This is a genomic window from Nonomuraea sp. NPDC050680, assembly GCF_040654555.1.
Classification (GTDB): domain Bacteria; phylum Actinomycetota; class Actinomycetes; order Streptosporangiales; family Streptosporangiaceae; genus Nonomuraea.
Window position 1 is genome coordinate 701374 of the sequence record NZ_JBFAIF010000004.1, and the last position, 57671, is coordinate 759044.

General features: G+C 69.5%; 50 protein-coding genes (1 of these 50 running past the window's edge). 17 read left to right on the forward strand and 33 right to left on the reverse strand.

From position 1 onward, the window contains the following. Positions 1–720: M23 family metallopeptidase (locus tag AB0H88_RS18855; RefSeq protein WP_357645989.1), on the reverse strand; the 720-nt coding region annotated here is incomplete at its 3' end. 383 nt (positions 721–1103) lie between these two features. Here AB0H88_RS18855 and AB0H88_RS18860 point away from each other — a divergent pair. Next, entirely contained in the window at positions 1104–1298 is a 195-nt protein-coding gene (locus AB0H88_RS18860; RefSeq protein WP_357645991.1) for a hypothetical protein, read from the forward strand. A 98-nt stretch (positions 1299–1396) separates the two neighbouring features. Here the strand turns inward: AB0H88_RS18860 and AB0H88_RS18865 are convergent, their stop codons facing one another. From AB0H88_RS18865 to AB0H88_RS18875, 3 genes are read right to left on the reverse strand one after another with little or no spacing between them, the layout of a single operon-like run. Further along, positions 1397–2293 (reverse strand): carbohydrate ABC transporter permease, encoded by an 897-nt coding sequence (locus tag AB0H88_RS18865; protein WP_357645993.1) that lies wholly within the window; start codon positions 2291–2293, stop codon positions 1397–1399. After that, complete coding sequence (locus tag AB0H88_RS18870; protein WP_357645995.1) at positions 2290–3222, reverse strand: sugar ABC transporter permease; 933 nt, start codon at positions 3220–3222, stop codon at positions 2290–2292. The genes AB0H88_RS18865 and AB0H88_RS18870 overlap by 4 nt, the downstream gene beginning before the upstream one ends. Next, on the reverse strand, positions 3219–4577 hold the full coding sequence (locus tag AB0H88_RS18875) for a sugar ABC transporter substrate-binding protein (RefSeq protein ID WP_357645998.1): 1359 nt from the start codon (positions 4575–4577) through the stop codon (positions 3219–3221). Before AB0H88_RS18875 ends, AB0H88_RS18870 begins: the two co-directional genes overlap by 4 nt. A 173-nt stretch (positions 4578–4750) precedes the next feature. On the opposite strand from AB0H88_RS18875, the gene AB0H88_RS18880 reads away from it, so the two are divergent. From AB0H88_RS18880 to AB0H88_RS18895, 4 genes are all read left to right on the forward strand, one after another. After that, on the forward strand, positions 4751–5425 hold the full coding sequence (locus AB0H88_RS18880) for a GntR family transcriptional regulator (protein ID WP_357646000.1): 675 nt from the start codon (positions 4751–4753) through the stop codon (positions 5423–5425). Further along, positions 5412–6347, forward strand: a complete 936-nt coding sequence (locus tag AB0H88_RS18885; protein ID WP_357646002.1) for a dihydrodipicolinate synthase family protein — start codon at positions 5412–5414, stop codon at positions 6345–6347. Before AB0H88_RS18880 ends, AB0H88_RS18885 begins: the two co-directional genes overlap by 14 nt. Continuing rightward, positions 6344–7480: a mandelate racemase/muconate lactonizing enzyme family protein gene (locus AB0H88_RS18890; RefSeq protein ID WP_357646004.1), complete on the forward strand. Its 1137-nt coding sequence runs from the start codon at positions 6344–6346 to the stop codon at positions 7478–7480. The genes AB0H88_RS18885 and AB0H88_RS18890 overlap by 4 nt, the downstream gene beginning before the upstream one ends. A gap of 596 nt (positions 7481–8076) precedes the next feature. Beyond that, positions 8077–9660, forward strand: a complete 1584-nt coding sequence (locus AB0H88_RS18895) for a glycoside hydrolase family 44 protein (protein WP_357646007.1) — start codon at positions 8077–8079, stop codon at positions 9658–9660. Between the two features lie 156 nt (positions 9661–9816). On the opposite strand, the gene AB0H88_RS18900 is transcribed toward AB0H88_RS18895, so the two are convergent. The 8 genes from AB0H88_RS18900 to AB0H88_RS18935 all read right to left on the reverse strand — a co-directional run bounded on the left by AB0H88_RS18900 (position 9817) and on the right by AB0H88_RS18935 (position 20010). Further along, entirely contained in the window at positions 9817–11829 is a 2013-nt protein-coding gene (locus tag AB0H88_RS18900; protein WP_357646009.1) for a beta-galactosidase, read from the reverse strand. Next, positions 11826–12680, reverse strand: a complete 855-nt coding sequence (locus AB0H88_RS18905; protein ID WP_357646010.1) for a carbohydrate ABC transporter permease — start codon at positions 12678–12680, stop codon at positions 11826–11828. Before AB0H88_RS18905 ends, AB0H88_RS18900 begins: the two co-directional genes overlap by 4 nt. Continuing rightward, entirely contained in the window at positions 12677–13528 is an 852-nt protein-coding gene (locus AB0H88_RS18910) for a sugar ABC transporter permease (protein ID WP_357646012.1), read from the reverse strand. Before AB0H88_RS18910 ends, AB0H88_RS18905 begins: the two co-directional genes overlap by 4 nt. 169 nt (positions 13529–13697) lie before the next feature. Then, on the reverse strand, positions 13698–15050 hold the full coding sequence (locus AB0H88_RS18915; RefSeq protein ID WP_357646014.1) for a sugar ABC transporter substrate-binding protein: 1353 nt from the start codon (positions 15048–15050) through the stop codon (positions 13698–13700). A 73-nt stretch (positions 15051–15123) separates the two neighbouring features. Beyond that, entirely contained in the window at positions 15124–16284 is a 1161-nt protein-coding gene (locus tag AB0H88_RS18920) for an ROK family transcriptional regulator (protein WP_357646017.1), read from the reverse strand. A 60-nt stretch (positions 16285–16344) separates the two neighbouring features. After that, positions 16345–17763: an alpha-L-fucosidase gene (locus AB0H88_RS18925; RefSeq protein ID WP_357646020.1), complete on the reverse strand. Its 1419-nt coding sequence runs from the start codon at positions 17761–17763 to the stop codon at positions 16345–16347. Between the two features lie 400 nt (positions 17764–18163). Further along, a complete protein-coding gene (locus tag AB0H88_RS18930) occupies positions 18164–18838 on the reverse strand; it encodes a GntR family transcriptional regulator (protein ID WP_357646021.1) in 675 nt (224 codons plus the stop codon). Next, positions 18835–20010, reverse strand: a complete 1176-nt coding sequence (locus AB0H88_RS18935) for a CoA transferase (RefSeq protein ID WP_357646023.1) — start codon at positions 20008–20010, stop codon at positions 18835–18837. The genes AB0H88_RS18930 and AB0H88_RS18935 overlap by 4 nt, the downstream gene beginning before the upstream one ends. A 66-nt stretch (positions 20011–20076) precedes the next feature. Here AB0H88_RS18935 and AB0H88_RS18940 point away from each other — a divergent pair, with 66 nt between their 5' ends. Continuing rightward, the gene (locus AB0H88_RS18940; protein WP_357646025.1) at positions 20077–21237 is read left to right on the forward strand and encodes an acyl-CoA dehydrogenase family protein; all 1161 of its coding nucleotides are present in this window, start codon (positions 20077–20079) and stop codon (positions 21235–21237) included. Positions 21238–21284: 47 nt separating this feature from the next. Here the strand turns inward: AB0H88_RS18940 and AB0H88_RS18945 are convergent, their stop codons facing one another. From AB0H88_RS18945 to AB0H88_RS18995, 11 genes are all read right to left on the reverse strand, one after another. Next, a complete protein-coding gene (locus AB0H88_RS18945) occupies positions 21285–22130 on the reverse strand; it encodes a hypothetical protein (protein WP_357646028.1) in 846 nt (281 codons plus the stop codon). A gap of 154 nt (positions 22131–22284) precedes the next feature. Then, positions 22285–23706, reverse strand: a complete 1422-nt coding sequence (locus tag AB0H88_RS18950; protein WP_357646031.1) for an aldehyde dehydrogenase family protein — start codon at positions 23704–23706, stop codon at positions 22285–22287. A 117-nt stretch (positions 23707–23823) separates the two neighbouring features. Next, entirely contained in the window at positions 23824–24888 is a 1065-nt protein-coding gene (locus AB0H88_RS18955; RefSeq protein ID WP_357646034.1) for a C45 family peptidase, read from the reverse strand. Continuing rightward, positions 24885–25535 carry an FMN-binding negative transcriptional regulator gene (locus AB0H88_RS18960; RefSeq protein WP_357646036.1) on the reverse strand — a complete coding sequence of 217 codons (651 nt, stop codon included), beginning with the start codon at positions 25533–25535 and terminating at the stop codon, positions 24885–24887. The genes AB0H88_RS18955 and AB0H88_RS18960 overlap by 4 nt, the downstream gene beginning before the upstream one ends. Positions 25536–25540: 5 nt before the next feature. Further along, positions 25541–26509, reverse strand: coding sequence for a P1 family peptidase (locus AB0H88_RS18965; RefSeq protein WP_357646038.1), 969 nt, complete (start codon positions 26507–26509; stop codon positions 25541–25543). After that, the gene (locus AB0H88_RS18970; RefSeq protein ID WP_357646040.1) at positions 26506–27243 is read right to left on the reverse strand and encodes an ATP-binding cassette domain-containing protein; all 738 of its coding nucleotides are present in this window, start codon (positions 27241–27243) and stop codon (positions 26506–26508) included. Before AB0H88_RS18970 ends, AB0H88_RS18965 begins: the two co-directional genes overlap by 4 nt. Continuing rightward, on the reverse strand, positions 27240–28274 hold the full coding sequence (locus AB0H88_RS18975; protein ID WP_357646042.1) for an ABC transporter ATP-binding protein: 1035 nt from the start codon (positions 28272–28274) through the stop codon (positions 27240–27242). Before AB0H88_RS18975 ends, AB0H88_RS18970 begins: the two co-directional genes overlap by 4 nt. After that, complete coding sequence (locus AB0H88_RS18980; RefSeq protein ID WP_357646044.1) at positions 28271–29116, reverse strand: ABC transporter permease; 846 nt, start codon at positions 29114–29116, stop codon at positions 28271–28273. The genes AB0H88_RS18975 and AB0H88_RS18980 overlap by 4 nt, the downstream gene beginning before the upstream one ends. After that, positions 29113–30021: an ABC transporter permease gene (locus AB0H88_RS18985; protein ID WP_357646046.1), complete on the reverse strand. Its 909-nt coding sequence runs from the start codon at positions 30019–30021 to the stop codon at positions 29113–29115. The genes AB0H88_RS18980 and AB0H88_RS18985 overlap by 4 nt, the downstream gene beginning before the upstream one ends. Positions 30022–30023: 2 nt before the next feature. Then, complete coding sequence (locus AB0H88_RS18990) at positions 30024–31643, reverse strand: ABC transporter substrate-binding protein (RefSeq protein ID WP_357646048.1); 1620 nt, start codon at positions 31641–31643, stop codon at positions 30024–30026. Between the two features lie 6 nt (positions 31644–31649). Continuing rightward, positions 31650–33560 carry a primary-amine oxidase gene (locus AB0H88_RS18995; RefSeq protein WP_357646050.1) on the reverse strand — a complete coding sequence of 637 codons (1911 nt, stop codon included), beginning with the start codon at positions 33558–33560 and terminating at the stop codon, positions 31650–31652. 135 nt (positions 33561–33695) lie between these two features. On the opposite strand from AB0H88_RS18995, the gene AB0H88_RS19000 reads away from it, so the two are divergent. Further along, positions 33696–34745 (forward strand): LacI family DNA-binding transcriptional regulator, encoded by a 1050-nt coding sequence (locus AB0H88_RS19000; RefSeq protein ID WP_357646052.1) that lies wholly within the window; start codon positions 33696–33698, stop codon positions 34743–34745. On the opposite strand, the gene AB0H88_RS19005 is transcribed toward AB0H88_RS19000, so the two are convergent. From AB0H88_RS19005 to AB0H88_RS19015, 3 genes are all read right to left on the reverse strand, one after another. Further along, positions 34740–35423 carry a response regulator transcription factor gene (locus AB0H88_RS19005; protein WP_357646406.1) on the reverse strand — a complete coding sequence of 228 codons (684 nt, stop codon included), beginning with the start codon at positions 35421–35423 and terminating at the stop codon, positions 34740–34742. The genes AB0H88_RS19000 and AB0H88_RS19005 overlap by 6 nt on opposite strands. A gap of 47 nt (positions 35424–35470) precedes the next feature. Beyond that, positions 35471–36748: a histidine kinase gene (locus AB0H88_RS19010; protein ID WP_357646054.1), complete on the reverse strand. Its 1278-nt coding sequence runs from the start codon at positions 36746–36748 to the stop codon at positions 35471–35473. A 129-nt stretch (positions 36749–36877) separates the two neighbouring features. Then, positions 36878–39385, reverse strand: a complete 2508-nt coding sequence (locus AB0H88_RS19015; protein WP_357646056.1) for a glycoside hydrolase family 3 C-terminal domain-containing protein — start codon at positions 39383–39385, stop codon at positions 36878–36880. Positions 39386–39763: 378 nt separating this feature from the next. On the opposite strand from AB0H88_RS19015, the gene AB0H88_RS19020 reads away from it, so the two are divergent. Next, the gene (locus AB0H88_RS19020) at positions 39764–41242 is read left to right on the forward strand and encodes an MFS transporter (RefSeq protein WP_357646058.1); all 1479 of its coding nucleotides are present in this window, start codon (positions 39764–39766) and stop codon (positions 41240–41242) included. Beyond that, the gene (locus AB0H88_RS19025; protein WP_357646060.1) at positions 41239–41715 is read left to right on the forward strand and encodes a MarR family transcriptional regulator; all 477 of its coding nucleotides are present in this window, start codon (positions 41239–41241) and stop codon (positions 41713–41715) included. Before AB0H88_RS19020 ends, AB0H88_RS19025 begins: the two co-directional genes overlap by 4 nt. Before the next feature lie 66 nt (positions 41716–41781). On the opposite strand, the gene AB0H88_RS19030 is transcribed toward AB0H88_RS19025, so the two are convergent. From AB0H88_RS19030 to AB0H88_RS19045, 4 genes are all read right to left on the reverse strand, one after another. Continuing rightward, complete coding sequence (locus tag AB0H88_RS19030; RefSeq protein ID WP_357646062.1) at positions 41782–43332, reverse strand: M4 family metallopeptidase; 1551 nt, start codon at positions 43330–43332, stop codon at positions 41782–41784. Positions 43333–43468: 136 nt separating this feature from the next. Further along, the gene (locus AB0H88_RS19035) at positions 43469–43933 is read right to left on the reverse strand and encodes a hypothetical protein (protein ID WP_357646063.1); all 465 of its coding nucleotides are present in this window, start codon (positions 43931–43933) and stop codon (positions 43469–43471) included. 44 nt (positions 43934–43977) lie between these two features. Next, complete coding sequence (locus AB0H88_RS19040; protein ID WP_357646065.1) at positions 43978–45147, reverse strand: MFS transporter; 1170 nt, start codon at positions 45145–45147, stop codon at positions 43978–43980. Positions 45148–45380: 233 nt separating this feature from the next. Next, positions 45381–46364, reverse strand: coding sequence for a LacI family DNA-binding transcriptional regulator (locus AB0H88_RS19045; RefSeq protein ID WP_357646067.1), 984 nt, complete (start codon positions 46362–46364; stop codon positions 45381–45383). 169 nt (positions 46365–46533) lie between these two features. Here AB0H88_RS19045 and AB0H88_RS19050 point away from each other — a divergent pair, with 169 nt between their 5' ends. The 3 genes from AB0H88_RS19050 to AB0H88_RS19060 are packed head-to-tail and all read left to right on the forward strand — an operon-like array spanning position 46534 to position 48711. Further along, entirely contained in the window at positions 46534–47343 is an 810-nt protein-coding gene (locus tag AB0H88_RS19050; protein WP_357646069.1) for an NAD(P)H-binding protein, read from the forward strand. Beyond that, complete coding sequence (locus AB0H88_RS19055; protein WP_357646071.1) at positions 47340–47840, forward strand: TIGR03618 family F420-dependent PPOX class oxidoreductase; 501 nt, start codon at positions 47340–47342, stop codon at positions 47838–47840. Before AB0H88_RS19050 ends, AB0H88_RS19055 begins: the two co-directional genes overlap by 4 nt. 10 nt (positions 47841–47850) lie before the next feature. Further along, positions 47851–48711: a haloalkane dehalogenase gene (locus tag AB0H88_RS19060; RefSeq protein WP_357646072.1), complete on the forward strand. Its 861-nt coding sequence runs from the start codon at positions 47851–47853 to the stop codon at positions 48709–48711. Between the two features lie 139 nt (positions 48712–48850). Here AB0H88_RS19060 and AB0H88_RS19065 read toward each other — a convergent pair whose 3' ends face one another. Further along, complete coding sequence (locus AB0H88_RS19065; protein ID WP_357646074.1) at positions 48851–49942, reverse strand: winged helix DNA-binding domain-containing protein; 1092 nt, start codon at positions 49940–49942, stop codon at positions 48851–48853. A 141-nt stretch (positions 49943–50083) separates the two neighbouring features. Between AB0H88_RS19065 and AB0H88_RS19070 the strand changes: the two genes are divergently transcribed. From AB0H88_RS19070 to AB0H88_RS19080, 3 genes are all read left to right on the forward strand, one after another. Further along, entirely contained in the window at positions 50084–52426 is a 2343-nt protein-coding gene (locus AB0H88_RS19070; protein ID WP_357646076.1) for an excinuclease ABC subunit UvrA, read from the forward strand. A gap of 158 nt (positions 52427–52584) precedes the next feature. Next, positions 52585–53598, forward strand: a complete 1014-nt coding sequence (locus AB0H88_RS19075; RefSeq protein ID WP_357646078.1) for an ATP-binding cassette domain-containing protein — start codon at positions 52585–52587, stop codon at positions 53596–53598. Next, a complete protein-coding gene (locus tag AB0H88_RS19080) occupies positions 53595–54398 on the forward strand; it encodes an ABC transporter permease (RefSeq protein ID WP_357646080.1) in 804 nt (267 codons plus the stop codon). The genes AB0H88_RS19075 and AB0H88_RS19080 overlap by 4 nt, the downstream gene beginning before the upstream one ends. Positions 54399–54452: 54 nt before the next feature. On the opposite strand, the gene AB0H88_RS19085 is transcribed toward AB0H88_RS19080, so the two are convergent. Further along, a complete protein-coding gene (locus tag AB0H88_RS19085) occupies positions 54453–55427 on the reverse strand; it encodes a YafY family protein (protein WP_357646082.1) in 975 nt (324 codons plus the stop codon). An 81-nt stretch (positions 55428–55508) separates the two neighbouring features. Here AB0H88_RS19085 and AB0H88_RS19090 point away from each other — a divergent pair, with 81 nt between their 5' ends. Together AB0H88_RS19090 and AB0H88_RS19095 are read left to right on the forward strand one after the other, a co-directional pair. Continuing rightward, positions 55509–56333, forward strand: coding sequence for an NAD(P)H-binding protein (locus AB0H88_RS19090; protein ID WP_357646084.1), 825 nt, complete (start codon positions 55509–55511; stop codon positions 56331–56333). 550 nt (positions 56334–56883) lie between these two features. After that, complete coding sequence (locus AB0H88_RS19095; RefSeq protein ID WP_357646086.1) at positions 56884–57321, forward strand: nuclear transport factor 2 family protein; 438 nt, start codon at positions 56884–56886, stop codon at positions 57319–57321. A gap of 52 nt (positions 57322–57373) precedes the next feature. Here AB0H88_RS19095 and sigJ read toward each other — a convergent pair whose 3' ends face one another. Beyond that, positions 57374–57671: the 3' end of an RNA polymerase sigma factor SigJ gene (sigJ, locus tag AB0H88_RS19100; RefSeq protein WP_357646088.1), read on the reverse strand. The gene runs 626 nt beyond the window's last position; 298 of the gene's 924 nt are visible here — the last part of the coding sequence; the start codon falls outside the window, past its right edge — the gene reads right to left on this strand; its stop codon occupies positions 57374–57376.

A 57671-nucleotide genomic window follows, 5' to 3' on the forward strand; every position in this document is an offset into this window, starting at 1 on the left:
CGCCAGCGCCTTGGCCTTGAACCCCAGCGATACCGTCGACACCTCGGCACCCGCCGTCCGCTTCCCGGTCGCCGCATCGATCGCCGTGTACGTCAACTGGCCGCCGGACAGGACGCCGTACACCGAGGCCGTGCCCTTGGGGGACACCGTGCCGCAGTTGTGGCTTTCGACGTTGTTCCACTCCATGCCGTTGGCCTGGCCGTAGGTGACGCCGTTGAAGATCGGCTTGATCCGCTCGGAGTCGGCGGAGCCCCACGAGGCGTGGCCGTCGCCGTTGGAGTCGTAGGCGAGCTCGAAGTGCAGGTGGGGGTGGCCGTTGGACAATGCCCCGGTCTTGCCGACCTTGCCGATCACTGTTCCCCGCTCCACCTTGTCCCCGGCTGAGACGGCACGGGACTGCAGGTGGATGTAGGTGGTGAAGTAGCCGCCGCCGTGATCGATCTGCACGACGTTGCCGCCGTTGTCGTGCCAGAAGGACCTGTCCACGGTCCCGCCGGCGGCTGCGAGCAGAGTGGCGCCTTCGGTCCCCTGCTGGTCGGGCTCCTTCACCATGTCGAGAGCGGGCGCATGCCCCCAGCTGTTCAGCTGCCACTTCTGACCGCATAGGAAGGGAAGCTGGAAGTCTGGTCCGGCCAGCGCGGGGCTCGCCAGCCCGACGATCCCGAGTGCGGCGGCGAACAGCGTGGCGATGAATCCGCGTAATAAAGCGGATCGAGGCATGAGATTCCTCCAGGAGGATTCCGGCTGGATGGGAAATGAACAGAGAAGGCGATTTTCCGTAACGCTTATCAAGGCGTTGCATGCCTTCCCGCTAACTTCTCGTAGGCGGGATCGACCATAGGAGACGGCGGTATAACGCGGGTATGTTTATCGGGTCGTCGCGTTGATGGCGCTCAAAAAGGAGCAAACGCCCGCCTCGTCCACTCCGAGGCACGAACCGGGCGAGAACCAAGTCCTCCGCCGTCAGCTCGGCAGCCGGCCTCGGTGGGGTGGCGCCGACCGTCTCTGGCTTGCGGCGTTGTCGCGACTGATACACCGCCGACGGTGGAGGGAGGTGTTCCCGGTCACCCCGGCGACGATCCTGCGTTGGCATCAGCAATCTCGTGGTGCACGACGACGGCGAGGGGCTGGCGTCGCGGTTGCCGAAGCTCACCGACGCCGAGCGGGCCACCGTCGCCACCAAGTGGCCGGGCCTGCTCGCCGAGCTCCGCGAGGGCCCGCCGCCGGCCGCCACCGTCGGCTGGGACGCCTTCGCCTGGACCCCGACGACCAGGTCACCGGCCGGTCCGAGGCGCTGATGATGGTGGGCGCGGCGACCATTCCCGGCCCGGCCAGGATGGCCACCTGGCTGATGACCTGGGCGGATGCGGGATCCCCATCGAACCGCACACCAGCGTCAGCCCTTGACCGCGCCGGCGCTCAACCCCTGGACGAGAAAGCGCTGGACGTAGGCGAAGAGCACGACGACGGGCGCGACGGCGATCAGGCCCCCGGCGGCGAGAGCGCCGAAGTCGCTGCCGAACTCGCCCAGCAGGTAGCTCAGCCCGACGGGCACGGTGAACCGGTCCTGCGAGCTGATGAACATGATGGCGAACAGGAAGTTGTTCCACGCGCTGATGAACGCGAAAGACCCGACGGCGACGATCCCGGGCTTCAGCAGCGGCAGGACGACCGCACAGAACGCCCGGATCCGGCCGCACCCGTCCACCTGAGCCGCCTCCTCCAGGGATACCGGCACATTTCTGATGAAGCCCGCCATGAGGATGAGGGAGAGCGGCAGGTGGAAGACGGTGTCGGCGATGATCAGGCTCCAAAGGCTGTTCGTCAGATAGAGCCCGTTGAAGATCTGGAAGAGCGGGATGAGCATCATGGCGCCCGGGATGAACTGCGTGCACAGCATGATGACCAGGAAGACGTTCTTACCGGGGAAGGTGAGGCGGGCGAGCGCGTACCCGCCGAGCATGCCGATCACCGTCGACACGACGAGGCTGGCGACCGCGACGGCGATGCTGTTGCGGAAGTAGACGCCGAAGCCCGAGCCCTCCCAGACTCTGCTGAAGTTCTCCAGGGTGAGGGGCCACGGCACGAGGGCCGTGGAACCCGTCGGCCGGAAGGCGAACAGCACCATCCAGTACAGCGGGACGAGCGTGAAAAGCAGGAACAACGTCAGCGGCAGCCACAGCATCAGGCGGTCGACCACCGAGCGCCCTCGCTTGCGGGCCGCGCGCCGCCGGGTCGGTGGTGCAGCAGGCGCCGGGGCCTGCCCGACGTCGTCGTGGGTGGCGAGGCTCACTTGCCCTCCTTGGAATCGCCGGAGCTGATGCGCAGGTAGACCAGGGACGCGAAGGTCAGCAGCAGGAACGCCGTGACGGTGAGCGCGGAGCCGTAGCCGAAATCCTGGTCGTGGATGGCAGTCTGGGCCACGTAGAGCGGCAGCGTGGTCGTCGAACCCGCCGGGCCGCCGGCGGTCATCGTGTACAGCAGGTCGACGTTGTTGAACTCCCACACCGCCCGCAGCAGCGTGGCGATGACCACGGCCTTGCGGATGTGCGGCCAGGTCACCGCCGAGAACCGGCGCAGCGGCCCGGCGCCGTCGACGTTCGCGGCCTCGTACAGCTCCAGCGGCACCGACTGCAGGTCGGCGAGGATGAGGATGGCGAAGAACGGGATGCCCTTCCACAGCTCGGCGAGGATCAGGGCCCAGAAGGTCGTGCTGGGATCCGACAGCAGGGAGGTCCCGTACTCGCCGATGCCCATGGACGCCAGGTAGTGCCCGATCCCGGTGGTGGGGTTGTAGAGCAGGATCCAGATCGTCGTAGTGAGGATGCCCGACACCGCCCATGGGCTGAAGGCCAGGGCGCGGGCCAGCCCGCGGCCCACGAAGGTGCGGTTCAGCACCAGCGCCAGCGCCAGGCCGAACACGAACTGCAGCCCCACCTCCACGAACACCCACTGGGCGGTGAAGCGCAGGCTCCGCCAGAACAGCTCGTCGGCCAGCAGTGCCCGGTAGTTGTCCAGGCCGGCGAACCCGTCGTCGAGGGGCCGGGTGAGGTTGTGGTGGCGCAGGCTCTCCCAGAAGACGCTGAGCACGGGATAGAACAGGAAGACCAGCACCAGCACGACGGCCGGCGCGATCAGCAGGTACGCGTGCCCGGTCCGGGACTCGGCCGGGCGGCGCGCCGCGGGCGGGCGGCGCACCGGTTCGGCGGTCGTGGAGCTCATCCGTGCTCCTTGTCGTACTTGCGCTTGGCCGTGGTCAGGGCCGCGGCCCCGGCGGTGAGGAAGTCACGGGGCGTCAGGCTGCCCTGCAGCACCTTCTGCCACTCCGGAAGCAGGTCGGTGACGGTGATGGCGGTGAATTCCGGCAGGTAGTAGGGCTGTTCCAGAGTCACGACGCCGGGCTTCGCGGCGGCGTCCAGCGCGGCCTTCATGGCGGCGTTCTCGGTCACCCACTGCTCTTTCGCGACAGTCTTGTTGCCCGGAAGGTATCCGGACTTCTGGGCCCAGAAGCTGTTGCCCTCGGGCTCCATCGTGTAGGCGAGGAACTTCCAGGCCTCCTCCTGGTGCTCGCTCTTCTGGAACATCGCGAACCCGGTCGTCATCCAGCCGGTCAGCACCTGGCCGTCCGGCCCGGGGAAGGGCGCGACGGCGCCGACCTTCTCGGCTCCCAGAGCGGCGACGTGGTTGGGGTAGGAGCCGATGCTGTGGCTCAACATGGCCGCGCCGCCGTTGCCGAACTGGGCCACCATGGTCTTGAAGTCGGCGGTCAGATCGCTGCGCGCGGTCTGCTTGCCGAACAGGGCCACGTACTTCTCGCAGGCGGCGATGACCGCGGGGTCGTTCAGCGTGGAGGACCCGTCCTCGCGGAAGAACGTGCTCACGCCCGCGCGTGGATAGACCATCTGCACGAACTGGCCGAAGAAGCCGTTGCCGCCGCGCAGCGTGTAGCCGAAGCGGCCGGAGGAGGCGTCGGTGAGGCGGCTCGCGGCCGCGTCGAAGTCCGCCCAGGTGGCCGGCGGCTTCAGCCCGGCCTCCTGGAACCAGTCGGCGCGATAGTAGATCACGTCGGCGAGGCTGGTGGTGGGCGTCAGGTAGAGCTTGCCGTCGGGAGCGGCGGCCCGGGAGGACTTGAGCATCTGCTCGGAGATGTGCTGTTCGAGGCCGGCCTTCTTCAGGCGTTCGTCCAGGGGAGCGAGCGCGTTCTGGGCCACCAGGGCCGCGAGGTCGGACGCCTTCGGGGTGAGCAGGTCGGGTGTGGAACGCGTGGCGATCGCAGTGTTGATCTTCTGCATGTACTGGTCGGTGGGCAGGCCCAGATAGTTGATGCGGATGCCGGGGTTCTTGGCCTCGAACATCGAGATCAGCTTCTTGAGGTTGGCCGTGCGCTCCGGGCGGGTGTCGGTGTCCCACAGCTGCAGCGTGACGCCGCCGCCGCTGCCGCCGTCTGAGCCGCCGCAGGCGCTCACCGCGGACGCCAGACCCATGGCGACGCCGGCCTGTGCCGCCGTCCGGATGAAGCCGCGCCGGGACAAGGCGTGCGGGCCGAGGACCTCGGCCGGGTGGTGCTGACGGGTCATGGGACTTTCCTCTCGTTCACCAAGAACTGCGCTCCGCTGTGCGGTTGCCATACGGTACATGAGATATGAGATTTAGGGTATGGTCGGTTCTATATAAGGGGTCACGTGCCCTCCGATCCCCCGGCCAGACGGAGCGTCGGTTGCGGTGGTCGACGACAAGTGAAGGAGTGCGGGTGAGTGAGACAGTGTTGGGCGTGATCAAAGCGTCTTCCAGGACGGCCCTCGTCCTCGAAGCGCTGCGTCGCGGCATTCTGAGCGGCGAGCTGCCGGCTGGGCGGGCCCTCGTGGAGGTGGAGCTGGCCAGCCGTTTCGGCGTCTCCAAGACTCCGGTGCGCGAGGCGCTGAAGACGCTCAGTGGCGCCGGCCTGGTCACCATCGGCGAATACACCGGAGTGACGGTCCGCAAGGTCGACGAGCGCCTCACCCGCAGCGTGTTCGACGCCCGGTGCCTGATCGAGCCGGTCGCGGTGCGGCGAAGCGTCGAGGCGGGACTGCGCGACGGCGGCCGGCTCGCCCGCGAGGCCCTGCGCAAGGCGGACGAGGCCACGGACGAGGTCACCCGCAGCCTCGCCAATCGCGACTTCCACCGCGCCCTCTACGCCGACTACGACAACGAGGTGCTGGTCGGCGTGCTCGACCAACTGCGCGACCAGACGGCCCTCATCTCCGTCAACGTCTGGTCCCAGCGTCCCTCCTGGGAGGACGAGGCGCAGGAGCACCGGCAGATTCTCGAGGCGGCACTGAACGGGCAGGCCGACGAGGCTGCCCGGCTCGTGTTGCAGCACATCAGCGTGTTCCAGGAGCGGGCGCTCCAGCAGATCAAGGAGGCCGGCCATGAGATTCGGTGAACTTTCCCAGGCCTTGCGCGACGTCGTCGCCATCCCGGTCACGCCCTACGCCGGCGGCGTCCCCGACCTCGCGCTGTACCGTTCGCTGCTGCGCCGCCTGGTCGACGCGGGCGTCAACGTGCTCACCCCGAACGGCAACACCGGCGAGTTCTACGCTCTGAGCGCCGAGGAGCGGCTTCAGCTGATCACGGCCGCCGCGGAGGCCGTGCGGGGAGAGGCGCACCTCCTGGCCGGGATCGGCCTCGACGTCGCCACCGCCGTCGAGGAGGCCCGCCACGCGGCGGCGCACGGCATCCGGATGGTCATGGTGCATCAGCCGGTGCACCCGCACGTGTCGGCCCAGGGCTGGCTCGACTACCACAGGGAGATCGCCGAAGCGGTGCCGGACCTGGCCCTGGTCCTCTACCTGCGCAACGCCTGGGTCGACGGCCGGCTGCTGGCGCGGCTGGGCGACCTGTGCCCCAACGTGATCGCCCTGAAGTACGCCGTCGCGGACGTGAACCGTTTCGCGCAGCTACGCGCGGAGGCAGGCCCCGACCGGTTCGTCTGGATCGCCGGGCTGGCCGAACCGTACGCGCTGTCCTACGCCGTCCACGGGGCCGAGGGCTTCACCTCCGGGCTGGTGAACGTCAACCCCGCCTTCTCGCTCCGGCTCAGGGACGCCCTGCGCGAGGAGCGCTATCCGGCGGCGGAGCTGATGCTCCAGGACATCGCGCGGTTCGAGCACCTGCGCGCGGTCGACGGCGGAGCCAACAATGTCAGCGTCGTCAAGGAGGCGATGCACCAGCTCGGCCTGTGCGACCGCGCGGTCCGGGCGCCGAGCACCGTCCTCGGCGAACCCGAACGGCAGGAGGTCGCGCGGATCCTCACCGAGTGGGCGAAGGCCGACGACCTCGGGCCCCTGCCCGTGGCGGCCTCATGAGGATCAGCGGCCTGCGCTCGTTCGTGCAGCGCGTCGGCGAGCGTCCCCGGGTACTGGTGCGCGTCGACACCGACGAGGGCATCAGCGGGTGGGGCGAGGCCTACAACCACGGTCCCGACCTGGCGCTCGGCCCCCTGCTCGACTACCTCGGCGGGCAGATCAGGGGTACGGACCCGCGGCGCGTGGAATACGTGTCCCAGCTCCTCCTCCGCAGCGCCAGGTTCCCGCAGGGGGCGCTCGGACTGGCGGCGATCGCCGCCATCGACCACGCGCTTTGGGACATCACCGCCAAGGCGCTCGGCGTGCCCGTCTACCAGGTGCTCGGTGGCGCCGTACGGGATCGGGTGCGCGTCTACTGCGGGCTCTACTCCGCGCCCGACCCCGACGAGTGCCGCCGCCAGACCACCGAGCTGCATCAGCGCCACGGATTCACCGCCTTCAAGCTGAGCCCGTTCCGTACGGACCTGCACGCCAGACGCTGGGGCCTCGTCGTCGCCGAGACGGCGGAATGGGCTCAGGAGGTCAGGCGTAGCTGCCCGGAGGAGTTCGACTTCGCCTTCGACGCGCACGCCAAGATCTTCGAGCCCTACCAGGCGGTTCAGCTCGGCAACGCCCTGGCGCCGATGGACCCGCTCTTCCTGGAGGAGCCGCTCCGCCCGGAGCACTTCGCCTCCTGGGGCTACCTGCGCCAGCAGTTGGAGGTGCCCCTGGCCACCGGGGAGAGCCTGTACTCTCCCCACGAGTTCCTGAACCTGCTCACCCAGGGGGGCGCCGACCTCGTCCAGCCGGACATCTGCGTGGTGGGTGGCATGTCCCAGATGCGGCGCATCGCGACCCTCGCCGAGACCTTCAACACCATGGTGGCGCCCCACAACCCGATGGGGCCACTGGCCACCGCGCACAACGTGCACTTCGCCGCGGCCTGCAGCAACTTCTCGATCCTGGAGTACAAGCCGGAGACGACGAGGTGGTGCCCGGACCCGTACATGCCGGTCGACGGGCACCTGGAGCTGCGACCTGACCGGCCCGGCTGGGGGATCACCATCGACGAGGACGCCTTGGCGGAGGACGACTACGTGCACTGGGAACGCCGGGTTCCCGTCCGGCCGGACGGGTCCCTCGCGTTCTGCTGACACCGCAGCCGCCGCGCCGAACCCGCCGGTCAGCCGACCGTGCCGGGAGCCGACCGCTCCTCTATGGCGGTCACCGCGTGGGCGCGGTGGGCGGCCAGCACGAGCACGGCCACTCTCCCGTGCCGCCCGGCAGCAGCAGCGGCCGGGGGCTGTGGCTGGCCAGGTAGTGGTCCGGCCGCGCCTGACCATCGAGAGCGACACCAACGGCACCAGCGTCAAGGCCATGCGTCCCTACGAAGAGGTCGTCGGACGCAGGTCCTGAAGGGTGTCGGAACTCGGTCCTCAGGTGCTGGCCTGTTTGAAACTTACAGGCTGTCCCTTTGTCCTGCGGCAGGGTCGATGAGGCACTGGGCGGGGCCGGCATGGCAAGGTAACCGAGGCTTGACCAGGAAACACACGAACCGGACCGGCCCAAGATCTCCTGGGGCCGGTCATCCACCGGATCCCGCACGATCGTAGATCGCTTGACTCGTGTGAAGCATCCGGTCAATCTCCTCAATTGATGTCTGCGGACCGATTGACGGGAGACGGCGGAGATGGATGCTCGACGGCGGAGGTCGCGATCGGCCACGACCATGGGCGCCGCGGTGTCTCTCGTGGCGGCGTTGGCCGCCCAGGCCGCCCCGGCCGCGGCGGCGACCGGGCCCACGTTGTCCGTGAGCCTGTCCGTTGCCCGGCATCCGATCAGTCCGGACATCTATGGCCTGAACGGAGCCGACCCGGCGTTCGCCGCCGAGATCGGTATGCCGGTGGCGCGCTGGGGTGGCAACGCGAGCACACGTTACAACTTCAAGAACCATACCTATAACACGGGTAGCGACTGGTACTTCGAGAACATCGTGGCCGGCCCCGACAACACGGTCGAGTCGTTCGTCAAGACCAACCGGGACCGCGGCACCAAGCAGATCGTCACCGTTCCGATGAGCGGTTGGGTGGCGAAGGACTCGCCCGGCTCGCACCCGTTCGCGTGCGGGTTCCCGGCCGCCCGTTTCCCGGCTCAGGACGCGTTCGACCCGTGGGATGCCAACTGCGGCAACGGCCGGCTCAACGACACGAACCTCTCCGGGGCGGTGCCCACGGACACCTCGATCCCGGTGGATGCCTCGTTCGACGGCGAGATGGTCTCTCATCTGGTGAGCCGGTTCGGCACGGCGGCGCACGGCGGCGTGCCGATCTACGAACTCGACAATGAGCCGGTGCTGTGGAACGCAACGCACCGTGATGTGCACCCCGAGGCGGTGACCTACGACGAACTGGGCAGCAAGAGCACGGCGGCCGCTGCGGCCGTCAAGGCTGCCGACCCGAGCGCGGCGGTGCTCGGCCCGTCCGGCTGGGGCTACTGCGAATGGGTTGCATCCGGACTGGATGGATGTGCGCCGGGTGCCGACGCGGCTGCGCACGGTGGGCTCAACCTGTCGCAGTGGTACCTGAAGAACATGAAGGACTTCAGCGACGCTCACGGCGGAAGGCGTTTCCTCAACTACTTCGACCAGCACTACTACCCGCAGATCAGTGGCGGGAAGGACCCTGAGGCCAATGCGCTGCGGCTGCGGTCCACGCGTTCGCTGTGGGACCCGACGTACGTCGATGAGTCCTGGATCGGCCCCGGTGGCGTGAACGCGCCGCCGCTGCACTTCATCCGCACGATGAAGGCGTGGGTCGCGCAGTACTACCCCGGCACGAAGGTCGCCATCACCGAGTACAACTGGGGCGCGCTGGACGACATCAACGGCGCGCTGGCGCAGGCCGACGTCCTGGGCATCTTCGGGCGCGAGGGTCTCGACCTCGCCACCATCTGGGGCGAACCCCAACCGACGCAACCCGGCGCCTACTCGTTCCGGATGTATCGCAACTATGACGGTGTGGGGAGCCGGTTCGGCGACGTGAGCGTGTCGGCGGCCAGCAGCGACCAGGGGCAGTTGGCGGTGTTCGCCGCGCAGCGCTCGTCCGACCAGGCGCTGACCGTGATGGTCATCAACAAGACGGGCAGCGATCTGACGTCGCCGTTGTCGGTTGCCGGCTTCCGCGGCAACGGTAAAGCGCGGCGTTTCACCTACGGCCCCGCCGATCTCAACTCGATCGTGCGTGGTGACGATCTCGCGGTGCGCCGGGGCCAGGTCAATGCGACGTACCCGGCGAATTCGATCACTCTGCTGGTCCTGCCAGAACGTCTGCGCTGATGGCCGAGCGACCGAACGTCTTCATCCCGCCTAGCCGCCCTCTTCGACGAACTGGTCACGGGAGGAGGGTGGCCAGCGTGATCGGGGTGGTGCGGCGCGGGCGGCAGCGCACCACCCTCCGCCCAGCCTCAGATCTCAAGCGGTGCTCCGGCTCCTCTAGCTCACAGCACCAGATCTCACGACCCGTACCTCGCCGGCCGGTATGTGCAACTCTCCGCTGACGGGTTCGTCTGTGAGCATCTCCAGACCCTGCGCCGTGACGACCGCGTCGTTGCCGGCGTGGTTGATGAAGAAGGTGAAGCTCTCCTCGTCGTTGCGGCGCACGAGCACTTCGAGTCCGCTCGGCACGTTCGCCACGCCGGTGGGGCGCACGAACGAACGTGCCAGGGCGAGCAGCGCATCGCTGTCGAGCCCCGCCGAGACGTAGACCGCACGGCCCCCCGCCCCCAGTGACCGCGACGTGATCGCCGGGCGACCGCTGAGGTGACCCCCGGCATATCGGGCAATCACCTCGGCGTCGCGCACGCGGACGAGTTCGGTCCACTCTGCGCCGGACCACCCGTTGTCGAGGGTGAACGTCTCTCCCTCCTGCAGCGGCCGGAACTCCTCGCACCACGCGCCCAGCAGCTCACGGAACGCGCCGGGATACCCGCCGAGCCGCACCTGATCATGCTCGTCCACGATCCCGGAGAGGAAGCTCACCACGACCGTGCCGCCCGCCTCCGCGAAAGCGCTCACGCGCGCCGCCGTGTCATCGTCGGTCAAGAAGAGCGCCGGCACCACGAGTACCTCATACCCGGTGAAGTCGGACCAGGGCGGGAGTACCTCGATGCTCTCGTTGAGCCGCCAGAACGCTTGGTGCCAGTCCCGGACGATGCGACCGTAGGCGAGATGGTTGTTCGGCTTGACCCCCTTCGTCATCGCCCAGCCCGCCTCGTCGTCGAAGAGGATGCCGACACGGGCCTGGGGTGTGCGTGAGCCCATGACCGGGGCGAGGCGCTGGAGGTACCGGCCCAGCTTGCACACATCGCGATAGAGCTCGGTGTCCTCGCCGGCGTGCGGGAGCATCGCCGAGTGGAACTGCTCCGCGCCGGCCCGCGAGGCACGCCACTGGAAGAACAGGACGCCGTCGGAGCCGTGACCCACGTGGCTCAGGCTGTTGCGGATCAGTTCGCCTGGCGTCTTGGCACGGTTGCGCGGCTGCCAGTTCACGGCGCTGGTCGAGTGTTCCATGAGCATCCACGGACGGCGCTGCGTCGTCATCGCCCGCATACGATCCCCGGAGAAGGCGACGTCCTGCTCGGGGAGCGGGTCGGGTGAGCGCGTGTAGTGGTCGTTCGCGACGATGTCCATGTGCCGCGCCCACCGGGCGTAGTCCACGACGTCGGGCTCGGCGCCCACCATGAAGTTCGTCGTGACGGGGAGCTCGGGCGTGATGCTCTTGAGCACCTCACGCTCGGCGAGATAGTGCGCCAGGAGTTCGTCTGAGGAGAAGCGGTCGAAGTCGAGAACGAGGGACGGATTCTTCGCGTCATCGCCGCGCGGTGGAATGATGTGTGCGAAGTCGCGGTATGTGTGGCCCCAGAAGGCGGTTCCCCATGCCCGGTTCAGAGCGTCGAGAGTTCCGTACTTGTGCTGAAGCCATCCGCGAAACGCCGCCGCCGATGTGTCGCAGTAGCAGCGACCGTTGCCACCCCCCAGTTCATTGCTGACATGCCACATCACGACATGATCACGATGGCCGTAGCGGTCGGCGAGCGCACGGACGATGCGTAGCGCGTACGTGCGGAAGATCGAGCTGCTCGGGCACCAGCCGAGCCTGGCGCCGGGCCAGTGCGGTCGCATGTCGGGTCCGACGGGGTAGATCTCGGGATGTGCCGCCAGCAGCCAGCCCGGAGGTGCGGCCGTCGGCGTGGCGAGATCGATGGTGATGCCGTTGCCCGCCAGGAGGTCGACGATCTCGTCCATCCAGCCCCAGTCGAACTCGCCGTCCGCGACCTCGATGAGGCCCCAGGAGAAGATGCCGAGCGAGACGATGTTGACGCCGGCCCGCGTCATCAGGTGAACGTCTTCCTTCCATACGTCCTTGTCCCACTGCTCCGGGTTGTAGTCCGCTCCGTAGCTCAGCCCGCGGGTGGGCCAGGCCTTGTCGGCATGGGACCAGGTCATCCTTTGACTCCTCCGGTGATGAGGTCCAGGCGCCAGAACCGTTGCAGGAACAGCACCAGGGCGATGAGGGGAACGATCGCGAGCGCGGCGCCGATGATGGCGAGCGTGTAGAGGGCCGGCGAGCCGGAGCCGCGCTCAAGCAGGGAGTTCAATCCGACGGTGAGGGGAAAGGCACGAGTGTCGGAGAGCATGATGTAGGGCAGCAGGAAGTTGTTCCAGATACCCACGAACTGCAGCAGGAACACGGTCACCATTCCTGGCACCATGAGGGGGAGCACAACGGTGCGGAAGATCCGCCACTCGCCGGCGCCGTCGATCCGCGCGGCTTCGAGCATCTGCGCCGGAATGGCGCTCGCGGCGTACACCCGGCACAGATAGATGCCGAAAGGGCTGAGGATGCTCGGGAGTAGCACTGACCACTGCGTGCCGGCCAACTGCAGATCGGACAGCAGCAGATACTGCGGCACGGCAAGGGTGATGCCGGGGATGAGCAGCCCTGCGAGGATCGCGACGAAGAAGATCCGGCCGCCTCGGAACGCGAACTTCGCCATGGCGTAGCCGGCGGAGGCCGAAACGAGCGTTGACAGGACGCCGCCCACGCCCGCGTACAGGAGCGAGTTCAGCGCCCACAGTCCGTACGCGCCGCCGTCATAGGAGAAGAGGTCGCCGAGATTGTCGAGCAGCCCGGTCCCGGGGGCGAAGGTGAAGGAGTTGAACAGCTCACCTGGGGCCTTGCTGGCAGCGACGAACACCCAGGCCACGGGGAGCAGACAGTAGATCGCACCCGCCGCCATGACGAACGTGGGGACGATCTTGGTCCGTTCGCGTGAAGCCTTACTGACCGTGCTCATCGCATTCCCCGTCTCGTCGAGATGCGGACCAGGAGGAGGACTCCGATCGAGACGACAGCGGTACCAATGGCGAGGATGATCGACGCCGCCGCTGCGTGGTGGAGATTGTCGAGGACGAACGCGTCCTGGTAGATCGACATGAGGGGAGCCCACGTGTTGGAGATGGTGTTCGTCAGTGGCTTGAGCATCAACGGCTCGCCGTAGAGCTGGAGAGATCCCAGCAGTGCGAAGATCGCGGTGAGGATCAGCGCGGGCCCGACCAGCGGCACTTTGATGCGGAGGGCGATCTGGGTCTCATTGGCGCCATCCAGGCGGGCCGCTTCGATCAGTTCGTGGGGGATGCTGCGCAACGCCGTGTAGATGACGAGCATGTTGAACCCGAGCCCACCCCAGATGGAGATGTTGGCGAGCGAGCCATAGATCGCGCCCGGTTCGAGGAAGGGGATGTCCCCCCATCCGAGGGATCGGGTGACGTGCGAGAACGGGCTCGTTCCCGCCAGATACATGAACCCCCACATCAGCGCGGCCACGACGCCCGGAACGGCATAGGGGATGAAGATCGCCGTGCGCCCGAAACGCCGCAGCTTCACCCCCGGCGTGTCCAGCAACAGAGCGAACAGCAGCGCCAGCCCGAGAGTCAACGGCACGGCGATGACTCCGTAGACCGCCAGACGTCCGAGCCCAGCGATCAGCTGAGTGCCGTCGAGGACCGAGATGTAGTTGTCGAACCAGACGAACACCGTGGACCGGGTGCCGAGAGGGCCGGCGCCGGTCCGCCGCTGGGCGAAGAAACTGGAGCCGAGCGCGTACGACACGGGGATCACGGTGAAGATGGCGTACAACACCATCGCGGGTGCGCTGAACAGGTATGGTGCGACATTCCGGCGATGACGGCGGCGATGGCGCGTTGACGAAGAAGCGACCCCCGTTACTGACCGGGTGGCCTTGTCGGCAACGACTGGGCTGGTCATGCGACTACCTTCTCTGACGCTTTATGCATGGCTTCAGCTCGCACTTCTAGCCCTCGCTCGTCTCGAACCCCTGCTTCTTCAGGTCGTCCACGACGGCTTTCTGCGTGATGGTCAGGACGTCTTCCCATGACGTGCCGTTCTGGACGGCCGCGTTCATCGCATCCGTGAATGCGCTCGCAGCGACGTCCGTGTTCGGGCCCCACGTCACCGGGCGGGTGTTCTTGGCAATCTCAGCGACGACCTTGTAGTAGTCGGTCTGCTGCGGCATGAGCGCCGGGGGCTTTTGTGACGTGGCGGCCTTCTGTCCTGAAAGCGCCGCGGGATAGCCGTTCTGCACGTTGAGGATCATCTCCGCACCCTCCGCGCCGGCGTTGAGCCACTTCGCGAATTCCGCGGCCTCCCTGGGGTGCTTGGACTTGGCAGTGACGATGACCGAGGAACCACCCTGGAACGAGACGATCGGATCGTCCGCGTCCCACCGGGGCAAGGGCGCCAGAGCCCACTTGCCGGCGGTTTTCGGCGCGACACCGTAGATGACACCAGGGGCCCACACGGCGGACGGCCAGGACAACATCGTGCCGTTGTTCAGCTGCTGGTTGTAGGTCGGCGTCAGGAGCGGATCGGCCTTGATGAGCCCGTCTTCGTACATTCCCTGGAAGAACTTCATCATCTTGCGGGAGTTCTCGCCGGCGATATTGACGGTCCACTTGTTCCCGTCGATCGACCACCAGTCGTCACCCGCCTGCGCCGCCACGGCGGCGTACCAGCCCCACCCGTCAGTGCTCAGGGAAGCCATCGTGAGCTTCGGATTCCGGGCCTTGATCGTGGCGGCCGCCTTGCGATAGTCCTCCCACGTCAAAGGGTCATCGATGCCGTACTTGTCGAAGATGTCCTTGCGATAGAGCAGCGCCATGGGACCGACGTCCTGCGGCAGTGCGTAGGTGTGGCCGTCAAAGGTCGTCTGCGCCCACGAGCCGCTCGAGTACTGGTTCTGTACGTCGGAGACGTAGGCGGTGATGTCCAACGGCGCACCAGCGACGATCATGCGAGGCAGCGCCGTGTTCTCCACAAGCGCGAGATCGGGCGCGTTGTCCGCGCGGACCGCTGCCAGCAGCTTGGCGGACGACTGCTCGCCGCCACCGGCGTCGGTGTGGACCACCTCGATGTTCGGGTGCGTCCGGTTGAACTCCTTGACCTCCTCCGCGCTACCGGGCGCCCACGCCCAGTACCGCAGGGTGACCTTCCCAGTGCTGGAGGCCGGGGCGTCTCCATCCGAGCAGGCGGAAACAAGGAGGAGGGTGAGGGCTGTGGCGGCCACTGCAGCCAAGATCTTGAGGAACCTCTTGGTGCGCATGGGTCTCCCTTGACTCGAAGTGGGCTCGAATTGGGCTCGGCCCATCGCGGGGCTACGAGCATCGCCCCGCCCATCAGAGTTTGTCAAGGGAGGTGACAAACCCTGATGGCCTGCGCACTCAGGAAGGGGATTCTGCGAGTCGGCGATAGAGGGCCAGTCCGGCCGCCGCGCGCGCCCACTCGAGGAAATCGAACACCGTGACCTCAATGACGGGCGGCTCCGGCACGGTGTACACCGTGCGCATCCCTTCTTCGAAATCCTCGGCACGCGAGTCCAGGATCAACGGACTGTCGCCCGTCAAGATCACCTTGTCGGGGTCAAGCAGATTCAAGATGTGTCCGGTCGCCGCACCGATCCCGCGCGCGGCGCGCGCCAGCCGTTCGCGCGCCGGCCGCTCGCCCGCCGCGGCACGCTCGATCACGTCACCGAGTGTCCGCGCGCCGGCGACACCGTTGACGATCGAGGTCGTGGAACTCTCCGCCCAGAGGCAACCGCGATGACCGAGGAGGCACCACGCGCCGTCGGACGCGACCTGGACATGCGAGAACCTGCCCGCCCTGCGGTGCGCGCCGAGAATGATCTTGCGGTCGGCCACCAGTCCGAACCCGATCTCCCTGCCGAGCGAAATGAGCGCCATACTGTCTTGCCCCTCGGTCAGGCGCGGCCATTGCTCGAACGCGGTGAGTGCCACGACGTCGTCTTCGACCCACACCGGTATACCGAACTCCTCCTCCCACGCCGACCGCATCGCCTCGGGAGCCACGGTGTGCAAGCCGACACCTTCCGCGGCTCCATCGATCCGCTCCGTGGAGCCGCATACGGCCAGCGCGGCCACGCGCAACCCGCTCGCCTTCGCCTCGTCCAGCCAGTTGCGGCAGTGCGCGCCGATCACCGACGAGCCGAATTCGTCGACATGCCGCCGGCGCTCCCAGACCACCTTGTTGGCCAGGTCTATTCCCGCTACGACCAGTTCGCTCGCACGGACGTGTACGCCGAGGAAGTGGAAAAGGTCGGTCTTGGCGAGCAGCATGTCTGCGGGTCGCCCCGTACCGGCCCTTTGTTCCCTGCCACCTTCGATGATGAGACCCGCGGCCATGAGATCGCGTGCGATCGTCGTCATCCGGGTGCGGGACAGGCCGAGCTTTTTCGCCACCTCGCTTTTGGAGAGTCCACCATTCCACAGGATGCGGTTGTATGCCGCCTGCGTCGTCGGGTGCAGCTGAGGCCATCCGGAGTCGGCCTCTGAACGCGCGGCGGGGCCGTCAGGCGTACTTGTCATGCGTACATCCAACAAGTTCCTCGGCACCCGCGTTCCATGGCGCCGTCCCCACCGCGGGATTCACCTCCGGAACCGTGCACCGTCGGCATCGATCACCGCGACCGTACGGATGGCCGGAAGGCCGCGGGACGCTTCGACCCTGACCTTGACCTTCTCGACGACGCGCGAGGGAAAGCGCATAATGCGCTGGTAGCCGACAGAGTTCGCCTCGGCCAATATCTCTTCGCGCCCGTCGGTCACCCCGATCACCACGACGCGCTCGACGCGTTGCCCCTGCGTGATGTCCTCACGGACGACCACGGCGCCGACATCGCTGGAACTGGCGAGGGCGAGCGAGATGGTCGGCACGACATCGAACGCCTCCGGACGCCACACGTGCGGCGCTGCCGCGTCCCCGGCCAGACGCGCGAGTGCGGACCGGTCGGCCACCGGCTCGCCCGCGTGCGTGCGCAGCACCCCGGACGACAGCGTGATGTCCGCGTCCAGCACTCCGCTCCGGAACGCCCGGATGCGTTCGCCCAGCCCCATCAGGGCGGCGACGTCGGGAGCAGCCACGAGGCCACGGGGATCGGGCGGCACGTTGAGCAGCAGGCACGCGTTCCCACCGGTCGCGGCACACCACAGATCGAAGAGTTCGTCGGCGGAGCGAACGGAGCCGTCCTCGTGCTCGTGATAGAACCACCCGGGCCGGATGGATGTGTTCACCTCCGCGGGATACCACACGAGGTCGTCAAGTCGGCCGGCGAGGGCCGCGCGGCTGCCCAGATCCTCATCGTCGCTCCGGATGACCCGCGAGAATGCTCCGTCGTCGACGTGCTGTGAGCGATCGGCGATACGTTCGACGTCGCGCAGCGCCGCGGGCACGACACTCCATTCGTCCGGCCGGGTGCGCCCGGCCTCGTTGCCGCACCACCGGACGTCCGGCCCGCAGACCGAGATCACCGCATCGGGTTGCAGACGCCGTACGACCGCATAGTAGCGGTCCCAGTCGTACTGCTGGTGGGCGCCGCCGGGCCCCTCGCCGTTGGCGCCGTCGAACCACACCGAGAACACGTCGCCGTAATGGGACAGCAACTCCTCCAGCTGACCTACGAAGAAGTCGTCGTACGGCTTTCCCGAGCCGTACGTTCCCTCGGTGCGGTCCCAGGGTGACAGGTAGACACCGAACTTGAGGCCGTGTCGCCGCGCCGCATCGGCCACGAGTCGCACAAGGTCGCCCTTCCCCTCTTGCCACCCGGAGGCCGCGACGGAGTGTGCAGTCACCTGCGAGGGCCACAGGCAGAAGCCGTCATGGTGCTTGGCGGTGAGGATGACGCCGGTCATCTCCGCCGCGGCGATCGTCGACATCCATTGGTCGACGTCCAGGCCGGACGGGTTGAACAGGGCCGGATCCTCGCCGCCCGACCCCCACTCGCGCCCGGTCATCGTGTTCATGCCGAAGTGGATGAAGGCGTAGAACTCCATCGACTGCCAGGCCACCTGTCGCATGCTGGGCCGAACCCCAGTCAGCGCCCCGGTCTCGTCAGCGGCCCCGGGGACACACAAAGGGGGCTCGATGTCATGGGTCATTCGGGTCTTCCTCTTCAGGGCCGGATTCTGTTTGTAACCCTAGTTGACAAACTCTTACCCTATCCCCCGCCGGAGGCTCGGTCCACATGACCACGATGCGCACCGCATCACCCCCGGGCGCAGCAAGGCTCGGCCCCGCGGCATGTGCAGGGCGCGCGGCTTGATCGACAGTTGACGCGACGGCAGGAGAACCCTGAACCGGGTGCCCGTCAGGTCTTCCGACTAGCTGTTCCCATGGTCTTCTTGCGGGTCTGCCTTGGCGAACGGGCTTAAAAGTCCGCCCCGCCGAACCGGCCGCGCCGAGAGACGGTCAGCCGACCGTTCCGGGAGCCAACTGAGTTTCTATGGCGGTCACCGCGTGGGCGCGGTGTGCGGCCAGCACGGCCACCACGGCCTCCGCGTCGCGGCGGCGCAGGAGGTCGAGGGTGGCGCGGTGCTCCTCGATGACCCGCTGCCTGTTGGGCTCCTCGCCGTAGTACAGCGACCGGTAGGCGTCGGTGGAGTCCCACAGCGTCCTGATCAGCCGGACCAGACGCGGTAGCTCCGACCATTCGAAGATCGTCATGTGGAAGCGGCGGTTGGCCTCGGCCATCTCCAGCACCTCACCCGCCGCCGCGGCCCGCTCGACCTCGGCCTGCGCGCGTTCGGCTGCCGCCAGCCCGGCGTCGGTGAGGCGTTCGACCGCGCGGCGGACCGCCTCGGCCTCCAGCAGTTCGCGGATCAGGCAGACCTCGCGCAGGTCGTCGAGCGAGAGCCGCTGCACGCAGTAGCCGCGGTGCGCCTTGTACGTGACCAGCCCCTCGCCCTCCAGGGTCTTGAGCGCCTCGCGCAGCGGGACCCGGCTGACGTCGAACTCCTCGGCCAGCGCCTCCTGCCTGATCGGGTCGCCTGGACGCAGGCGGCCGGTGGTGATCGCCCGCCTGAGCTCCTCCAGGACGAACTGCTGGGCCGTGGGCGGCCTGCGGTGCCCTTCTACCGAGGTCATTGCCCCAATATCTCACGGACCCAGTCCGCGTCCTGCCCGAGCGAGGGCGGCGGGAGGCGGTACTCCGGCGGCGTCGCGCCCAGGCCGATGGGGTTGGCCACCTGATCGCCGGCCAGCGGATCCAGGCCGAGTTCGGCGGCGAAGGCGAACGCCGCGTCCAGGGTGTTGATCGGCCCGCACGGCACCCCGGCCGGGGTGAGCGCGGCGAACCACTCGTCGGCCGTACGCGTCCCGAGGGTCCGGTCGAGCTCGGCCACGAGCACCTCCCGGCCGGCGACCCGGCCGGTGTTGGCGGCGAACCGGGGGTCGTCAGCGAGGTCGGCCCGGCCCAGCACCTGGCACAAGGCGCGGAACTGCCGGTCGTTCCCCGCCGCGATGACGATCGGCCGGTCGGCGGCCTGGAACACCTCGTACGGCACGATGCTGGGATGCCGGTTCCCCATGGCCTTGGGCACCACCCCGGCGGCGGCGTACCCGGAGGCGTGGTTGGTCAGTGCCGACAGCAGCGACGACAGGAGCGACACCGAAACCCGCTGCCCCTGTCCGGTGGCGTCGCGGTGGCGCAGCGCGGCCAGCACGCCGAGTCCCGCGTGCAAGCCGGTGATCACGTCGACCAGGGCCACGCCCGCCTTCGTGCCGGGGCCGTCCGGCTCGCCCGTCACGCTCATCAGCCCGCCGACGGCCTGCGCGATCAGGTCGTAGCCGGGCAGTTCCGCGCCCTTGCCCGCGCCGAACCCGGTGATCGAGCAGTAGACCAGCCCGGGGTTGGCGGCGCTCAAGACGGAGTAGCCGAGGCCCAGCCGGTCCATGGTGCCCGGCTTGAAGTTCTCGACGAGTACGTCGGCGCGGGCGGCCAGCGCGCGGGCCACCTCCAGGTCGGCCGGGTCGCGCAGGTCGAGGGCGATCGAGCGCTTGTTCCGGTTGACGGCCAGGAAGTAGGTGGCCACTCCCCCGGCGTGCGGCGGCCCCCACGAGCGGGTGTCGTCGCCGGCGCCGGGGCGTTCCACCTTGACGACGTCGGCGCCGAGGTCGGCCAGCAGCATGGTCGCGTACGGCCCGGCCAGCACCCGGCTGAAGTCGGCGACCAGCAGCCCGGACAGCGCGCCACCGCCTTCCTGGCTGTCGGTTCGCTCGTTCATGCCGGGGCGCTCAGGTGGATGCGTCATGTCCATGGTCAACGCACCTTAACTATGCCATATTGGATTATCAATATTGGATCCAAAATACAGGAGTTCGGAATGCACCCTTCCGCCCTCTTCGCCATCGACGGTCTGCTCACCGACGAGGAGCGCGACATCCGCCAGGCCGTCCGGCAGGTGTGCGACCAGGAGATCCGGCCGCACGTCGCGGACTGGTTCGAGGCGGGCACGCTGCCCGCCCGCGAGCTGGCCCGCTCGCTCGGCTCCGTCGGCGTCCTCGGCATGCACCTGGACGGGTACGGCTGCGCGGGCCTTGGCGCCGTCGCCTACGGCCTGGCCTGCCTGGAGCTGGAGGCGGCCGACTCCGGCCTGCGCAGCCTGGTCTCGGTGCAGGGCTCCCTGGCCATGTACGCGATCTGGAAGTACGGCAGCCAGGAGCAGAAGCAGGAGTGGCTGCCCGCGATGGCCGCCGGTGAGCGCATCGGCTGCTTCGGCCTCACCGAGCCCGACTTCGGCTCCGACCCGGGGGGCATGCGGACGACGGCCAAGCGGGCCGGCTCCGACTGGGTGCTGAACGGCACCAAGATGTGGATCACCAACGGCTCGGTGTCCGACGTGGCCGTGGTCTGGGCGCGGGCCGAGGAGGGCATCCGCGGCTTCCTGGTGCCGGCGGGCACGCCGGGCTTCGCCGTACACGATCTCAAGCGGAAGGTCTCCCTGCGCGCGAGCGTGACGAGCGAGCTGGTGCTGGATGGCGTGCGGCTTCCGGAAGAGGCGATGCTGCCCGGCGCCCGCGGCCTGTCCGGGCCCCTCGGCTGCCTGAACGAGGCCCGATTCGGCATTGTGTTCGGCGCGATGGGCGCGGCGCTCGACTGCCTGGAGACCGCGCTCGCCTACGCGGCCGAGCGGGAGATCTTCGCCCGGCCGCTCGCCTCCTACCAGCTCACCCAGGAGAAGCTCGCCGACATGACGCTGGAGCTGGGCAAGGGCCTGCTGCTGGCGGTGCATCTCGGGCGGCTGAAGGAGCGCGGCGAGCTCACCCCCGAGCAGGTGAGCGTCGGCAAGCTGAACAACGTGCGCGAGGCCATCGACATCGCCAGGACGTGCCGGACGCTGCTCGGCGCGAGCGGCATCACCCTGGAGTACCCGGTGATCAGGCACGCGGTCAACCTGGAGTCCGTGCTGACCTACGAGGGCACATCGGAGATCCACACGCTGGTCGTGGGCAAGGCGCTGACCGGCTTGCCCGCCTTCCACTGACCGGGCAAGCGTGCCGCTGGATGCGATGGCCAGGCGCCGCCGTCTGGTCACGTGGCCCTGGCAAGCTCCTCGGCCGAGATGGGACGGAAAGTGGACAGCACCGCCACCAGGTCAGCCTCAGCGATACCCGAACCGTTGAGCATGACCAGCGCATCGCCCGACCTGGCGAAGACGGTGACCCAGGAGGACCCGGCACCGGTCCGGACCCATCGGTCTCCCGGGAGCGATGTGCATCGCAGCGGAACGTCAAAATTCTCGGTGACCGCCAGGCACGAATCCCGCGGCCTTCCAGCCGCGGCGGGCCAGAGCGTGACCTGGACCTCGGAGAATCCCCGATTCGGCGTGGCGGCCCGCCAGTACTCCAGCCAGATGGACGGTTGCGGCTCTCGCTGCCCGGCGGCATTGAGATCCACGTGGACCAGCCGGTAACCCTGGATCGCTGGAGCGATCAGCGGCACGCCGGACCTCTCAAAGCTGCGGATTTCCAACCAGGCCAGGATCTGCGGCTTGTACTGCGCCGCGCCCCAGGACCCGAGGGGCACGATTACGGCCAGGGCTACCGCCCACCAGCGAAGGGGCACCATGAACGACCACGCCGACAGGGCGAAGCCGACAGCACCACCCACCACGTAGACAGGGACGACAAGGGCCGGAAGAGGGCCGATCAGCTCCGGATCCGGCACCGGTACCAGCACCGCGAGGGCATCGATGAGCAACCAAGTCGCAGCGCCCCCGACAAGACCGACCGCCCCCCAGCGCGGCAGCCTGGCCAGCCGCGCGCCCACCGTGCCCAGGATTATCGCCAGGAGGAACATGGCCGGCGGGAAAATGGTCCCGTCGAGTTCCTCCCCTTGCGCGTCCGCCCAGATGATGGCCGTGGGGATGCCCGCCACCAACCCGATGAGGGCTGCACGCCCCAGGACAGCTTTGATCGATAAGTCCTGCATGTTCCTATTGTCGCCGCCTGGCCGTACTCGCTCACCAGGTGACGGAGGAGGGCGGCCGTCCAGCCCGTCGTGGGCCGCGACCTAGGACTCCTCCCCTGGTTCAAAACTGCACAGCCGTGGTGGTGAGGAACTCCTCCAGGCCGAAGCGGCCGTACTCGCGGCCGTACCCGGAGTGCTTGAAACCGCCGAAGGGGGCCAGGCCGTTGTGCGCGCCGTCGTTGACGCGGATCTGCCCGGCCCGGATTCGCCTGGCGACCCGGCGGGCGCGTTCGGGGTCGGCGGCGCGTACGCCCGCCGCCAGCCCGTAAGGGGTGCCGTTGGCGATGCGGACCGCCTCGTCCTCACCGGAGTAGGGCAGGATGACCAGGACCGGTCCGAAGATCTCCTCCTGCGCGATCCGCGACTCGGGTGTGACGCCGGTCAGCACGGTCGGGCGCACGTAGAAGCCACGCTCCAACCCGTCCGGCGCGTCGGGGCCGCCGGTGAGGATCGTCGCGCCGTCCTGGGCCGCGGCGCGCAAGTGCTCGCGTACGCGTTCCCGCTGCACGGCCGAGACCAGCGGCCCGAGCCGGGTGGCGGGGTCGCGCGGGTCGCCGGGTGTGAAGCTCCGCGCCTCGTCCGCCGCGATGGGCTCGGCGGCGAGCAGGCGGTCGCGCGGGACCAGCAGTCTGGTCAGGGCCGAGCAGGTCTGGCCGGAGTTCAGGAAGCAGGCCGCCACGCCCTTGCGGACGGCGTCTTCGAAGGCGGCGTCGTCCAGGTCGTCCAGGAGCACGTTCGGTGACTTGCCGCCCAGCTCCAGCGCGGTGCGCTTGACACCGTCGGCGGCCAGCCCGGCCACCCGCTGCCCGGCCCGGGTGGAGCCGGTGAAGGAGATCATGTCGACGAGCGGGTGCGCGGCCAGCGCCTCCCCCGCCTCGGGTCCGATGCCGGTGACCAGGTTGAACACCCCGGGCGGGAACCCGGCCTCGTGCATCACGTCGGCCAGCAGGAACGCGTTGAGCGGTGTGACCTCGCTCGGTTTGAGCACCACCGTGCAGCCCGCCGTCAGAGCCGGGGCGACCTTGGCGGCGATCTGGTGCAACGGGTAATTCCAAGGAGTGATGGCGCCGACGACGCCGATCGGGTCCCGGTAGACGACCGAGTCGCCGAGCCGCTCTTCGAAGGCGACCCCGGCGGCCAGGTCCGGCATCGAGGCGAACGTCCGGATCGGCGCCCCCACCTGGATGAGCCGGGTCATGGGCATCGGCATGCCCAGCTCGTTCACGATCGTGTCCGCCAGTTCCTCGGCCCGCTCCTGGAGCGCGCCCGCCACCGCCGCGCACAGGGCGGCCCGCTCGGCGACAGGGCGGGCGGCCCAGGCGGGCAGCGCGGCGGCCGCCGCCTCCACGGCCCGTGCCACGTCCTTGGCGCCGCCGCGTGGCACCTCGGCGATGATCTCCTCCGTGGCGGGATTCACCACCTCGATCGCCGGGCCACCGCTCGCCGGCACCCACTCGCCATCGACATAGATCCGGTACGGCATGCGTGCCTCTCAATACTGGTAGTTAATTCTAGATTTCAATTCTAAGATAATTACGCCACGGCACCCTCAGGGCGTGCGGGCCAACGCGCTCAACCTGCCGTCGGCCTACGGTGCGGATCAGAAGGTCTGCCAGGTCGAGTCGGTGACCTGGCAGAGCCTGCCCCTGTGCACCCGCATCTCGGCCGCGGCCACGTCCAGGCTGATCACCGCGAGTGTCTCCCAGCGCTGGTCGAGCGGGAGCGCCGGGTCGGCGTGCGCGCACACGGGCGCCACCGGCGCGTGGCAGGTCATCGCCCGCGCCCTGGCCGTGGCGTCCGGGTCGCCCAGCTCGCCGGTCCGCTCCTCCAGGTGTTCGAGCCTGGCGTACGTGGCCGGCCGCTCGGTGCCCAGCCGCTCCCCCGCGCTCAGCGCGCCGTCCAGGAAGTGGTTGGCGTGCAGCAGTACGCCGGCGGCGTCCGCCTCGACGACCGCGACGCCGTCCGGGCAGATCTCCAGCGATCTGGCCCCCTCCGCCGTGACCACGGTGATGACCGTGGACGCGGACGTCTTCGCCGACCTGGCGATCTCGGTGGCCTGCTCCAGGGTGGCGGCCTCGTCCAGAATCCGGCGCGCGACCACGTGCACCGGCACGCCGACGTTCGCGTGGTCCGACTCGTGGCGCAGGATGTTGAAGTGCGCGCCCAGACCCGCGCTGTTCACGCCGATCTTGGCCAGCACCCCGAACTCGGTGAAGGTGCGTACCTTGTGCCCTTGGCGCGGCTCGTAGGCCCACAGCACCGGCGCGTCGCGCAGGTGGTCGTGCCAGTCCCAGGTCTGCGTCGTGCGCGGCGGCAGCCCGCCGCCGAGCACGACGGCGGTGGAGCATTCGCCCTCGCCGTCGTGCCGCAGCGCGGCCAGGATCTCGGTCCGCGCGTTGACGACCGCGACCTGCCAGGTCTCCAGGCCGCAGCCCGCCGCGATGCCGCCGATCTCCTCGGCCAGCTCCGGCGCCCACGCGGCCGTGCTGTCGAGCGCCCGCTCGCCCAGGTCTCTGACCTGTGCCGGGTCCGCGCCGCTCACCTCGAACAGCCGCAGATATCCGTCGAGATTGGCGTGTACCTCCTCGCGCCAGCGGGCGCCGAACTGCCTGCCGCGTCCCGCCGCGTCGAGGCAGGTGGAGGTGTAGGAGGGAAACGTCATCATCTGGGGGCCACCTCGTCCATCAGCGCCGCGACGGCGGCGTCCGCGTCGCGATGGACCCGGTGTCGCTGCTCGTCGTCCTTGTCCTGGCTCAGCTTGAACACGCTCTGCTCGGCCGTGACCCGCACCCGGAAAGCCGCCACGCCGGACACGATCCTGGCGAAGACCTCCTGAGAGGCCGCGCTGGGCCGCCAACTGGGCGTTCGTGACGACTCCACCTCCGCCACCGTGCGCCGGACCACGTCCAGGGGGTCGGGGTGCGGCTCGATCTGGCCGGTCAGGTGGACGGCCGCGTAGTCCCACGTCGGTACGGCGGGATCGACCGCGTAGCTGGCCGGCGAGACGTAGCCGTGCGCGGCGGAGAAGACCACGAGCACCTCGGGCGCTTCGGCCCCATCGGCGGAAGGCGCGGGCCCGTCGCCGGTGGGAGGCGGGTCCCAGGCGTGCCACTGCGGGTTGACCCGGGCCATGTGGCCGAGCAGCGTCGCGCCCACGAACGTGGACTCGCCGCCGCTGTCCACGATGACGGGCACGTGGCTGGCCACGGGCACGCCGCCGGTCGCGGTGATCACGAGCGCGAACGGGTTCGTCCGCACCAGCCGCGCCACGTGCGCGTGGTCTGGCGCCGCGAAACGGGGGAAGCTGTACATTCCTCCTACTCCACGCTGCTCAGGATGGCGTCCCAGGCGATCTCCGACGCCAGCGCGCCCAGCCCGGCCGGTTTGAGGCCACCCAGGTCCACCTCGTCGGTGGTCAGCGCGAACAGCACGTCGCCGTCGTTCTGGGTGTGGAACGGCTGGATGCCCCGGTGCATCGAGCCGTGCACCTGGCGGCTCAGCTGGGTGAGCTCGACGTCGTGCAGCCGTACGTTCGTCACCAGGACCGTCAGCGTGGTGTTGCCCATGACGGCCGGAGCGTCCGACGCGATCGCGTAGTCCACGCTCGGGTGGCGCCTGGCGTCCTCGTCGGCGTGGTAGTTGCCGCGCAGGATCGTCCCGTCACGGCCGACGACCACGCCCACGGAGTTGACCACCGTCGCCACCAGGACCTTGACCGCCCCGAAGGTTCCGAAGGCGGCGCCCTGCCCGGCGAACTCGGCCCTGGCGAAGTCGACCTTGCCCGCGCTGGCGCTGCGTCCGGCGCCGCACCTGCCCACGGGGAACTCGCCCTCGACGGCGGCGCGCAGCGCGGCGCGGCCCAGCCGCCCGTCGGGGTGCACGGCGTTGTCCCGGGTGGAGAAGTCGTAGATCACCGCGCCGGAGACGAGCTGCAGCTCATCCCACTTGGTCTGGTTGCTCCGGCGGGCCAGCAGTTCCTCGCTCACCCCGGCCACCGCCGACATCCCGTACACCGACCCGCCGGTCAGGCAGATGGCGTGGTTGTAGTCGTAGCCACCGCTCAGGCCGACCGCGCCGCCGCGGGCGTCCACGGCGGTCCGCGCGCCCGCGGGGACATGCACGACGGTGCAGCCGGTGGGGCCCTCGCCGTACTCCGCCGTGCCGACGAACACGCCGGGCAGGTCGAACGCGACCGAACCGCGCCCAGGGCTGGGCTGCGGGGTCAGCGGGAGGTCGGAGTTACCGGGCACGCCGGCGGCGAAGGCCGACACGGGAGCGAGGGTCACAGGGACTCCAGGAGTTGTCGCGAGTACGGATGTTCGGGGGCGGAGTAGAAGGTTTCGGCGTCGGCGGTCTCGACGACCTCGCCGCCGCGCATGACGGCGATCCGGTCGGCCACGTAGCGGACGGCGCCGAGGTCGTGGGAGATGAACAGCGCGGCGAAGCCGTACTCCGCCTGCAGGTCCTTGAGCAGGTTGAGGATCTGCACCTGGACGGAGACGTCCAGGGCGCTGACGGCCTCGTCGAAGACGATGAAGCTCGGCCGGGTGATCAGCGCGCGGGCGATGGACACCCGCTGCCGCTGGCCGCCGGACAGCTCGTGCGGGTAGCGGTCGGCGAAACCGGCCTCCAGGCCGACCTGTTCGAGCGCCTCGGGCACCAGCTCACCGGCGGCCTTCCCCAGTACGGCGAGGGGCTCGGCGACGCTCTGCCCGATGCGCATCCTGGGGTTCAGCGACCAGTGCGGGTGCTGGAGCACGGCCTGCATCCGCCCGGCCAGGTCCTTGCGCCGCCGGGGGAAGGGGCGGCCGTCGAACCTGACCGTGCCGGTGCTCGGCCGTTGCAAGCCGAGCGCGACCCGGCTGGTGGTCGTCTTGCCCGAGCCGGACTCGCCCACCAGGCCGAGCGTCTCGCCCTCGGCGACGGAGAGCGAGACGCCGCGCATGGCGTCCAGCCGGGTACGGCGCAGCGGCGGGCCCGTGGTGAAGGAGACCGTGACGTCGGTGAGATCGAGGATCACGCGATCACCTCCAGCTCGGCGGCCCGGTGGCAGAGCACGTCCTTGGCGCCGACGCGGACCGGCTCGGGACGTTCGGTGGCGCAGCGGTCCTCGGCGAAGGGGCAGCGGGGCGCGAACGCACAACCGGGAGAGGGACCGGTCAGGACCGGCGGGCGGCCCGGCACCGGCTCCAGCCGTACCCCGGGAACGGCCACGGCGGGGGCCGACCTGGCCAGGGCGGCGGTGTAGGGATGCACGGGATCGCCGAGCACGTCGGCCGCCGGGCCGCTCTCGACGACGCGCCCGGCGTACATGACCGCCACGCGGTCGCACCTGCGGGCCACGGCCGGCAGGTCGTGGCTGAGCCAGACGAGGCTCGTGCCCGCCTGCCTGGCCAGCGCGAACACCACGTTCAGCACCTCTTCGCGCACCTGGCTGTCGAGCGAGGCGGTCGGCTCGTCGGCGACCAGCAACTCGGGCGAGGCGGCCATGGCCAGCGCGATCGCCACCCGCTGGGCCATCCCGCCGGACAGCTGGTGGGGGTAGGCGGCGGCCACACGCGGGTCATCGAGCCTGACCCGCCCCAGGTGAAAGGCCACCTGAGCCTGAAGACCCGCACGCCCGTCCGGACCCTCGGAGCCGCCGCCACCGCCGCGACCGCCGCGACCATCACGCCCATCGCGACCGCCGCGACCATCACGGCCGTGTGCGCGGAGGACGAGCCGGAGCTGGGCGCCGACCTTCATGGTCGGGTCGAGCGAGGCGATCGGGTCCTGGAAGACGAAGCCGAGCCGCTGCCCGCGCAGCCGCCGCAACGCGGCGGGCGGCAGGTCCAGCACCGGCTCGCCGGCCACGCGCACCGTGCCGGCGGCCACCACCGCCTGGCGGGGCAGCAGGCGGCCGATCGCCGCGCCGAGCGTGGACTTGCCCGACCCGCTCTCGCCCACCACCCCGACGGCCTCGCCCGCCGCCACGCGCAGGTCGGCGCCGTCGAGGGCGCGGGCCGTCCCATAGTCGACCTCCAGGCCGTCCACTTCGAGCAGCGCGCTCATATCAGTGACCTCGTCTCCCTCGGTTCGAACCGGTCGCGCAGCCCGTCGCCCAGCACGTTGATGGACAGGATGGCGAGCACCAGCACGACGCCGGGCCCGATGATCAGCCAGGGGGCGGCCATCATGTAGGTGCCACCCTGGCGGATCAGCACCCCGAGCGACGCCTGCGGCGGCTGCACGCCGAAGCCGAGGAAACTCAGGCCGCCCTCGACCGAGATGCCGACCGACAACGCGTAGGTGCCCTGGACCGCGATGGTGCCGGCCACGTTCGGGAGTACGTGGCGGCCGAGGATGCGGGGCAGTCCCGCGCCGCTGATGGCCGCCGCGGTCACGTAGTCGCGTTCGGCCACGGTGACGGCGGCAGCGCGGACGAGCCGGGTCATCAGCGGGATCGTGACCAGCACGATGCTGGCCACCGCCGCGAGCTGGCCGGGCCCGGCGACGGCCGCCACGAGGATCGCCAGGACGATGGCGGGGAAGGAGTAGAGCAGCTCCACCACCCGCATGATCAGCTCGTTCAGGTAGCCGCCCCGGTATCCGGCCAGGATGCCGAAGCCCGCGCTGAGCGCGGCGGTCACCAGGACGGCGGCCGAGGAGAGCAGCAGCGTGGTGCCGACACCCTCCATGACGCGCGGCAGCATCGAGCGGCCCAGGTTGTCGGTGCCCAGCCACCAGCCGGGCCCCGGCGGCCGCAGCCGCGGGCCCACGATCGCGTCGGGGTCCCCGCCGGCGTGCACGAGCGAGCCGAGCGCGACCAGGACGAGCAGCAGCAGGCAGCCCAGGCCGGTCAGCGACAACGGATCGAGGCGCCTCGCCCTCTTCACCCCCGCGGTCCTGTTCACGCGCGCCTCCCGAGCCTTGGGTCGACCAGCCCGACGAGCAGGTCGATCACGACGTTCATGACGATGAACACGGTGGCCGCCAGCAGCACGCCCGCCTGCACGACCGCGTAGTCCCTGCGTCCCACCGCCTGGACGACGTACGAGCCGATGCCCGGCAGGTTGAACAGGTACTCCACGATCAGCGCGCCGCCCAGGAGGTAGGCGGTGATCGTCGCGGTGAGCGTCAGCACGGGCCCCGCCGCGTTGCGCAGGATGTGGTGCCGGACGATGAACCACGGCGTCTCGCCCCGGGCGACGGCGGCCGTGACGTGCGGCTCGACCAGTACGTTCAGCACGGCGTCGCGGGTTGTCCTGGCCGTCGCCGAGATGGCGAAGATCGACAGCACCGCGGCGGGCAACAGGTAGCCGCTGGTCTGCAGGCCGTACCGGGAGACCACGAACACCACCAGGCTGCCCAGCGCGAACTCGGGGACGCTCACGCCCAGCCCGCTCAGCAGCCGCCCCGCCGCGCCGCCGCCTCCCGGGCGGGCGCGCAGCGCGGTCAGCACGCCGAGCGGTACCCCCGCCAGTACGGCGGCGGCGACGGCGAACAGCGTGAGCCGGCCGGTCACCGGCAGCCGGGCCCACAGTTCGGCCGCGACCGGCTGCCTGCTGATCATCGAGGTGCCGAAGTCCCCGGTGCCGACCGCCGCCATCCAGTGCCCGTACTGCGCGAACACCGACTGGTCGAGCCCGTACCTGGCGGCCAGTTCGGCCTTCTGCGCGGGCGTGGCGAACGGACCCAGGATCGTCTCGGCGAAGCCGCCCGGCATCAGCCGGAGCGCCGCGAAGATCAGGACGGAGATGCCGAGGAGGGTGACGGCCGAGCTCAGCGCCCGGCCCGCCCACCACAGCAGGAGCCGCATCGTCAGCCCTTCTTGACCCGGGCGTCGGCGACCAGCCGGAGCAGGTTGCCGTAGCCCTCGGTGGCGTACAGGCTCGGGCTGACCCCGTCGGCGCGGTAGGCGACCGTGGCCGGGCGGGTGACCAGCGGGATCATCTGCGCGTCGGTGTCCACCTTGGCGCACACCGCGGCCAGCGCCTTGTCGCGCTCGGCGCCCGCCGGGGTCTCCGTCGCGGCGGCGATCAGCGTGTTGAGGTCCTTGTCGGCCTGCATGAAGCCCGCGTTGAAGCCGGCGACGTCGGGGTTCCACCAGGTGGTGACCATGCCGGGGTCGGCGTATCCGGCGAACCACGACAGCGCGGCGTCGAACGTCGCGGGCACCTTGCCGTACACCTTGCCCGCCCAGCTCGCCTCGTCCATCTGCTCGATCTTGACGGTGACGCCGGCCTGCTGGAGGTTCTGCTGGATCACCTGGGCGACGGCGGGGGCCGGCTCGGTGGAGTAGATGCTGAGCGTGAACGACAGGTTCGCGATGCCCGCCTGGGCGAGCAGCTCCTTGGCCTTCGCGGCGCCGCCCGCGGTGGCCGAGGGCAGCGTGGCCGGGTCGCAGGCGCCGGGCAGGCCGGCGGGGGTGACGCCGGTGGGCTTGCCCTGGCCGCCGAGCGCCACTTCGGCCATCTGCTCGCGGTCCAGCGCCATGTTCAGCGCCTGCCGGACCCGGGGGTCGGCGAACTTGGGGTTCTTGGAGTTGAGCATCAGGTAGTAGAAATCGGTGGTGGCCTGGGTGGCGACCTTGACGTTCGCGGCGCCGGCCAGCATCGCGGCGGAGTCGACGTTGCCCAGCGCGGCCAGGGCGGAGCTGCCGTTCTGTACGGCGGCGACGCGGGCGGCCTCCTCGGGCGCGATCGTGACGGTCAGGCTGTCGGCGGCCGGCTTTCCCTTGTCCCAGTAATGCTCATTGCGGGCGAAATTCCAGGACACGTCCTGGCGGTGTGCCTGCACCTTGAACGGCCCCGTGCCGAGCATCTCCTTGGCCGGGTCGAGCGTCTTGGCCTCGATCTCCTTCATCGGCAGGATCGCGGCCGGCACGTTGGCGAGCGCCGCCAGGAACGGCGTGTACGGCTTGGCCAGCGTGACCTTGACCGTGGCCGCGTCGACCTTGGCCACCTTCTCGACCGGGCCGAGCTGCCCCCGCCACACCGACTTGGCGGCCAGCAGCCGCTTCAGGCTGCCCACCACGTCGTCGGCGGTCATCTGCCTGCCGTTGGAGAAGGCGACGCCCTCGCGCAGGTGGAACACGTACGTGGTCGGGGTGGGGTTGTCCCAGCTCTCGGCGAGCCCCGGCTTCGGGCTGAAGTCGGGCCCCACGGTGACCAGCGTCTCGTAGACCAGCGACATCAGCTGCCAGGAGGTGGCCACATCGGCCAGCTGCGGGTCGAGCCCGGTCGCGGCGCCGCTGTCGATGTGCACCGCGACGTTGAGCGCGCCGCCCGCGGGCAGCTTGCCGTCGGCCACGGCCAGGTAACCGGGGGCGGCGGCCGAGCCGGTCGCCGCGGTGCCCGGCGGGGCCGCTTCCGTGCCGCCGCCGCAGGCGGAGGTGGCCAACACGACCGCCGCGACGCTACCGGCCAGTCTGTATCGCATGACGCCTCATCTCTGGTGACAGGAGCCCTGGCTGCTCGGCGGGACGTCGAGCGTGGGGTTGCGATCGAAGAACCCGACGGGCTTCAGGGTGAACCCGCACGTGTCGACGGGCATGATCGGCCAGTCCTCGGTACGGGGGAAATGGGTCAGCCCGAACGTGTGCCACAGCACGATGTCCTGGCCGTCGATGTCGCGGTCCGCGGCCGTGTACGCGGGCAGCCCGGCGCCACCCGGATGCTGATTGACCAGGTCACCGGCCGGATAGCGCTCCCGGGGATGGTACCTGGTGACCCAGAGATGGCTGGTGGCGAACTCCGCCCTGGCGCGGATGGAGGAGTTCTCGTGGGCGAGCAGGGTGGGCAGGCCCTCGGGGTGCAGCGCGTAGCCGACGGGGTCGCCCAGGCGGTTGGTCACCTCCGGATTGACCACGTGCCAGGTCCTGCCCGTCGCGAGGTCGGCCTCGCGCCTGCCCTCCGCTTCGGTGCGCAGCCTGGTGGCCCGGCGGCCGAAGGCGTTGCCGTACGGGTTGCGCTCGTCCATGGGCAGGCGTACGACCTCCACCTCGTCCACCGCGTTGGCCGGGCCGTCGACCATCATGTCCAGCCGCGCGGAGAACAGGTGCTGGTGGTAGGGCGCCGCCAGCCCCGGCGCCACCTGCGAGCCGTACGGCGCGGCCCGCTCGTCGTAGGCGCCGGTGAACACGATGCCGGTGGCCTTGACCTCCAGCTCGATGGTGCCGTCCAGGTAGAGGTACCAGTAGAAGCCGTAGTCGTAGTTGCCGACGGTGACGAAGAAGGAGATCACCAGCCGCCGCTGCCTGCGCGTCTCGCGGGAGTCGTTGGCCGGGTCGGTGTGCTTCCACAGCACGCCGTAGTCCTCCTCGTGCATGCAGATCGCGTTGGGCAGCACCTTGGGCGAGCCGTCGCCGCCGGTGACGGTGACGTCGAAGTAGGTGATCTCGCCCAGGCAGTCGCAGCCCAGCTCCAGCGCGTTGGCCAGCTTGCCGAGCTGGTATTCGCCGGTGTCGAAGTAGTTCTGCCAGAACCGGACCGGGCTCGGGTCCCCGTACGGCACCAGCATCTCGGCCACCGACGCCCGGTAGACGATCGGCCGGCCGTCGAAGCCGATCTGGTGCAGGACCAGGCCCTCGCGCATGTCGTAGCCGAGGCGGACGTTCCACTTCTCCCAGGTGACGAGGTTGCCGTCGATGCCGAAGCTGGGGCCCTCGGGCTGGGTGATGTGGATCGGGCGCTGGCTGGTGCGGTGTTCGCGCTCCAGGTGGTAGTCGCCCGCCTCGGCGGGGATGGGCAGCACGCCGGTGTCGACGATCTCGATCACCACCCCCTTGAGCAGGTCGACGAAGGCCACCAGGCCGTCGATCGGGTGCGCCCAGGGCAGGCTCTCCTCGGTCGGGCGCAGGTGGGCCAGAACGCGGGCGATCCGCCTGCCCTCCTCGCCCGGCAGGCCGTAGCTGCCCGCCGACAGGGCGGCGAGCCACACCAGGGCCGTGTCGTCCAGGCCGCGCCGGGCCAGCGCCGCGGTCCAGCCGGCGTCGGCGCCGAGCACCCGCCTGACCAGCTCGTGCTCCTCGTCCAGCATGGGGACCTGGCCGTCGGTGATCGGGTCGATCGGCCGGCGCTGCGCCACGCGTCCCTCGGTGAGCGAGACGACGACGTCCTGCGCCTGCTCGCTCGCCAGGTCGAGCACGAGGGCGCGAGCCCGCCGGGCAGCGGGCGCCTCGCCGAGCACGGCCTCCTTCGGGGGCTCCTCGATCCCGAGGTAGGCCACCCGGCCGGTGGCGGCCAGCACGCCGTCGTCCGCCATGATCCGCCTGGCATCCTCGATCTCCTCCGCACTGAGCGGGTCGAGCGGATGAGACCGCTCCCCGACCCCGAGAACCCGCCGTCCAGCTGCCATCCGGCTTTCCATCCCTTCTTTGCCGGAACGTTCCGGCATGCGGGCCAAGATACTTCCGCCTCAGGACGAGGACAAGACCTTTCGCCAGGTCGATACATGGCGGAAACAGATCGACGGTGGCGCTAGCATCGGGGCGTGCGCGCAGACGAGCCGGCCACTATCCTCACGGTCGCCAAGACGGCAGGGGTCTCCAAGACGACCGCGTCCGACGCGCTCAGGGGCTCCGGCCGGGTGTCGGAAGAGACCAGGGCCAGGGTGATGGAGGCCGCCGACGCGCTCGGCTACGTACCCAACGGGTCGGCCAGGCACCTGCGCCGGGCGAGCACCGGCACCATCGGCCTGCACGTGCCGGAGGTGCTCACCCGCTCGTCCTACTACATGTCGTTCGTGTTCGGGGTCGTGCAGGGGGCGGCCGACAACGACTACGACGTCACGCTGATCACCTCGGGCCGCCGCACTCCGCGCGTCGACGGCCTCGTGCTCGGCGATCCCCTGGGCGACGACCCGATCGTGGCCAAGCTCATGGACGCCGGCCTGCCCACGGTCACCTGCGAACGCTTCACCGGCAGCGGCCAGGCCGACGGCGTGGTCCGCTCCGAACACGCCGAGATGCTGGGCCGCCTGATGGACCACCTGCGCGCCTCCGGCGCGACCCGTCCGGCGCTCATCGTGGCCGGCGACGTGAGCGACTGGGCCGCCTCCGTGCACCGGGGCTTCCGCGACTGGTGCGCCCGGCACGGCGTGGACCCGCTGGTCCGTACGGTCCCGTTCGACTGCCCGGCGGGCGAGGTCCACCAGGCGGCCCGCGAGCTGCTGGCGCTGGAGCCGCACATCGACGCGCTGGTGTGCGGGCCCGCCGGATCGGCCACCGACCTGCTGCCACTCCTGCGCGAGGAGGGCCGCGACCTGCTCCGCCGGGAAGAGGCAAGCGACCTGCGTTCCGAAGAGGGCCGCGACCTTCTCCATCGCGAGGGGGGCCGCCACCTGCTGCTCGCGTCGTGCGTCGACAGCCCCGCCATGCAGCTGGCCGACCCGCCCATCACCGCCATCGACCTGCGGCCCAGGCAGGCGGGCGTACGGTGCGCGGAGCTGCTGTTCGACCTGCTGTCGGGCACGGCATCGGCGGGGACGGAGCGGATCCACCCCATCGACCTCACCCTGCGAGCCTCCACTCGGGGTTCATGACGCGCCCTCGGCGTCGTGAACGACCAGGGCGAGCTGGACCCGGTTGTCCAGCGCCGCCTTGGTGAGGATGCGCGAGATGTAGCCCTTGACGGTGCCGACGCTCATGTGCAGCTCGGCGGCGATGACCGCGTTCGGCTTGCCCTGACCCACCGCCAGCGCCACCTCGCGTTCGCGCTCGCTGAGCCGCGCCAGCACCGTCCGGGCGTCGGCCCGGCGACGGGTCTCCTCCTCGGGCACCAGGTGGGCGATCAGCCGCCGGGTGACGCTCGGAGACAGGATCGGCTCGCCGTCCACCACCCGGCGGATGGCATCGGCGATCCCCTCCGGCGGGGTGTCCTTGAGCAGGAACCCGCCGGCCCCCGCCCGCAGCGCCTTGAACACGTGCTCATCGGCGTCGAACGTGGTGAGCACGACCACCTCGGGCGCCCGGGGCCGGCCACGCAGCCGCCGGGTCGCCTCGATGCCGTCGAGCCCGGGCATCCGGATGTCCATCAGCACCACGTCGGGAGCGTACGCGTCGACCGCGGCCGCCACCTCCCCGCCGTCGGCCACCGCGCCCACCACCTGGAGGTCGGCGGCGCCTTTGAGCATCAACGTCAGACCGGCGCGGACGAGCGCGTCGTCGTCGACGATCAGCACCCGGATCGACGGCCGGGACGGCGGCGGTGGCGGTGACACCGCCTGCGGTTGCTGCGCGGGTGGCTGCTGCGGTGGTGGCGGCTCGGTCACACGGGCCATGGTAGCCAGGCCACCAGCCGGAATCCCCCGCCTGTCACTGGCCCGCACGCCAACCGCCCACCGGCCAGCGCCGCCCGCTCCGCCAGCCCAGCCAGCCCCGCCCCCGCCCCGATCCTCCCGAGATCAGCCCCTGACGCCAACGCTCCGAGCGCACCGGTGTCCCCGGGAACCGCATCGGCTCCCGACCGCCCCACATCACCGGCCGACCCCGCGTCCAGGCCGGATGAAGCCGTTTCGCCGGGCGGCGAATTGTGTACCTCGACCCTCAGTTCGGCGCCCGCCGTACCGGAGAGGACGACCGTGACCGGCTGGCCGGGCGCGTGCTTGCGCGCGTTCGTGAGCCCCTCCTGGACGATGCGATAAGCGGCGCGCCCGGTGACCTCCGGCAGGTCGGCCAGCCGGAGCCCGTGATCGCGCAGCTCGACCCGCATCCCGGCGCTCCGGGACTCCGCCACCAGCGACGCGAGATCCGGACGCTCACGCGACAGCGAGCCGTCATCGGACGGCGGCGCCTCGCGAAGCACCGAAATCACCGCCCGCAGCTCCTCCAGCGCCAGGTGCGCGCTCGACCGGATCACCCCCGCCGCGTCGGCGACCTCCCCCGGCGTGGCGTCCGCGTTGAACTCCAGCGCCCCCGCGTGCACCGCCAGCAACGACAGCCGGTGGGCGAGCACGTCGTGCATCTCCCGCGCGATGCCGATCCGCTCGGCCCGGCGCGCCTCTTCGGCTCGCAGCCGCTGGTCGGCCTCGGCTCGGCGGGCCCGTTCGGCCAGCGACAGCACCAGCTCCCGCCGGGTGCGCGCCAGCATCCCCCACCCGGTCAGCGCTCCACCGAACAGCACCGCCACCAACGCCCACACCGGATAGGGTGCCAGCCCCGGCGGCCGCCAGGCGAACCTGCCCAGCGTCGCGACCACCCCGGCCACCCCCACCGCGATCGCGGCGAGCGGCTTCCGGTACAGGGCCACGATCAGCGTGGCGATCCCGGCCGCCACCGAGGCGGCCGCGGCGGGCACCGACAGCGCGATGACGGCCAGCCCCACGCTCACCGGCCACCTGCGGCACAACCACAGCCCCGCGCAGGCCAGAGCGCCGCCCGCCACGTCGGCCACCAGATACCAGTCCGGCGTGCCGCCCGTCAGATCGCCCCAGACGACCCCGACCGCTCCGGCGATCGCGAGCATGAACCCACCCGCCCCGACCACCCAGTCGCGCCGCGACCGGATCCAGCCGGGCCGTACGTCTTCCACACCGGCCACGAACATGACCGCTGATGCTAGCCCGCCACCGACCCGTGCGTAAGCAACCAAAGTCACTGCCGGAAGGCGACCAAGGCTGCCATGGAGCTGTTCATCCAAGGTCGACAAATGGGGGGCGGCGAAGAGGGCCGGGGCTTACCCGAAAGTGAGGCCGGGAGCCTCGGAAAGCGTCTTCGGGTTCGAGGAGGAGCCGACCTCCAGCTGGAAGGTGCCAGGCTCGACGGCCCAGTGGCCCGCCGCGACGTCCCAGTGCTCGAAGGCGCGCCGCCGGACGGTCACCGTCACCGCGACCTCCTCACCGGGGGCCGCGTCGACCCTGGCGAACCCGGCCAGCCAGCGCCGGGGGCGCTCGACGGCGCTGTCGGGGCGGCTCGCGTACACCTGCACGACCTCACGCCCGGGCCTGTCACCGGCGTTCCGCACGCCAACGGTGACCTCGCCCGCCACACCATCATCGGCGTGGCGGACCTGCGCGGGGCCGTACTCCCAGGTCGTGTAGCCGAGGCCGTGGCCGAAGGGGTACAGGACCTCGACCTGCCGGCCGCGGTAGCCGATCGCCGGCCCCTCGTCGTAGGCGAGCACGCCGTCGACCGGCTGCGTGACGGCGCGATCGCCCTCGTGGAGCGGCCATGAGGTGGGCAGCCGCCCGCCGGGCTCCACGCGGCCGAGCAGCACGTCGGCCAGCGCGTTGCCGTACTCCTGCCCGGGGAACCACGTGAGCAGGGCCGCGGCGACCTCCTCGTGCCAGGGCAGCAGGACGGGGGCGCCGGAGTTGACCACGACGATCGTGCGCGGGTTCGCGGCGGCGACGCGGCGGACGAGATCGTCCTGCCGCCCCGGCAGCGCGAGGCTCGTCCGATCGAACCCCTCGCTCTCGACCTCCTCGTTGGTGCCCACGACCACCACGGCGACGTCGGCGGCGCGGGCCAGCGCGACGGCCCGCTCGATCTCCTCCTCGTCCGTGCCGTGCGGCGTCTGCAGGTTGAGCTGGAGCGCGGGGCCGGGCAGCCCGCCTTCCGTACGCTCGCGATCATGTACCAGCGTGACCTCGACGCTCTCACCCGCCGCGAGCCGGACGGGGTGGGTCCGCTGCGGCGGCGTCAGCATGGCCTCGACCATGTCCGAGCCCGGTGGCAGCGTGAGCACGGCGTCGTAAGCCTCCTCCCCCGCGAGGAGGAGCCGGTGCCGGCCGAGCCCGGAGGAGCCGATCAGGTACGTACCCGCCTCCGTGGCCCTGATCAGGGCACGGACCTCGATCGCGGCGAGCCGCTCCGGCACGACCCCCTCGGGGTAGGAGCCCATCACCCAGTTGAACGCGCCCCCGTCGCGCCGCTCCACCGCGAGCACGGAGCCGTCCCCGTCGAGGTATCTCACCTCAGCGCCATGACCCGTACCGTCGGCGGCGTCGGGCAGGCAGAGCCAGGGAGCCCGTGCGATCGGCGTGCGGGTGTGCGCGACGACGCCGATGGCGTGCCTCACCTCGACACCGTCGCCGAGCGCCGCTCGCAGGCCGTCCAGCGGGGAGACCGTGTACGGCGGGAACACCGTGGCGCTCCCGCCTCCCAGGGTCCTGGCGACCTCCGCGTTGGGCCCCAGGACGGCGATACCGCGCAGCTCGGCGGGGTCGAGCGGCAGCGCTCCGCCCTCGTTACGAACCAGTACGAACCCGGCGGCCGCCGCACCACGCACCTCCGCCGCGACCCGCTCCTCCGTGTACGCCGTGCCGGCGACGGTGCCGGGGGTTGCGGTGCCGGGGGTTGCGGTGCCGGGGGTTGCGGTGCCGGCGGGCGCGGGGTCCAGGGCGCCGACCCGGGCGGCCAGGCGGAGGATGCGCAGCACCTTCTCGTCGACGGCCGACTCCGGAACCGTGCCCGCCCGTACCGCCGCCACCAGCGCCTCACCCCACGGACCCGACGGTCCGGGCATCACCAGGTCGAGCGCCGCGTTGCCGGCCGCCGCCGTCGAACGGGTGGCGAACCAGTCGGACATCACGACCCCGTCGAACCCCCACTCGTCCCGCAGGACGTCCTGCAGCAGCGGGTTCTCGGTCATGGTCGCGCCGTTCACGCCGTTGTAGGCGGCCATCACCGCCCATACCTCGCCCTCCCGGACGATGGCCTCGAAGGGCGCCAGGTAGAGCTCGCGAAGCGTCCGCTCGTCCACCCGGGCGTCGAGGGTCATCCGCTGGGTCTCGGAGTCGTTGGCGACGAAGTGCTTGACCGTCGCGCCCACTCCCCCTCCCTGCACGCCTCGTACGTACGCGACGCCGATCCTGGCCGTCAGCAGCGGGTCCTCGCTGAAGCACTCGAAGTGGCGCCCTCCGTACGGGGTCCTGTGCAGGTTGACCGTGGGGGCGAGCAGGACGTCCACACCCTTGCGCCGTGACTCGGCGGCCAGCAGGCGGCCGATCGCCTCGACGCGGGCCTCGTCCCAGGTGGCGGCGAGGGCGGTGGGCGAGGGCACGTTCACGGAGGTGTCGCGCTCGTCCCAGATCTCACCGCGGACACCGGCCGGGCCGTCCGAGACGACCAGCCGGCGCAGGCCGACGGCCGGTTCGGGGTGGAGCGACCAGAAGTCGGCGCCGGTGAGCAGCCTCACCTTCCGCTCCAGGGGTAGGGCGGCGACAAGGCTTTCCAGCTTCATGAGGGGGTCCCTGAGCTCGGGGGTTACGACCACCGGCAGTGCGCCTGCGACGTTGGGGTACGCCTTTCGCTCCCACTACTGATACGTAGAAGTGAGACGTATCCGTAAACGTAACCGCAGCCCCGAGGGGAACACAAGAGGCGATCGGCCGCTGGCTCAGAGTCCGAGCAGCGGACCGTACTCGGCGAACACCCGGGCTATCTCCAGATAAGCCGGACGCGCGCATGCGCGAATCGTGCGGCAGGACGGCCGCGACGATCTTCTGGGGCGCCGATCAAGATCGGACGTTGAACGGAGGCTATGCAACTCGCGGACCCCGACTCGGCGCAGGTGCCAGGTCTCGAACCCGACATTTGGTGTCATGGATATAATTGTTATATGCCAGCAACTAACGAGCCGGTCGCCGCCCTTCAGGAGGCGGGGCCACCCGGGCCGGACCGCCGGCGGCGGCTGCTCATCCTGGCGATCTGCTGCCTGAGCCTGTTCATCGTGGGCCTGGACAACACGATCGTGAACGTCGCTCTGCCCGCCATACAGCGCGACCTGCACGCCTCCGTCTCCGGCCTGCAGTGGATCATCGTCTCCTACACGGTCGTGCTGGCCAGCCTGCTCATGCTCTCCGGCTCGACCGCGGACAGGTTCGGGCGGCGCCGCACCTTCCAGACGGGCCTGGCGCTGTTCACGCTGGGCTCCCTGTTGTGCTCGCTCTCGCCGAGCCTCGGCTGGCTGGTCGCCGCGCGGGCACTGCAGGCCGTCGGCGGCTCCATGCTCAACCCGGTCGCCATGTCGATCATCACGAACACGTTCACCGAGCCGAGGGAGCGGGCGCGCGCCATCGGCGTGTGGGGTGGCGTGGTCGGGATCAGCATGGCCCTGGGGCCCGTGATCGGCGGGGCGCTGGTGGATTGGGGCACCTGGCAGACGATCTTCTGGATCAACATTCCCGTGGGGCTGGCCGCGCTCGTCCTGTGCGCCTTGTTCGTGCCCGAGTCGCGAGCCCCCCGGGCCCGCCCGATGGATCCCGTTGGGCAACTCCTGGTCATCGTGCTGCTGGCCGGGCTGACGTACGGTGTCATCGAGGCGCCGTCCGCCGGGTGGGGCTCGGTGCAGACCATCGCCTGCTGCGGGGCGGCCGCGCTGGCACTGGCGCTGCTCATCCCGTACGAGCTGGGCCGGGCGGAACCGCTGATCAACCCGAGGTTCTTCCGCAGTGTCCCCTTCGCGGGGGCGACGGTCATCGCGATCTGCGCGTTCGCCTCTCTCGGCGGGTTCTTGTTCCTCAACACCCTGTACCTACAGGACGTCCTCGGCTACTCGGCGCTGCACGCGGGGCTGCTGACCCTGCCGATGGCCGGGCTGACGGTGGTGTGCGCGCCGCTGTCCGGGCGGATCGTCGGCGGCGCCGGGCCGCGCGTGCCGCTGATCGTCGCCGGCGGCGCCATGTCCGTAAGCGCGCTGATCCTGACCGGGCTCACCGCCGACACCCCGACGTGGCAGCTCATCGCCTCGTACGTGGTCTTCGGGCTCGGCTTCGGCATGGTCAACGCCCCGATCACGAACACCGCCGTCTCCGGCATGCCGAGTGCCCAGGCCGGGGTCGCCGCCGCCGTGGCCTCCACCAGCCGCCAGATCGGCCAGGCACTCGGCGTCGCGGTGCTCGGATCATTGGTCGCCGCCGCCGTTCAGGGACCATGGCGTACGGGTTTCCCGCAGGCCAGCCACATCGGCTGGTGGATCTGCACGGCATCCGGCGCGGTCGTGCTGGTGCTCGGTATCCTCACCACGAGCCGCTGGGCCAGGCGCACCGCCGAGCACACGACGGAGCGGCTGACCCACAGGATGGCGGGCACCGTATGAGCGACGCGACGAACGACAGCGGGACCGGCGAGGCCGCGCAGGACGCCGTCGCCCGTTCCTGGGCGGCTATGTGCTTTCTCGTCCTGAAGCAGGAAGACCGCCGCAAGGAGGTCACCGACACGCTCGGCATGAGCTTCTTCCGGGCCAAGGCGCTACGCCGCCTGCTGGGCGGCCCGCTCACCATGCGCGAGCTGACCGCCCGCCTGGCCACGGAGAAGCCGTACACCACGCTGGTCGTCGACAGCCTGGAGCGGCGCGGCTACGTCGAGCGCAGCGTGCATCCCGACGATCGCCGCTCCAAGCTCGTCACCCTCACCCCGGACGGCGTCGCCGCCGCCGAGCAGGCCGAACGCATCCTGGCCCGGCCACCGCGCTCCCTGCTGGCGTTGGAGCCGGCGGAACTGGCCGCCCTCGACCGGATCATGGCCAAACTTCAGTCACCCGCCGAGGTGACGAGCGAACAAGCGCCCTGAGACGGCCGGAAGCGCCCTGCTCAGGCGGATTGCGGACAATCCACGCCGAACAGGGCGCCATCGTGCTCAGGGACAGGTCGGCTCGCCGCTCTGCGCGGGTACGTTCACCCCGCTCCAGGCCGCCTTGACGACGTTGAACTCGACACAGCCGGTGAACAGCGTCTTGGCCGCCCGCAGCGTGGCCACGCGGGCCTTGGCGTGCGTCCAGGGCGCCGTCTTCATGTTCAGGCCGGTCTGGAAGATCTGGCCTGCCTTGCGGATGCCGACGCCGGTGATGGCCGCGCCGCCGTCGCACCGGCTGCTGGCCGGCTTACCGCTTGGGTTCGTGCCCTCGGCCAGCAGGTAGAACCAGTGGTTCTGCGGTCCGGCCGCCGCGTGCACCTCCGTGCTCGGGATGGAGGAGCTGTAGCAGTTCGGGTCGCCCTCCGCCGACGGGTTGTACATGTTCCTGATTTCGCCGCTTCCCACCAGGTTGACCTCCTCGCCGACCAGGTAGTCGGGCGGGTCGAGGCTGGCCGGCTCGTTGGCGTACGCCTCGGTCAGAGCGCCGAAGATGTCACCCGTCGACTCGTTCAGGCCGCCGGCCTCGTTGCCGCTGCCGCTGCTGCCGCCGGAGAACTGGAAGACGCCGTGGCCGAACTCGTGCCCGACGACGTCCATCGAAGTGGCCTGCCTGCTGCCCGCGGAGTTGCGGCCGAAGGAGCCGTACGACCCGTTCCAGAAGGCGTTGGCGTCGTTCAGCCCGACCCTCACGGGGTAGCCGCGGCCGGAGCCGTTGATGCCGTTGCGACCGAGCCACTCGCTGAGCATGTTCCATTCGTGCTGGACCGCGAAGAGCGCGTCGACGCAGGCCGTCTCCAGGTTCGTACCGCTGCCGTTGCCCCAGCTGTCGGTCGACTTGGTGTACACCGAGCCGTTCTGGCCGCCGCACTGGACGCCGGTGCGCGTGGGGTCGACCATCCGGTACGACGGGGACGTGGCGATGGTGACCGGATTGCCGTTGTAGTAGCTGTTGCCGGTGCCGTCGACCACCTGGTCCCACTTGTCGATGACCTGGCCGTCACGCGCGTCCACGTACACGTGCATGATGCTCGACTGGTCGGCGGTGGCGGCCACGACCTCCCACGCCAGGCGTGGCGTGGTCGTGGCGGCGTGCACCACGAGAGTCGGCGTGCTGATCGAGGTGGCCTTGGGCGCCACGTTGCGGGCCGTGTCCGCGGCCGCCTGCGCGGCGATCTGCGGCTTGGTGTCCAGGGCGATCTTCGCCTGCTGGCCGGTGTCGATCGTGCTGACGGCCTCACCGGACTTGTCGGTCGTGACGACTACCTCGCCGCCGTAGACCGGCAGGCCGGCGTAGGTACGCGTGTACGTGAGGTGCTGTATGCCGTTGACGCCGGCGACGGCCGACGACAGGGAGAAGGCGTCCTGGTCGGCGGCCAGGAGTTGCGTCCGGCTGGACGCGATGACGTTCTGCGCGGTCGCCACCGCGACGCTGCGCTGCGCGGGTGAGGGCGGGTCGGCCGCCTGGGCGTTCGCGCTTGTGACGCCCGCCTGTGCGGTGATGGTCAGGGCTAACGCGAGTATGGCGGCAGCGCCCAACCTGAGCTTGGGGTTCACGCTCGTTGCTCCTCAGGGGGGTGGAGTGGACGAACCCCGGCCGGCTGGGGATGCACTCAGACTCGCATCGCGAGTGACCTAAGTGATACCTCCCAATTTGCCCATAACGCCGTGATATGGGGCGCAGCGCGCGCGGTCAGGTGGCGTCATCCAGCTGTTCGGCCACCCGCTCCAAGCCGTCCTTGATGAGCCGCCCATAGTCGTCGTCGCCAAGCACTCCGATCCCGGCTCGGGCCTGCTGGAGATGCTCACGGGCGCGAGCGAGATCGCCCAGCTTGCGATAGCACTCACTCAAGTTCAGGTGCAACGACGGATACAGGCCCGCCACCGGAAGCGCCACCCCGACCTGCGCCACCTGCTCATCGGTGACCCGATCGGCGGCGGCGAGCGCCCGCAGATCCCACATCAGCTCCTGGCGCACGTCGTCCTGCACATCGGCCATCGAGTGGGCCAGAACGCAGACATGCAGCGGATCGCCTTGCTCGCCGTCGATGTCATCCCAGATCTGCGCGAACAGCTCGCGAGCGGCGTCACGCTGACCTCGGTGGTGATGTAACTCCACTCCCTGGCTGATCCGGGCCATCGTCGAGTCGGCGGTCATCAGCGGCTCCTTCACCGGTCGGGCGGCAGCGGCGGCCAGCCTACTCACTCGTCGTGGGCGATGAGCATGAGCTGCCGCCACAACAGCACGACGAACACCGCGGAGCCGGCGAAGGCGAACCAGAAAGGCGCCGCGACACCGAAGCGGGCGGCCAGGACACCGCCGATCAACGAGCCGACCACCAGACCGGCGTAGCAGCTGATGCTGTAGACACTGCCCACCCGGCCCTGGAGTTCGTGCGGGACCGCGCGCTGGCGGACGGTGACCGAGGTCGTGCCCCAGATGAAGGCGTGCGCGCCGAAGGCCAGGAAGATGGCTCCGGCTACCCACGGTGAATGGGTCAGGGCCAGGCCCAGGTGGGTGAACGTCTCGATGATGAGTCCGATCCGCATCAGAGCGCCGAGACTCACGCTACGGGTGATGGCCCCGTACAGGCCGGTGCCGATCAGACCGCCGATCGCGCCGACGGTGGTCATCAGGCCGAACCCCATGGCGCCCAGACCGAGCTGTTCCTGGGTGTAGAGGACGAGAACCGACCAGGCCGCGCCGAAGGTGAAGTTGAAGATCAGGATGGTGAGCGCCAGCGTGCGGACCGGCGCGTGCCGCATGGTCCAGGTGAACCCGGCGATGAGTTCCCGTACGGTGTCGGGCTTGGGGCCGTCGGCCTGCCGGCCGTGCGGCGGCAACGTGATCCGGGAGACCAGGACGATCCCCGCCATCACCAGGAGCAGCTGGCCCGCGAACGGCCAGGTGAAGCCCAGCCCGAACAGTGCCGCCCCGACCGGCGGCCCGGCGAGCTGATTGAGCGTGATGAATCCGGTGCCCAGGCGGGCGTTGGCGATGACGAGATCGTCCTTGCCGACCATCATGGGAGTCAGCGTGGCCGTCGCGCTGTCGGCGAACACCTCGGCGATGGACCGGAGCGTGAGCGCCGCCAGCGCCGTCGCCACGGTCACGGTGCCGGTCATCATGAGCGCGACGAGCGCCGCCAGCACCATGGCCCGTACCGCGTTCGCGACGAGCACGATCCCGCGCCGGTCGTGCCGATCCGACAGCACACCCGCGTACAGGCTGAACAGCAGCGGCGGCGCCCACCCCACCAGGGCCGACAGCGAGATCAGCAGCGGGTCGCGGGTCAACGTCGCGATCAGCAGCGGTCCCGCGGCCGCAGCGACCCCGTCACCGAGATTCGTCAGCCAGCTCGAGGCCAGCAACCATCGAAACCCTGTCCCCAGCCGGGCAGGCAGGACCCTCTCCACCATGGTGACCACGAGCGCAAGATCCTACGTTTGGGAGGGTTCGCCAGCAACGCATTTTCCGTCCACTCGCTATGCCGCGAGGAGGGTCCTCGCCCTGACCGACCACGGCGATGGTCGCGCCGTCGTCCGCTTCAGCCACGGGTCAGGCGGACTCGCGGATCACCAGGCTCGCGGTCTCGGACCCCGGGTCAGGCGGACTCGCGGATCACCAGGCTCGCGGTCTCGGTCCGTGGGGACTGCGGCGAGCGCGCGCCGTCCGCTCGCAGGATCATCTCCGTCAGGTGCCCGGCCACGGTCTGGGTGTGCTGATCGACCGTGGTCAGGGGCGGCACGGCGAAGGGCGCGAGCGGGATGTCGTCCACGCCGATCACCGCGAGGTCGCCGGGGGCGGCCAGGCCCGCGATCCGCATCCCGGCCAGCAGCGCGAACGCCGTCTCGTCGTTGTAGGCGCAGACGCCGTCGACACCCGCGGCATGCCAGCCGCGCGCCGCCTCGGCGGCCGTGGCCGTGTCGAGCGGGACATCGCGTACGTCCGGCGGCTCCAGCTCCAGCTCGGCACAGGTTTGACGGACACCGCCGAGACGCAGGTGGTAGAAGTCGCGTACGCGCGGATCGTCCGGCGCCGCGTAGCCGATGCGGCGGCGGCCGGTGGCGGCGAGATGTCCGGCCTGAAGGCGGCCGATCTCGGTCTGCGGCAGCGTCAGGACGTTCTCGCCGCCGCCGTCGAGCCGGGTGCTGACCACCTTGATGCCGGCCGCCCGCAGGCTCGCCCGGTCTTCCGGGGAGATGGCGGTGAAGGCGACGATGGCGGTCGGCTCCAGCTCGCGGGCGAGCGCCGCCAGGGGCAGGCGGCGTTCGCGCCGGGTGATCGCGGTCAGGCCGTGTCGTTCGAGGTCGTCGGTGAGGTGCTCGACGAGCTGGGCCAGCGTGGCGCCGAGCGGCACGTCGGACAGCACGATCAGCACGAGGTCACTACGGCCCCGGCGCAGGGTGCGCGCGGCGGCGGAGGGTGCGTAGCCGAGCTTGTCGACCGCCGCGAAGATCCTGCTCCGGGTCTCCTCGGAGATCTTCTGGTGCGGCACGTTGTTGAGCACGTAGCTGACCGTGGTCTGCGAGACCCCGGCCTCCCTGGCCACATCGATCGAGGTGATCCGGCGCTGTCTGGCTGCCATCCACACCCCCAGTACGGCTCCGGGCTGAATCGTAACAGTGGCGTCGCCAGAGGCCGGCCGGAAGATATCTGAGTAAGTCATCCAACTAACTGTGGACAAGCACTCCGCGAAGACACTAGAGTTCTTCTCAGTCAGCTAACTAACTAAGAAACTGATCGGGAGCAACATCATGATCGTTGTCACGGGCGCCACGGGTAACGTCGGACGCGAGCTCGTCAGCATCCTCGCCGCGGCAGGCGAGCAGGTCACGGCCGTGTCCCGCCAGCCCGCCCAGTTCGCCGAGGGTGTACGGCACAGCCAGGCCGACCTGAACGACCCCACGAGCCTCCGCTCCGCGCTGGAGGGCGCCGACGCGCTCTTCCTCCTCGTGGCCGGAGACGACCCGCACGGAATCCTGAAGGAGGCCGCGGACGTCAAGCGAGTCGTCCTGCTCTCCTCGCAGGGAGCGGGCACCCGTCCCGAGGTCTACCGGCACCCGGCCCTGTTCGAGCGGGCGGTGCGCGAGTCGGGGCTGGACTTCACGATCCTGCGGCCGGGCGGCTTCGACTCCAACGCCTACGCCTGGGCCGAATCCGTCCGGACGCGGCGCACCGCCGCCGCGCCCTTCGGGGACGTCGGACTGCCGACCATCGACCCGGCCGACATCGCCGCGGTCGCGGCCGCGGTCCTGCGCGAGTCCGGGCACTCCGGGCGTACCTATGAGCTGACCGGCCCCGCGCTGGTCACCCCGCGCGAGCGGGCGGCGGCGCTCGGCGCGGCGCTCGGCGAGCCGGTGCGGTTCGTGGAGCAGACCCGCGAGGAGGCACGCGCGCAGATGCTCCAGGTGATGCCCGAGCCCGTCGTCGAGGGCACGCTCGCCATCCTGGGCGAGCCGACCGCGGCCGAGCAGAGCGTCAGCCCCGACGTCCAGCGGGTGCTCGGCCGCGCGCCGCGCACCTTCGCCGACTGGGCCGCGCGCAACCTCCCCGCCTTCCGATGAACCCGGCTTCCCGTCGTCCGGACCCGTCGGCAGGCACCACTCGCCTGCCGACGGGCGGCCCTCGCCTGCCAGAAGGCGCCCGTCGCCTTCCGGGAGACACGGCTCGCCGTCTTCCGGCGGCCACGGCGCTCGCGGGCTTCCTCGCCGAGCCGCACGTCGCCACCCTGACCACCCTGCGTCCCGACGGCTCGCCGCATGTGGTCGCGGTGCGCTTCACCTGGGACGAGGTGGCGGGGCTGGCCCGTGTCCTGACCATCGGCAGCACCCGGAAAGCCAGAAACCTCGCCCGGCAGGGCGGCCGTGCGGCGCTCTGCCAGGCGGTGGGGTTCCGGTGGGTGACGCTCGAGGGCGTCGCCACTGTGCACGACGTCCCCGATCGGGTGTCCGAGGGCGTCAGACGCTATGCCAAGCGTTACGGATCGCCGCCACCCCATCCGCCCGGCCGCGTCGTCATCGAGATCGTGGTCGATCGCATCACTCAGCTCAACCTTGACTAAGGACTGGATCATGGCTTTTCTCGACATTCTCGACTCGACCCTGCACTACCGGGAGTCCGGCGCCGGGACGCCGATCGTCTTCCTGCACGGCAACCCGACCTCGTCCCACCTGTGGCGAGAGGTCATGCCGGCCGTGGGACCCGGACGGCTCCTGGCCCCCGACCTGATCGGCATGGGCGAGTCGGGCAAACCTGATATCGACTACACCTTCGCCGATCACGCCCGTTACCTGGATGCCTGGTTCGACGCGCTGGACCTCCAGGACGTGGTGCTGGTCGGGCACGACTGGGGTGGCGCCCTGGCCTTCGACTGGGCCACGCGGCACCCGGACCGGGTGCGCGGCATCGCGTTCACCGAGACCATCGTCAAGCCGATGACCTGGGAGGAGTTCCCCGAGGGCGGCCGCGAGCTGTTCCGGGCGATCAAGACAGAGGGCGTCGGCGAGGCGATGATCCTGGACGACAACGTCTTCCTCGAGCAGGGGCTGCCGGGCACCGTCGCCACACCGATCTCCCAGGGAGATCTCGACGTCTACGGCAAGCCGTACCCGACGCGCGAGAGCAGGCGGCCGCTCCTGCAGTGGCCGCGCGCGATGCCGCTGGGTGGCGAGCCCGCCGACGTCGTGGCCAGGGTCGAGGCGTACGACCGGTGGCTGGCGGCCAGTACGGAGGTGCCCAAGCTGCTGCTCACCTTCGCGCCCGGGCCGGGGGCGATGATGCACGAGGACATGATCGCGTGGTGCGCGGCCAACATGGCCGCCCTGGAGATCGAACACTCCGAGGAGGTCGCCGGACACCACACCCCGGAGGACCACCCCGTCCTGATCGCCACGGCCATCTCGGCCTGGGCGGACCGGCACGGCCTCCGCTAACGGTGGCGGACGACCGCCTGACGCACCACGCCGCCCCGCCCGACCGCCCGGCCTCCCCGAAGAGATCCGCAGAATCGCATCGTCGCTCCCCAACGCGCAGCCCTTCAGGTAAGCGAGGTCGGGAACCGCAGAGACCCCACTAGGGGGAGTCGACGGATTGGAACCGGATGTCATGGTTGTCGGCTTCCGCCGCCGCGAAGCGCAGGAGGCGGGCGCCTTCCTCGATCACGGGGGCCTCGTCACCTCTGGGCAGGGGATCGAAGAGCCTGATGACCAATGTCGCCGTGCTTTTGTGCCGCTTGATGCTCCAGAGCCCGTGTACGAAGCCGTCCACGGTCATCGCCGCCTCGACGATGGTGTGCCTGCGCTGTCCGTCGGTCATCATCCGGGTCCGATCGGCGTGGCCGAGCACCACGTTGTCGAGCGCGGCGAGGAAACGGACGGGCGCCGGCACGTCCGGGTCGGGCCGTGGCGCGTCCGGGAGGTCGAACAACTCCCCTCCGGCCTCGTTCCGGAAGACACGCAACTGCGGCTGGAGCGATTCGACCACTTCGCGCAGCCGGGTCATTCCGCTCCATGCCTGGATGTCCTTTACCGTGGCCGGACCGAAGGATGAGAGGTAGCGCAGGATAAGTCCGTGTGCTGCGGGGGCGTCGGCCAGCGGCCGGCCGAGCCACCTGTCGGCGAGCGTGAAGGGAGTCGTGCCTCGCCGTCCCCAGGTGCCATCGGGCGGCGGGTGCACCACCGCCAGCAGCCCCTGCGCCGACCGGGCCAGTGCGACAGGGTCGCGTCCGGGCCACCGTTCGGTCAGTGCCCTGCCGAGCTCGGGTCTGGTCAGTGTGTCCTGATCGAGGGCCGTCCGCACCGCGGCGGCCAGCTCGGTGAGGTCCATTCCAGCGGTGAACCTGCCGAATGCCCCCTTCTGCCAGCGATCCAGCATCGGCTGTAACAGCGGCCGAAGCCACAGGTAATCCTCGGCGGCGACCAGGTGCTGGGTTCCCCGGAAGAGCGTCGCGCGTACCACCTTCCGCTGGTACAGCAGCCGCGTCAGATCATCGAGACGGAAGTCCTCGATCCTGGTCCACAGCCCGACGTACGGCGGGTCGGGGTCCTGGGCCTGCAGGCCGACGAGGCGCTCGATCACGTTGAGCGCGGGCATGTCCGCCCGGCGCAGGAGCAATTGCCGTTCCAACGTCGCCCGGTTGAGGCTTCGGCGGGTAAGGATCGTCATGACATTCCCATGAGAGTAGGCGGGTCGCCATCCGGCCAGACCCGGGAGGGCAGCCAGCGGCACACGACTCTGGCACCGGTCGCGGACAGTTGCTGACCGCGAACGCTCCTAGCGTCGGCTGCCATGACGCAAGAAGATTCCATGACCGTTCCGGCGACCGGCGACACGGGCCACTCCTTTGCCGAATCGCTGTCGGCCGGCGGCGGGACGGACCAGGCGCGCATCGCCGACCGTGACGACATCCGCATCGTGGGAGCGCGTGAGCACAACCTCAAGGACGTGTCACTGCGGATACCGAAGAACAAGATCACTGTCTTCACCGGGGTCTCCGGCTCGGGTAAGTCCTCCATCGTTTTCGACACCCTGGCCGTCGAGGCGCAGCGCCAGCTGAACGGCACCTTCAGCTGGTTCATCCGCAACCAGCTACCGAAATACCAGCGGCCGCACGCGGACGCCATCGAGAACCTCACGGCGCCGGTCATCGTCGACCAGAAGCCGGTCGGCGGCAACGCCCGCTCGACCGTGGGCACGATGACCGACGTCTACTCGATGATCCGCGTGCTGTTCTCCCGTTATGGCAGGCCGTACAACCCACCCGGTGTGTACTCCTTCAACGACCCGCAGGGCATGTGTCCAGGCTGCGACGGCCTCGGCCAGGAGCGACGCGTCGATGTGGAACGGATGCTCGACCGGACGAAGTCACTCGACGACGGAGCGATCCGGTTGCCCACCCACAAGGTCGGAAGCATGGACTGGCAGCAATACGCCAACTCCGGCCACTTCGACACATCGAAACCGCTGTGCGACTACAGCGATGCTGAGTGGCACATGCTGCTGCACGGCAGCGGCGGCAAGGTGACGGTGAGCACGGCGAACAGCACTGTGACGCTCACGTTCGAGGGCATCGTGGACCGTTTCGCCCGGACCAACCTCAAGCGGGACCTGAGCTCGCTGAGCGAACGCGGCCGGGCCAACGTCGAGCGGTTCATCACTTTCGGCGACTGCGCCGCCTGCGAGGGAACTCGACTGAATCCCACCGCACTCGCGACGACGATCGGTGGCGCTTCCATCGCGGACTGGTCCCGTATGGAGGTCAGCGAACTGATCAAGCGCCTCGACGCCATTCAGGACCCGGTGGCGACGCCGATCGCTGACGGCATCCGCACCGCACTCGAGCGCATCGACGCGATCGGCCTGGGCTACCTGTCCCTGGACCGCGCGACCATGTCGCTCTCCGGTGGCGAGACGCAGCGGCTGAAGATGGTGCGCCACCTCGGCAGCAGCCTGATCGGGATGACGTTCATCTTCGACGAGCCGAGCACCGGGCTGCATCCGCGTGACGTGGGGCGGCTCAACGACCTGCTGCGGATGCTGCGGGACAAGGGCAACACGGTACTCGTCGTCGAGCACGACCCGGACGTCATCGAGATCGCCGACCATGTCGTCGACATCGGTCCGCGGGCCGGCGTCCATGGTGGCGAGATCGTCTTCCAGGGGACGTTCGAGCAGCTGGAGAAGGCCGACACGCTCACCGGTGCCGGCCTGCGGCGCACCGGCTCGGTCAAGGACGTCGTCCGCCAGCCGACCGGAAAGCTACCGATCGAGGGGGCGAACCTGCACAATCTCACGAACGTGTCAGTCAGCTTCCCGACCGGGGTGCTCACGGCCGTCACCGGTGTCGCGGGGTCAGGCAAGAGCTCGCTGGTCGCCGAGGTGTTCATGAGCACCTACCCGGAGGCCGTCTTCGTCGATCAGTCGGCCATCAGAGCGTCATCACGCTCCACCCCGGCCGGCTACCTCGATGCGATGGACCCGATCCGTAAGCTGTTCGCCAGGGCGAGCGGCGTGTCGGCGAGCCTGTTCAGTTTCAACTCCGCGGGCGCCTGCGACGAGTGCAACGGCCGTGGTGAACTCGTCACCGAGCTGGCGTACATGGACCCGGTGCGGACGCCCTGCGGCTCATGTGACGGCCGCAGGTTCAAGGAGGATGTGCTGGCGCACCTGGTGCGCGGCAAGTCCATCGCGGACGTGCTCGAACTGCCCGCCGAAGACGCCGTCGCGTTCTTCGCCGAGGACGAGATCAACGGCAAGCTGGCCGGTCTCGTCGAGGTGGGACTTGACTACCTCACCCTCGGCCAGCCGCTGAGCACGCTGTCCGGCGGTGAACGGCAACGGCTGAAGCTCGCTGGCCGGTTGCACCGTTCCGGCTGCGTCTACGTCCTCGACGAACCGACCACCGGGCTGCACATGTCCGATGTGGAAACCGTTGTCGGCCTGATGAACAGACTGGTGGATCAGGGCAACACGGTCATCGTCATCGAGCACAACCTCGACGTCGTCCGGCAGGCCGACTGGGTGATCGACCTCGGTCCAGACGGCGGTAAGCACGGTGGGGAGATCGTGTTCACCGGCACGCCAGCGGAACTGCTCACCGCCAACGGCTCGGCCACCGGCGAGTGCCTTCGCCGCCGCCCTACAGCCTGAGCCGACCCGCCATTACGCCTACACCCGCGGAAACGTGCCGGTCGTCGCGGTCGATGGCGGACCGAAGCTGACCGCGACGAGCCCTACGGTCTGATCCGACCGGCCACGGACGTACGGGGTGCCGATGTGATCCCGCGCCCGCAGATGATGGAGGAGTAATGGCAGATGCGATTGTCGCTGAGGGACTGTTCAGGCGTTTCGGTTCGACCGTCGCGCTGGACGGTCTTGATCTCACCGTCCGGGAGGGCACGGTGACAGGCCTGCTCGGCCCCAACGGCGCCGGCAAAACCACGGCGGTGCGGGTGCTGTCCACTTTGCTTCGCCCCGACTCGGGCTGCGCCGTCGTCGCCGGGCTGGATGTGCGGACCGATGCGGTGAAACTGCGCGGAAGGATCGGGCTGTCCGGGCAGTACGCCGCCATCGACGACGATCTCACCGCCAGGGAGAACCTCACAATGATCGGCAGGCTGTATCACCTCGGCGCCGCGGCCAGCGTCAAACGGGCCGATGAGCTGCTCGAACGATTCGACCTGACCCAGCACGCCAACCGCCGGGTGAAGGGCTACTCGGGTGGCATGCGCCGCAGGGTGGACCTGGCGTGTGCCGTGGTGTCCAAGCCGGAGGTGTTGTTCCTGGACGAGCCGACGACCGGACTCGACGTCCGCAGCCGGATCGGCATGTGGGAGGTGATCGGTGAGCTGGTGCGGGGCGGCAGCACACTGCTGCTCACCACGCAGTACCTCGAGGAGGCCGACCAACTGGCCGACCGGATCGCGGTGGTGGACCACGGCCGGGTGATCGCCGAGGGCACGTCGGAGGAGCTCAAGGCCCGCATCAGCGGGGAACGTCTTGAGCTGACTGTGGCCACCCCGGCGGAGGTGTCCACGGCACGCACGTTGCTCCGGGAAATCGCCCAAGGCGCCATCACGGTCGATGAGGAGCACAACCATGTGATCGTGCCGGTGGACGATGGACCGCAGGCGCTGGTCGCCGGTATCCGGCTGCTCGACGACGCGCACGTGCGGCTGGTCGGTGCCGATCTGCGCAGGCCCAGCCTGGACGAGGTCTTCCTTGCTCTGACGGCCCGTCACATCCCGGTTCTCGATGCCGCCGACGAGCGCGGCCACGCGGTCGGCATGGTCAGCGCCAAGACGAAGGAGCAGGTCAAGTGAGTGCCTTGAGCCAGGCCATCGGTGACGGTTTCACACTCACCAAACGCAATCTCCTCAAGAACCTGCGCAATCCGGACATCGTGGTGTTCTCCAGCGCGGCGCCCATCGCGTTCGCTCTGCTCTTCGGATTCGTCTTCGGCAGCGCGATCACCGTGCACGGCTCGAACTACCGCGAGTTCATGATCGTCGGGATCTTGACCCAGACGATGTTGCTGACCGCATCGAACACCGGGGTGGGCATCGCCCATGACATGAGGCAGGGCTTGGTGGATCGGTTCCGGTCGCTGCCCATCGCGCCGTCCGCGGTACTGGTCGGCCGGACCAGCGGAGACGCGGTGAACAACCTCGTGGTGATCGTCCTTATGTCGTTGACCGGCCTGCTCATGGGGTGGCGGATCCGGTCGTCGTTCCTCGATGCGGCCCTAGCCTTCCTGCTGCTGTTCCTGTTCGCCTACGCCGCTTCCTGGATCACCGCGGCGATCGGGCTGACCGCGAAATCACCCGAGGTAGTGTCCAACGCGATGCTCATGTTCCTGCTCCCGTTCACGTTCATCTCGAACTCGTTCGTGCCCAGCGAGGGTCTGCCTACGGTCTTGCGGGTGATCGCGGACTGGAATCCGGTCTCGGCCGTGGTCGAGGCTTGCCGGCGGCTGTTCGGCAACATCCCGCCGGACCGACCCGTACCGGAGGCGTGGCCGTTGCAGTATCCGGTCCTGTCGTCGTTCCTGTGGGTGACGCTGATTCTCGTGATCTTCGTCCCGCTTGCGATCCGCCGGTACCAGAAGGCGATGAGTAAGTAGCCCGTCAACCGCCGTGCCCGGTCGATGGCCGTCTGGTCGGTGCGGATCTCACGATCAGGCTTGGGAACCCGCCTGCGGCCACGCGGCCCGCTGGAGGCGGGCCGTCAGCGTCCGGAGGTGCTCCATCAACTCGGGTGGCTCGAGGACGTCGAACTCGAAGCCGAACGCGGCCACCCATACCGCGAGATGGTCGAGGCTGTCCGAGCCGATGCGCAGGATGCAGGTGTTCTCGTCAAGGGGTTCCACCATGCCGAGGGTGGGTGGAACCTCGTCGGCCACCTCCCCGGCCGAGCCGTGCATGGTGAGCACGGCCTGGTAGCGGTGGCGGTCCGTGGTCATGTCCCTGGCGAGGTAGCCGGCCAGGTCCTCGCTGGGGAGTGGCCTCGGGGTGAACCGGGGCCCGAGAGGGCTGCGTAGGGACAGTCTGTCGACTCGGAACGTCCGCCAGTCCGACCTCCCGGTGTCCCAGCCGAAGAGATACCACCGCCGTCCGCCGGTGACCAGCCGGTAGGGCTCCACGTCCCGCACGGTGTCCGCGCCGTTGCTCGAGACATAGTCGAACCGCAGCCGTCCATGGTCGCGCACCGCCGAGGCGATCGCGGTCAGCGTCGACGGGTCAACCGTGGGGCCAGGCATCGGCATGGCCACCAGCGCCGAGCTGAGCGTGTTCACCTGGTAGCGCAGCCGCGAGGGCAGCACCTGGTCCAGCTTGGCCAAGGCCCGTACGGAGGTTTCGGCGATGCGTGTGACCGCACCGCCGGCCGCCGTTCGCAGCCCGACCGCCACCGCAACCGCCTCTTCGTCGTCGAGCAACAGCGGGGGCATCGAGCCACCGGCGCCTAGTTGGTAGCCGCCGCCGACGCCGCCGATCGCATTGATCGGATAACCCAGGACCCGCAGCTTGTCGACATCGCGACGTACGGTCCGCGGGCTCACCCCAAGGCGCTCGGCCAGCTCTGTTCCCGACCAGTCCCGATGGGCCTGCAGCAATGCCAGCAGACGGAGCAGCCGAGCGGAGGTCTCCAACATAACGACGATTGTCGCGTTGATCGCGGACAGGAGCTGACCGCGAGCACTTCTAACGTCTGTGCCACGACGAAAGGAATCTCAATGACCATCCTTGTAGCCGGTGCCACCGGCAATGTTGGCCGTCCCCTCGTTGAACAGCTGCTGGCGGCCGGACACCGTGTCCGTGCTCTCACCCGCAACCCGGCGAAGGCCGACCTTCCCGCGGGCGCCGAGGTGGTCGCCGGCAACCTGGCCGAGACCGCGAGCCTGTCCGCGGCCTTCTCCGGCGTCCGCGCCGCACACCTGATCAACTTCAGCGGGGAGGACTTCTCGCCGCTGACCAACGGTCTGGAAATCGTTGACCTGGCGAAGAAGGCCGGGGTGCGCAAGGTGACGGTGCTCAAGGGAGAAGCGACGAAGAGCCCGCTGGAGAAGGCCATCGAGGGCAGCGGCCTGGAGTGGACTCACCTGTCGCCGGTGGAGTTCATGTCCAACGCCCTGGAGTGGGCGGAGTCCGTACGGGCCGAAGGTGTCGTCCGTGAGGCGTTCGCCGGCTCCAGGAGCGCGATGATCCACGAGGCTGACATCGCCTCGGTCGCCGCGACCGCGCTGACCACCGATGGCCACGCCGGCCAGGAGTACTGGCTGACCGGGCCGGAGGCGCTGACCCCACCGGAGAAGGTTCGCACGATCAGCGACGTCCTCGGCCGCGACGTGGGCTATATCGAACTCACCAAGGACGAGATCGTCGCGCAGTGGCGCCAGACTGGCTATACCGACGAGGACATCGAGTTCTTCCTGACCATGCGGACCAACCCGCCGCAGGCCGGCTACACCGTGCTGCCCACCGTGGAGGAGGTCACCGGTAGGCCGGCCCGGACCTTCGCGCAGTGGGTGCGGGAGAACGCTGCGGCCTTCGGTGCCTGACGTCGGATACGGCCCGGCGATTCCGAAGATGTCCCACAGCACTTAGGTCGGGTCGCCTGGGGAAATCGCCTGAAGTGCGACTCGCCCCAGGCGACCCGACCTAAGTCGTTCGTCACTCAGAGCGGGTCATGATCCTCGCGCGTCCGTCAAGTATCGCGACGGCGGATACGACATCGTTACTCGCTCCTAGCGGTGGATCGTTCTGGGCGGCATGACCCTACGTGCTGAAGCGGCCCGTCGGGAGATCCAGTTCCTGCCTGCGCGATTCAGCCAACATCCGGTGTGCTCCGGTGCAGCCGCAATCCAAGAGCGAGCTGTCTGCGGCGATCCGGGCCGGTCTTGGCGGGGCCGGCCAAGACCGCTGCGCTCTGGCATGGATGGTGAGATCGGCGCGTCGCCTGACATCGCGCATGGCTACGTCGTCCTAACGATGAACCGAATGTTCCAGTCGGGCAATCCCTACGGCACCTCCCACGTGGCCGGCGATGGCCCGCCCAGCGAGGTGATCTTGCAGGCCTGATCCAGCACGGGATTATGAACGGAGGATGCGATGAATTCGAACGAGTCCGAGGTTAGGGCGCTCTTGGAGAGCCGAGTCGATGCCTGCCAGACAAAGGACGTTGACCGACTCATGTCACATTACTCTTCCGACATTGTTTATTACGATGTCGTCCCGCCTCTTCAGTTCGCGGGATCCGATCAAGTCCGCGGCAACTTTGTGCGGTGGTTCGATGAATATGCTGGCCCCATCAGCCTGGAAACGCACGACCTTACCCTTGCGACGGGGGAAGATATCGCGTTCGCGAATATGCTCCACCTGGACTCCGGAACACGCAAGAACGGACTCCAGAGCGCGATATGGGTACGATCGACAGTTTGCTGCCGACGGTCAGGCGACAAGTGGTTGATCACGCACGAACATATCTCAGTGCCGATCAACCCTGAGAACCTGCAGGCCTGGTTCCCGCCAGGGTTTGAGCCGGCCTGATCGTTCATGGGGCGCCGCACCGGCTGCGGCCTCAGGGGATGAGCGGCACGCGTCAGCCTGTCGTCCAGGGCCGGAGCTTCTCAGGGTTCCGTACTCCCCAGATGTGCTTGATCCGGCCACCCGTGACCTCGAACGCCATCACTGCCACAGTGATGCCGTCCAGCTGGAGCACCAGACCGGGCTGACCGTTGACCGTACGCTCCAGGATCGTCAGATCGGGCGCCATGCCGGCGACGTCGACGCAGTAGCGCGCGACCTGCTCGCTGCCTTCGATCGGGTGGAGGCCGGCGCTGACGAGGCCGCCGCCGTCGCCGATCGCCGTAACGTCGGGGTCGAGGAGGCCGATGAGG

Excerpts from the sequence above, each read along its gene's own strand:
- AB0H88_RS18870 (WP_357645995.1), bottom strand. The coding sequence starts at position 3,222 with ATGAGCTCCACGACCGCCGAACCGGTGCGCCGCCCGCCCGCGGCGCGC.
- AB0H88_RS18875 (WP_357645998.1), bottom strand. The coding sequence starts at position 4,577 with ATGACCCGTCAGCACCACCCGGCCGAGGTCCTCGGCCCGCACGCCTTG.
- AB0H88_RS18885 (WP_357646002.1), top strand. The coding sequence starts at position 5,412 with ATGAGATTCGGTGAACTTTCCCAGGCCTTGCGCGACGTCGTCGCCATC.
- AB0H88_RS18890 (WP_357646004.1), top strand. The coding sequence starts at position 6,344 with ATGAGGATCAGCGGCCTGCGCTCGTTCGTGCAGCGCGTCGGCGAGCGT.
- AB0H88_RS18900 (WP_357646009.1), bottom strand. The coding sequence starts at position 11,829 with ATGACCTGGTCCCATGCCGACAAGGCCTGGCCCACCCGCGGGCTGAGC.
- AB0H88_RS18905 (WP_357646010.1), bottom strand. The coding sequence starts at position 12,680 with ATGAGCACGGTCAGTAAGGCTTCACGCGAACGGACCAAGATCGTCCCC.
- AB0H88_RS18910 (WP_357646012.1), bottom strand. The coding sequence starts at position 13,528 with ATGGTGTTGTACGCCATCTTCACCGTGATCCCCGTGTCGTACGCGCTC.
- AB0H88_RS18915 (WP_357646014.1), bottom strand. The coding sequence starts at position 15,050 with ATGGGCCGAGCCCAATTCGAGCCCACTTCGAGTCAAGGGAGACCCATG.
- AB0H88_RS18920 (WP_357646017.1), bottom strand. The coding sequence starts at position 16,284 with ATGACAAGTACGCCTGACGGCCCCGCCGCGCGTTCAGAGGCCGACTCC.
- AB0H88_RS18930 (WP_357646021.1), bottom strand. The coding sequence starts at position 18,838 with ATGACCTCGGTAGAAGGGCACCGCAGGCCGCCCACGGCCCAGCAGTTC.
- AB0H88_RS18935 (WP_357646023.1), bottom strand. The coding sequence starts at position 20,010 with ATGGACATGACGCATCCACCTGAGCGCCCCGGCATGAACGAGCGAACC.
- AB0H88_RS18940 (WP_357646025.1), top strand. The coding sequence starts at position 20,077 with ATGCACCCTTCCGCCCTCTTCGCCATCGACGGTCTGCTCACCGACGAG.
- AB0H88_RS18950 (WP_357646031.1), bottom strand. The coding sequence starts at position 23,706 with ATGCCGTACCGGATCTATGTCGATGGCGAGTGGGTGCCGGCGAGCGGT.
- AB0H88_RS18955 (WP_357646034.1), bottom strand. The coding sequence starts at position 24,888 with ATGATGACGTTTCCCTCCTACACCTCCACCTGCCTCGACGCGGCGGGA.
- AB0H88_RS18960 (WP_357646036.1), bottom strand. The coding sequence starts at position 25,535 with ATGTACAGCTTCCCCCGTTTCGCGGCGCCAGACCACGCGCACGTGGCG.
- AB0H88_RS18975 (WP_357646042.1), bottom strand. The coding sequence starts at position 28,274 with ATGAGCGCGCTGCTCGAAGTGGACGGCCTGGAGGTCGACTATGGGACG.
- AB0H88_RS18985 (WP_357646046.1), bottom strand. The coding sequence starts at position 30,021 with ATGCGGCTCCTGCTGTGGTGGGCGGGCCGGGCGCTGAGCTCGGCCGTC.
- AB0H88_RS18990 (WP_357646048.1), bottom strand. The coding sequence starts at position 31,643 with ATGCGATACAGACTGGCCGGTAGCGTCGCGGCGGTCGTGTTGGCCACC.
- AB0H88_RS18995 (WP_357646050.1), bottom strand. The coding sequence starts at position 33,560 with ATGGCAGCTGGACGGCGGGTTCTCGGGGTCGGGGAGCGGTCTCATCCG.
- AB0H88_RS19010 (WP_357646054.1), bottom strand. The coding sequence starts at position 36,748 with ATGTTCGTGGCCGGTGTGGAAGACGTACGGCCCGGCTGGATCCGGTCG.
- AB0H88_RS19015 (WP_357646056.1), bottom strand. The coding sequence starts at position 39,385 with ATGAAGCTGGAAAGCCTTGTCGCCGCCCTACCCCTGGAGCGGAAGGTG.
- AB0H88_RS19020 (WP_357646058.1), top strand. The coding sequence starts at position 39,764 with ATGCCAGCAACTAACGAGCCGGTCGCCGCCCTTCAGGAGGCGGGGCCA.
- AB0H88_RS19025 (WP_357646060.1), top strand. The coding sequence starts at position 41,239 with ATGAGCGACGCGACGAACGACAGCGGGACCGGCGAGGCCGCGCAGGAC.
- AB0H88_RS19035 (WP_357646063.1), bottom strand. The coding sequence starts at position 43,933 with ATGACCGCCGACTCGACGATGGCCCGGATCAGCCAGGGAGTGGAGTTA.
- AB0H88_RS19045 (WP_357646067.1), bottom strand. The coding sequence starts at position 46,364 with ATGGCAGCCAGACAGCGCCGGATCACCTCGATCGATGTGGCCAGGGAG.
- AB0H88_RS19050 (WP_357646069.1), top strand. The coding sequence starts at position 46,534 with ATGATCGTTGTCACGGGCGCCACGGGTAACGTCGGACGCGAGCTCGTC.
- AB0H88_RS19055 (WP_357646071.1), top strand. The coding sequence starts at position 47,340 with ATGAACCCGGCTTCCCGTCGTCCGGACCCGTCGGCAGGCACCACTCGC.
- AB0H88_RS19060 (WP_357646072.1), top strand. The coding sequence starts at position 47,851 with ATGGCTTTTCTCGACATTCTCGACTCGACCCTGCACTACCGGGAGTCC.
- AB0H88_RS19065 (WP_357646074.1), bottom strand. The coding sequence starts at position 49,942 with ATGACGATCCTTACCCGCCGAAGCCTCAACCGGGCGACGTTGGAACGG.
- AB0H88_RS19070 (WP_357646076.1), top strand. The coding sequence starts at position 50,084 with ATGACCGTTCCGGCGACCGGCGACACGGGCCACTCCTTTGCCGAATCG.
- AB0H88_RS19075 (WP_357646078.1), top strand. The coding sequence starts at position 52,585 with ATGGCAGATGCGATTGTCGCTGAGGGACTGTTCAGGCGTTTCGGTTCG.
- AB0H88_RS19085 (WP_357646082.1), bottom strand. The coding sequence starts at position 55,427 with ATGTTGGAGACCTCCGCTCGGCTGCTCCGTCTGCTGGCATTGCTGCAG.
- AB0H88_RS19090 (WP_357646084.1), top strand. The coding sequence starts at position 55,509 with ATGACCATCCTTGTAGCCGGTGCCACCGGCAATGTTGGCCGTCCCCTC.
- AB0H88_RS19095 (WP_357646086.1), top strand. The coding sequence starts at position 56,884 with ATGAATTCGAACGAGTCCGAGGTTAGGGCGCTCTTGGAGAGCCGAGTC.